The organism is Pseudoalteromonas sp. SR43-5 (genome assembly GCF_014163835.1).
Classification (GTDB): Bacteria; Pseudomonadota; Gammaproteobacteria; order Enterobacterales; family Alteromonadaceae; genus Pseudoalteromonas; species Pseudoalteromonas distincta.
Window position 1 is genome coordinate 1 of the sequence record NZ_JACJEA010000037.1, and the last position, 41576, is coordinate 41576.

At 39.6% G+C, this 41576-nt stretch carries 38 protein-coding genes, 5 tRNA genes and 1 pseudogene; 28 read left to right on the forward strand and 16 right to left on the reverse strand.

What is annotated here, in order from left to right:
- From H5090_RS17795 to purF, 7 genes are all read left to right on the forward strand, one after another.
- Positions 1 to 1556: FimV/HubP family polar landmark protein (locus H5090_RS17795; RefSeq protein ID WP_310736319.1), on the forward strand; the 1556-nt coding region annotated here is incomplete at its 5' end.
- Positions 1557 to 1834: 278 nt separating this feature from the next.
- Positions 1835 to 2629: a tRNA pseudouridine(38-40) synthase TruA gene (gene truA / locus H5090_RS17800; RefSeq protein WP_165724236.1), complete on the forward strand. Its 795-nt coding sequence runs from the start codon at positions 1835 to 1837 to the stop codon at positions 2627 to 2629.
- A 155-nt stretch (positions 2630 to 2784) separates the two neighbouring features.
- Positions 2785 to 3660, forward strand: coding sequence for an acetyl-CoA carboxylase, carboxyltransferase subunit beta (gene accD, locus H5090_RS17805; protein WP_007376856.1), 876 nt, complete (start codon positions 2785 to 2787; stop codon positions 3658 to 3660).
- A 25-nt stretch (positions 3661 to 3685) separates the two neighbouring features.
- Positions 3686 to 4951: a bifunctional tetrahydrofolate synthase/dihydrofolate synthase gene (gene folC / locus H5090_RS17810; protein WP_002958358.1), complete on the forward strand. Its 1266-nt coding sequence runs from the start codon at positions 3686 to 3688 to the stop codon at positions 4949 to 4951.
- A gap of 11 nt (positions 4952 to 4962) precedes the next feature.
- A complete protein-coding gene (locus H5090_RS17815; protein WP_002958357.1) occupies positions 4963 to 5604 on the forward strand; it encodes an SPOR domain-containing protein in 642 nt (213 codons plus the stop codon).
- Positions 5605 to 5799: 195 nt separating this feature from the next.
- Positions 5800 to 6294, forward strand: coding sequence for a CvpA family protein (locus H5090_RS17820; RefSeq protein ID WP_002958356.1), 495 nt, complete (start codon positions 5800 to 5802; stop codon positions 6292 to 6294).
- A gap of 18 nt (positions 6295 to 6312) precedes the next feature.
- Positions 6313 to 7839 (forward strand): amidophosphoribosyltransferase, encoded by a 1527-nt coding sequence (purF, locus tag H5090_RS17825; protein ID WP_024596369.1) that lies wholly within the window; start codon positions 6313 to 6315, stop codon positions 7837 to 7839.
- Between the two features lie 114 nt (positions 7840 to 7953).
- Here the strand turns inward: purF and H5090_RS17830 are convergent, their stop codons facing one another.
- On the reverse strand, positions 7954 to 8553 hold the full coding sequence (locus H5090_RS17830) for a Yip1 family protein (RefSeq protein ID WP_024596370.1): 600 nt from the start codon (positions 8551 to 8553) through the stop codon (positions 7954 to 7956).
- 205 nt (positions 8554 to 8758) lie between these two features.
- Between H5090_RS17830 and miaE the strand changes: the two genes are divergently transcribed.
- A complete protein-coding gene (gene miaE, locus H5090_RS17835; RefSeq protein ID WP_182696375.1) occupies positions 8759 to 9526 on the forward strand; it encodes a tRNA isopentenyl-2-thiomethyl-A-37 hydroxylase MiaE in 768 nt (255 codons plus the stop codon).
- Here the strand turns inward: miaE and H5090_RS17840 are convergent.
- From H5090_RS17840 to H5090_RS17850, 3 genes are all read right to left on the reverse strand, one after another.
- Positions 9523 to 10308, reverse strand: coding sequence for a transporter substrate-binding domain-containing protein (locus tag H5090_RS17840; RefSeq protein ID WP_138488746.1), 786 nt, complete (start codon positions 10306 to 10308; stop codon positions 9523 to 9525). The two genes, miaE and H5090_RS17840, sit on opposite strands and share 4 nt — an antisense overlap.
- Positions 10309 to 10362: 54 nt before the next feature.
- Positions 10363 to 11100 carry a UDP-2,3-diacylglucosamine diphosphatase gene (locus H5090_RS17845; RefSeq protein ID WP_002958351.1) on the reverse strand — a complete coding sequence of 246 codons (738 nt, stop codon included), beginning with the start codon at positions 11098 to 11100 and terminating at the stop codon, positions 10363 to 10365.
- A gap of 89 nt (positions 11101 to 11189) precedes the next feature.
- On the reverse strand, positions 11190 to 11681 hold the full coding sequence (locus H5090_RS17850) for a peptidylprolyl isomerase (RefSeq protein WP_002958350.1): 492 nt from the start codon (positions 11679 to 11681) through the stop codon (positions 11190 to 11192).
- A 155-nt stretch (positions 11682 to 11836) separates the two neighbouring features.
- Here H5090_RS17850 and cysS point away from each other — a divergent pair, with 155 nt between their 5' ends.
- The gene (gene cysS, locus H5090_RS17855; RefSeq protein ID WP_182696376.1) at positions 11837 to 13216 is read left to right on the forward strand and encodes a cysteine--tRNA ligase; all 1380 of its coding nucleotides are present in this window, start codon (positions 11837 to 11839) and stop codon (positions 13214 to 13216) included.
- Positions 13217 to 13288: 72 nt separating this feature from the next.
- Here the strand turns inward: cysS and folD are convergent, their stop codons facing one another.
- The gene (gene folD, locus H5090_RS17860; protein WP_002958348.1) at positions 13289 to 14143 is read right to left on the reverse strand and encodes a bifunctional methylenetetrahydrofolate dehydrogenase/methenyltetrahydrofolate cyclohydrolase FolD; all 855 of its coding nucleotides are present in this window, start codon (positions 14141 to 14143) and stop codon (positions 13289 to 13291) included.
- 353 nt (positions 14144 to 14496) lie between these two features.
- Here folD and H5090_RS17865 point away from each other — a divergent pair.
- The 11 genes from H5090_RS17865 (at position 14497) to H5090_RS17915 (ending at position 24006) form a co-directional block, all read left to right on the forward strand.
- Positions 14497 to 14573, forward strand: a tRNA-Pro gene (locus H5090_RS17865).
- 67 nt (positions 14574 to 14640) lie between these two features.
- Positions 14641 to 14717, forward strand: a tRNA-Arg gene (locus H5090_RS17870).
- A gap of 23 nt (positions 14718 to 14740) precedes the next feature.
- Positions 14741 to 14816 (forward strand) — tRNA-His (locus H5090_RS17875).
- 14 nt (positions 14817 to 14830) lie between these two features.
- Positions 14831 to 14907 (forward strand) — tRNA-Pro (locus tag H5090_RS17880).
- Positions 14908 to 14977: 70 nt separating this feature from the next.
- Positions 14978 to 15054: transfer RNA gene (locus H5090_RS17885), tRNA-Pro, on the forward strand.
- Between the two features lie 378 nt (positions 15055 to 15432).
- Positions 15433 to 16737 carry a trigger factor gene (tig, locus tag H5090_RS17890; protein ID WP_002958347.1) on the forward strand — a complete coding sequence of 435 codons (1305 nt, stop codon included), beginning with the start codon at positions 15433 to 15435 and terminating at the stop codon, positions 16735 to 16737.
- Between the two features lie 164 nt (positions 16738 to 16901).
- Positions 16902 to 17519 (forward strand): ATP-dependent Clp endopeptidase proteolytic subunit ClpP, encoded by a 618-nt coding sequence (gene clpP, locus H5090_RS17895; protein ID WP_002958346.1) that lies wholly within the window; start codon positions 16902 to 16904, stop codon positions 17517 to 17519.
- 135 nt (positions 17520 to 17654) lie between these two features.
- On the forward strand, positions 17655 to 18938 hold the full coding sequence (gene clpX, locus H5090_RS17900; protein WP_002958344.1) for an ATP-dependent protease ATP-binding subunit ClpX: 1284 nt from the start codon (positions 17655 to 17657) through the stop codon (positions 18936 to 18938).
- 151 nt (positions 18939 to 19089) lie between these two features.
- On the forward strand, positions 19090 to 21459 hold the full coding sequence (gene lon, locus H5090_RS17905; RefSeq protein WP_024596372.1) for an endopeptidase La: 2370 nt from the start codon (positions 19090 to 19092) through the stop codon (positions 21457 to 21459).
- Positions 21460 to 21642: 183 nt separating this feature from the next.
- The gene (locus H5090_RS17910; protein WP_158000827.1) at positions 21643 to 21933 is read left to right on the forward strand and encodes an HU family DNA-binding protein; all 291 of its coding nucleotides are present in this window, start codon (positions 21643 to 21645) and stop codon (positions 21931 to 21933) included.
- A gap of 171 nt (positions 21934 to 22104) precedes the next feature.
- Entirely contained in the window at positions 22105 to 24006 is a 1902-nt protein-coding gene (locus tag H5090_RS17915; RefSeq protein ID WP_182696377.1) for a SurA N-terminal domain-containing protein, read from the forward strand.
- 53 nt (positions 24007 to 24059) lie between these two features.
- Here the strand turns inward: H5090_RS17915 and H5090_RS17920 are convergent, their stop codons facing one another.
- From H5090_RS17920 to pspF, 7 genes are all read right to left on the reverse strand, one after another.
- Positions 24060 to 24530: a VOC family protein gene (locus H5090_RS17920; RefSeq protein ID WP_182696378.1), complete on the reverse strand. Its 471-nt coding sequence runs from the start codon at positions 24528 to 24530 to the stop codon at positions 24060 to 24062.
- A gap of 88 nt (positions 24531 to 24618) precedes the next feature.
- Positions 24619 to 25380, reverse strand: coding sequence for an ATP-binding cassette domain-containing protein (locus tag H5090_RS17925; RefSeq protein WP_182696379.1), 762 nt, complete (start codon positions 25378 to 25380; stop codon positions 24619 to 24621).
- Positions 25380 to 26372, reverse strand: a complete 993-nt coding sequence (locus H5090_RS17930; protein WP_002958338.1) for an oligopeptide/dipeptide ABC transporter ATP-binding protein — start codon at positions 26370 to 26372, stop codon at positions 25380 to 25382. The genes H5090_RS17925 and H5090_RS17930 overlap by 1 nt, the downstream gene beginning before the upstream one ends.
- A complete protein-coding gene (locus H5090_RS17935; RefSeq protein WP_002958337.1) occupies positions 26373 to 27266 on the reverse strand; it encodes an ABC transporter permease subunit in 894 nt (297 codons plus the stop codon).
- Positions 27253 to 28287 carry an ABC transporter permease subunit gene (locus H5090_RS17940; protein WP_002958336.1) on the reverse strand — a complete coding sequence of 345 codons (1035 nt, stop codon included), beginning with the start codon at positions 28285 to 28287 and terminating at the stop codon, positions 27253 to 27255. Before H5090_RS17940 ends, H5090_RS17935 begins: the two co-directional genes overlap by 14 nt.
- Complete coding sequence (locus H5090_RS17945) at positions 28287 to 29894, reverse strand: ABC transporter substrate-binding protein (protein WP_024596506.1); 1608 nt, start codon at positions 29892 to 29894, stop codon at positions 28287 to 28289. Before H5090_RS17945 ends, H5090_RS17940 begins: the two co-directional genes overlap by 1 nt.
- Before the next feature lie 15 nt (positions 29895 to 29909).
- Positions 29910 to 30974 (reverse strand): phage shock protein operon transcriptional activator, encoded by a 1065-nt coding sequence (gene pspF / locus H5090_RS17950; protein WP_182696380.1) that lies wholly within the window; start codon positions 30972 to 30974, stop codon positions 29910 to 29912.
- Positions 30975 to 31160: 186 nt separating this feature from the next.
- Between pspF and pspA the strand changes: the two genes are divergently transcribed.
- From pspA to H5090_RS17990, 8 genes are all read left to right on the forward strand, one after another.
- Entirely contained in the window at positions 31161 to 31820 is a 660-nt protein-coding gene (gene pspA, locus H5090_RS17955) for a phage shock protein PspA (RefSeq protein WP_007376832.1), read from the forward strand.
- Between the two features lie 72 nt (positions 31821 to 31892).
- Positions 31893 to 32126 (forward strand): envelope stress response membrane protein PspB, encoded by a 234-nt coding sequence (pspB, locus tag H5090_RS17960; RefSeq protein ID WP_024596504.1) that lies wholly within the window; start codon positions 31893 to 31895, stop codon positions 32124 to 32126.
- Positions 32123 to 32524: an envelope stress response membrane protein PspC gene (gene pspC / locus H5090_RS17965; protein WP_024596503.1), complete on the forward strand. Its 402-nt coding sequence runs from the start codon at positions 32123 to 32125 to the stop codon at positions 32522 to 32524. The genes pspB and pspC overlap by 4 nt, the downstream gene beginning before the upstream one ends.
- Positions 32525 to 32587: 63 nt before the next feature.
- A complete protein-coding gene (locus tag H5090_RS17970) occupies positions 32588 to 34006 on the forward strand; it encodes a YcjX family protein (protein WP_182696381.1) in 1419 nt (472 codons plus the stop codon).
- On the forward strand, positions 34003 to 35028 hold the full coding sequence (locus tag H5090_RS17975) for a TIGR01620 family protein (RefSeq protein WP_149602329.1): 1026 nt from the start codon (positions 34003 to 34005) through the stop codon (positions 35026 to 35028). The genes H5090_RS17970 and H5090_RS17975 overlap by 4 nt, the downstream gene beginning before the upstream one ends.
- A 149-nt stretch (positions 35029 to 35177) precedes the next feature.
- Positions 35178 to 36359: a methionine gamma-lyase gene (megL, locus tag H5090_RS17980; RefSeq protein WP_024596502.1), complete on the forward strand. Its 1182-nt coding sequence runs from the start codon at positions 35178 to 35180 to the stop codon at positions 36357 to 36359.
- 237 nt (positions 36360 to 36596) lie between these two features.
- A complete protein-coding gene (gene phhA / locus H5090_RS17985; RefSeq protein ID WP_002958327.1) occupies positions 36597 to 37394 on the forward strand; it encodes a phenylalanine 4-monooxygenase in 798 nt (265 codons plus the stop codon).
- Between the two features lie 37 nt (positions 37395 to 37431).
- Entirely contained in the window at positions 37432 to 37776 is a 345-nt protein-coding gene (locus H5090_RS17990) for a 4a-hydroxytetrahydrobiopterin dehydratase (RefSeq protein WP_002958326.1), read from the forward strand.
- A gap of 61 nt (positions 37777 to 37837) precedes the next feature.
- Here H5090_RS17990 and H5090_RS17995 read toward each other — a convergent pair whose 3' ends face one another.
- From H5090_RS17995 to H5090_RS18010, 4 genes and pseudogenes are all read right to left on the reverse strand, one after another.
- On the reverse strand, positions 37838 to 38275 hold the full coding sequence (locus H5090_RS17995) for a hypothetical protein (RefSeq protein ID WP_182693128.1): 438 nt from the start codon (positions 38273 to 38275) through the stop codon (positions 37838 to 37840).
- Positions 38276 to 38283: 8 nt separating this feature from the next.
- Positions 38284 to 40644 carry a hypothetical protein gene (locus tag H5090_RS18000; RefSeq protein ID WP_182696382.1) on the reverse strand — a complete coding sequence of 787 codons (2361 nt, stop codon included), beginning with the start codon at positions 40642 to 40644 and terminating at the stop codon, positions 38284 to 38286.
- Positions 40644 to 41324 (reverse strand): ABC transporter ATP-binding protein, encoded by a 681-nt coding sequence (locus H5090_RS18005; protein ID WP_182682336.1) that lies wholly within the window; start codon positions 41322 to 41324, stop codon positions 40644 to 40646. The genes H5090_RS18000 and H5090_RS18005 overlap by 1 nt, the downstream gene beginning before the upstream one ends.
- A 13-nt stretch (positions 41325 to 41337) precedes the next feature.
- Positions 41338 to 41576, reverse strand: a pseudogene (locus tag H5090_RS18010) (HlyD family secretion protein); the annotation flags it as partial.

The following is a 41576-nucleotide window of genomic DNA, read 5'->3' on the forward strand; positions in this document are numbered from 1 at the left end:
CTGAGCTTGAAGAAGAACCTGAGCTTAAAGAAGAACCTGAACTTATAGATGTAACGGTTGATGATTTTTCAGATACATCAGAGTCGCTTCTTGATCCAGAAGATGCGCTTGAAGAATATACAGATGATACTTTAAAGAGCGTTGATGAGCTTTTAAATGAGCTACAACAAGCGACGGATGATGACTATATAGAAACACCAGATTGGTCTTTAGATGAGCTTGACGACGATCTTGAAGAAATAGAAGTAGATCTTGGTGACGATCCGTTAGCGGGCGACGATGACTCAGATCTTACAAAAATTGAAGAGCAGCTTGATAGCGATCTTATAACGCCAAGTGAAGAGTTAGATGAATATCCTGAACTTGAATTAGACGATGATCATTCATTATTGGAGAATGAACCTTCGTTTGAGCCGCAAGAACCTAAAGAAAATGCACCGAGTGAAGAAAATGCAGTAGCACTTAGTCAAACAGAGAAAGATCTCGCAAATGCGCTTTCTGAAAATGCTAACTTAGATAGCTTAGAAGATGATTTTGATGATGAACTATTAATTGATAATGACTTCTCTGAATCAGAAGCTAAGGTTGAAGACGAGTCGTTTGATGATGATTTACTGCAAGAAATTAATGACGGAATTGATTCTGTTGAACCAGTTAGTATAGAAGAGGATACCAAACCTCTTAACCTTGATGAAGTTCAAGAAACACTAGAAAGTGAGTTGCCATTTACCCCCGAAGAATTACAAGGTGATGATTTAGACGGTGAGGCGCAGGGAGTCGCTTCCAGCCAAGCTGAGCAGGACTTATCAAATGCGCTTTCTGAAAATAATGATTTAGATAGTTTAGAAGACGATTTTGATGATGAAATTTTAATTGAAGACGATTTTTCTGACTTAGATGTTGAGTTTGACGAAGATATTTTAGAGCAAGCGCTAACTGATGAGTTATCAGACGAGCAGCAAGAGCAAACAAATGCAGAGCGCGAAGCACAGTTAACAAACTCAGATGAAGCAGGTAGCACTAATATTAGCTCTGACGATGAACTTGATGAAGAGTTTATGTCAAATTTGACGCAAACTGATTTTGATTCATTACTTAGTGAGTTAGCGGAGCCTGAAGAATTAAGTGCTGAGGATAGCAGTGAATTTGATGTCGACTTTGACAGCTTGCTAAAAGAAGACTTAGAGGAAGATGACTCATTAACTACAAAAGAGCCACTTGTTGAAAGTAGTGATATTGAGCAACTTGATAATGATGAATTTGTAGATATAGATTCATTATTAGAAGAAAGTGAAGAGGCTGAACTTGAACACGAACCTTACACCGACGTTAATATGGATGTCGGTTTGAGTGAGTTTGATGCATTACTTGCTGGTGATAACCCAACCGATGTTGATGCTGAAAGTGGTGGTTATTCAGCTAAACTAGATTTAGCGCGTGCTTATATTGAAATTGATGATTTTGATTCTGCGCTCAAGGTCATTGAGGATGTCATCAACAAAGGCCCAGAAGAAGTTCAAGAAGAGGCACTTAGTTTAAAAGCGAAACTAAAATAACAAATTGTTAAAAAAACCCTTAATTGGTTATTCTAATTAAGGGTTTTTTTATGGATGTTAGTTTAATTATAACAAGGGAAAGCAACGCATTAACGAAGTGAATTTTATAGTATGTAATTGTTATAAAAGAATAATTTACATCGTAATTATTAAGTTATTTGATTCATTGAAATGATCATGTTTTTAATAAAAAGGGTATTACCGCACACCTCCTTTTATTGCGTCGAGAGATAGCATAAAATGCCGTGTTCATTAGCACAGTAGGTAAAGCAGTAATTATGCGAGTAGCACTTGGAGTTGAATACAACGGCGTACGCTATAGTGGGTGGCAACGTCAATCACATGTAAATAGCGTACAACAAGAAGTAGAAAAGGCATTGTCGCGTATTTGTAATCACCCAGTTGAAGTAGTATGTGCGGGGCGAACTGATGCGGGTGTGCACGGTACAGGTCAAATAATACATTTTGAAACTGAAGCTTCGCGTGACATGGTCGCATTTACAATGGGTATGAATACCTTATTGCCTAAAGATATTGCTATTCGCTTTGCACAACCAGTTGCTGTCGATTTTCATGCTCGTTTTAGTGCAACCGCTCGCCGATACCGCTATATTATTTATAACTCTCCTTTTCGAGGAGCAGTGTTAAACGAAGGGGTTACGCATTTTCATCACCCATTAGATGAAGTTAAAATGCAGGAAGCCTGTCAGTATTTGATCGGGACACACGATTTTACATCTTTTCGAGCGATCCATTGTCAAGCAAATACACCGACTCGCACTATTCATCATTTATCGGTACAGCGCCAAGGGTGTTACGTTATTATTGATATTAAGGCGAATGCGTTCTTGCATCACATGGTACGTAATATAACGGGGAGCTTGATGGATATTGGCATACATAAGCAACAGCCCATTTGGTTGAAAGAATTACTTGATTGTAAAGAGCGTGCTAAAGCAAGTGCTACAGCTAAAGCTGCAGGTTTATACTTGGTTGATGTCGATTATCCTGAAGAGTTTAATATTCCTAAAATGCCTTTAGGTCCATTGTTTTTACCTGACGCTGAAATTTAGTTATGGTTGCCGTTAGTGTTTTTTATGAACACTTTTAACTACTAAGACCAGTTTTTTATACCGCGTTAGTGTAATTCATGTTTTAATTGAAAAAATTTGTCTGCTAATTGCTATTGGCAGGCTCGCGACACAGAACAGCATTAAGAGAGTTGCAAATGAGTTGGCTAGAAAAAATCTTACCTAAAACGACAAAATCATCAGGTCGTAAAGAAATCCCAGAAGGTGTTTGGGCTAAGTGCACATCGTGTGATTCAATTTTATATAAAGCTGAATTAGAAAAGTCATTAAACGTATGTCCTAAGTGTGACCACCACATGCGTGTTAGTGGCCGTAAGCGCCTGGAGCACTTTTTAGATGAAGGTGACCGTCAAGAGCTTGGCACACAACATGAGCCTAAAGACATTCTTAAGTTTAAAGATTCTAAAAAATACTCTGATCGTATCAGTGCAGCCCAAAAAGCAAGTGGTGAAAAAGATGCACTTGTAGCTATGAAAGGCCGATTAAAAGGCATTCCAGTTGCAGCAGTAGCATTTGAGTTCTCATTTATGGGTGGTTCAATGGCTTCTGTTGTTGGCGCTCGCTTTGTTGATGCTGTTGATCAATGTTTAGAGCATAACATGCCGCTTATTTGTTTTTCTGCATCAGGCGGTGCACGCATGCAAGAAGCGCTTATGTCGCTTATGCAAATGGCTAAAACAAGTGCTGCACTTGCAAAAATGACTGAAAAAGGTCTTCCGTTTATTTCAGTCATGACTGACCCAACTATGGGTGGTGTATCTGCATCGCTTGCTATGCTGGGCGATATTAACGTTGCAGAACCTAAAGCGTTAATTGGTTTTGCGGGTCCTCGTGTTATTGAGCAAACAGTTCGCGAAACATTACCTGAAGGCTTTCAGCGTAGTGAATTTTTGCTTGAACACGGTGCAATTGACATGATTATTGACCGCCGTGAAATGCGCGATACCCTTGCACGCATTTTAGCTAAATTTATGAACTTGCCTTCTACGGAACAAGAGCATAGAGTAGCGTAAATTTCAGCTTTACTGATTACACGCTATGACAAAAAAAATTCCTAGCCAATCATCAAGCCTTGATGATTGGCTTTTTTATTTAGAAAGTGTTCACCCAGCTAACATTGCTATGGGCTTAGAACGAGTTGCTAATGTTGCTAACAATATTGGCCTGTTAAACACTCCAAGTAAAATTATTCTTATTGCCGGTACAAACGGTAAGGGCACCACAGCACGGTGCTTAGAGTCGCTATTGCTAGCGCAAGGTTTCAGTGTGGGTACTTACGCATCTCCACATTTAATTCGTTATAACGAGCGTGTACGAGTTAATGGGGAAGAATTGGCAGACCAATTTCATATAGATGCTTTTCACCAGCTTGAGCAAGGCCGTAAAGACACTGCTCTGACTTATTTTGAATATGGTACTTTGGGGGCGTTGGCAATTTTTAAACGCTGTAACGTCGATTATGTATTACTAGAGGTTGGTTTAGGTGGACGCTTTGACGCCACAAATATAGTCACTCCCTTTGCAAGCGTGATCACCACTATAGACTTAGACCATAAAGAGTACTTAGGTGATACCCGTGAGTTAGTGGCTTATGATAAAGCCGGTATTTTTCGTGAAAATACACCCGCTATTATAGGGGATTTAAATATTCCTCACACAATGACTGATTACGGCAAAGAAATTAATGCCAACATGACGCTGTCGGGCAGTGACTTTATTTTTAAAGAAAATGCTGAGAGCTTTAATTGGCAATATAAAGAACATAATCTTGAAATAGATAAGCCTGCAATACCGTGTCAAAATGCAGCTACCGCATTAACTACGCTAAGTGTTTTAAACTTATTACCTAGTGAATCAATTATACGAAGTTGTTTAGCTAATTTAGTTGTCGAAGGGCGCTTTCAACAGTTAAGTGTTGAGCCTTTAGTCTTTACCGACGTAGCACACAACCCTGAGTCGGCGCGTTATTTAGCCAATAAGTTATCAAGCTATAAAGATAAAGGCTTTAAAATTCATGCATTAGCCGCTATGCTTGCTGATAAAGATAAAGCGGGTGTATTTAAAGAAGTGAGTCACTTGGTCGATGAGTGGTCATTAGCGAGCTTAAGTGGCCCGCGAGGCGACACTGCAAGTAATTTACAAAATGCACTGCACGAATTGTCTCATCATAATACTATTAATAGCTATGATAGTGTGGCACAAGCACTGAATGTAATTTTACCAGAACAACAAAGTGATACTATGTTGATTATATTTGGTTCATTTTTTACAGTTGCTGGCGCTATTAATTACTTTAAAAAATAGAGAGGATGTCGGTGAACTCAAGTTTTATTAATCGCTTAGTCGGAACAAGTATAGTGGTGATCGCAGCAATTGTGTTTATCCCTAATATACTCGATGGCGAAAAAGTGCATTATAAAGAAGGCTTTAAAGCGATCCCAGACCGCCCTGAGTTCAAAACAATCGATCTTCAAGAGTCAATTGATGAAAATATGGCTAATGCTGAGCCACTAAAGCAAGATGAAATTGAAGACATTCAAGCTGACGATGAAGCTTTTGAGCAGCAAAGCGCGATGGATGAGAGTGATTACGCTGTGGAAGATAAAGTTGTTGAAGCAACTATAGAACCCAAAGCTACACCAATTACAAAAGCGCCTGTTCAAGCTAAGCCAGAGCCAATTGCACCACGTAAAAGTGATGAAAACCTAACGAGTATGGCCTATGTTATTCAATTAGGTAGTTTTTCACATGTTGCAAACGTTAAAGCATTACAGGCTAAATTAAAGGCTGAAGGGTTTAAAACGTTTACTAAACCGATTAAAACCCCAAATGGGACACTAACCAAAGTATTTGTTGGTCCTTCGCTTGATAAAAGTGAATTACAAAAGCAGCTCCCCCAGCTCAAAGAGCTTACTAAATTAAATGGTAAAGTTACGCAGTACGAAGTAACAAAATAATTTTAAAAAGGCTTGTATAACAAGCCTTTTTTTTATTTATTTATATTTTTTTTATCATTATCTTTATCTCACAATACCTACACTAGAATGTTAATTTTTTGTATTAACTACAACCCAGTAATCTCCCGTTTAAACTTGCATACTAACGATGTTTGGGTATAGAATGCGCCCCAAATTAGCGACTAATTGGTTCTTATGATCTGGGTTGATTACGCCATTATTGGCATCATTGTATTGTCTACCATCATCGGTTTAATACGCGGCTTTGTAAAAGAAGCAATGTCATTAGCGGTATGGGCTGGCGCCTTTATCATCTCTAGCTTATTTTACCAATATTTAGCTTCCTTCCTAACAACCATTTCTGAACCCCTTTTAAGAAATGCGGCGGCCATAGCCATATTATTCTTTGCGACGCTACTGTTGGGCGGTTTACTAAACTACATTTTAGGTGAGCTCGTACATCGTACTGGTTTATCGGGTACCGACCGTGTCTTTGGCATAGTGTTTGGTGCTCTACGAGGCGTGTTGGTCGTGAGCGCGTTACTCTTCTTTCTTGATGCTTTTACTGGTGCACCCAATACGCACTGGTGGGGCAATTCTATTTTGATTCCAGAATTTGGCTTTGTTGTTGAATGGTTCTTTTCGTACCTAGAAAACAACTCGAGCTTTTTAAATTCAGTAAACCGTTAATCGGCGAGGATAAATTACATGTGTGGTATCGTTGGAATAGTCGGAACATCCCCTGTCAATCAGGCGATTTATGATGGCTTAACTGTTTTGCAGCACCGTGGTCAAGATGCCGCGGGTATCATTACCATTGAGAATAATACGTTCAGCTTACGCAAAGCAAATGGCTTAGTGAAAGATGCCTTTCACACTCGTCATATGAAACGACTACAAGGTACGATAGGTCTTGGCCATGTGCGCTATCCTACAGCAGGGTCTTCAAGCTCATCTGAAGCACAGCCTTTTTATGTTAACTCACCGTTTGGTATAGCACTTGCCCATAATGGCAACCTTACTAATGCAGAAGCTTTAAAAGAGCAGTTATTCTCAGAAGCACGTCGTCATGTAAATACAACATCTGATTCAGAAATCTTACTCAACATCATGGCACATGAACTAAGTAAATCTGATAAGTTGCATTTAGACCCTGAAGATATATTTACTGCGGTAACCGAGGTAAATAATAAAGTAAGCGGTGGTTATGCAACAATTGCTATGATCATTGGTCACGGTATTGTTGCTTTTCGCGACCCTAATGGTATCCGCCCACTTGTATTTGGCAAACGTGAGACTGCAAAAGGCACTGAGTACATGTTCGCCTCAGAAAGCGTTGCGTTAAAACCGGATGGTTTTGAGTTTGTACGTGACGTTGCCCCTGGTGAAGCTATATATGTTACAGAAGAAGGTGAATTTCATTCACTTAGTTGTGCAGATAAAGCATCTTACTCGCCGTGTATTTTTGAATTTGTTTATTTTGCTCGACCTGATTCAACAATAGACCGTATGTCTGTGTACGCAACACGCGTAAACATGGGCACAAAACTAGGTGAAAAAATTGCACGCGAATGGGCTGATAAAGACATTGATGTAGTTATCCCAATCCCAGAAACTTCATGCGATGTAGCACTGGAAATTGCACGTGTGCTTGATTTACCGTATCGCCAAGGTTTTGTTAAAAACCGTTATATCGGTCGTACATTTATCATGCCTGGCCAAGAGATGCGTAAAAAATCAGTGCGTCAAAAGCTAAATGCAATTGATCGCGAGTTTAAAGGTAAAAACGTATTATTGGTTGATGACTCAATTGTTCGTGGTACAACATCAGCACAAATTGTTGAAATGGCTCGAGAGTCTGGTGCTAAAAATGTTTACTTTGCATCCGCAGCGCCTGAAATACGCTTCCCTAATGTGTACGGTATTGATATGCCTTCAGCAGCAGAGCTTATTGCTCACGGACGTGAAGTGGAAGATATTAATGCAAGTATTGGTTCTGACGGTTTAATCTTTCAATCGTTAAAAGATTTAATAGCTGCGGTTAGCCAAGAAAATCCTGAAATTACTAAGTTTGAAACCTCAGTATTTGATGGGCAATATATTACAGGCGACATTGATCAAAACTATTTAAATCGTATTGATGAGCTACGTAACGATTCAGCAAAAAGCACCCGCGAAAGTGCGATGTCTTCAAGTTTAGAGATTCACAACCAAGACGAAAACGAAGCTGATTAATAATTAGTTAATAAAAAGTCGTTACATAAAAAAAGGAGCTAATTAGCTCCTTTTTTGCGAAGGAAAGAAAGGGAACATTTCTATCAAACACGACTCTTTTTTAGCTAAACTTTATTAAGTAAACATTGGACTAACAATCCCATTTGTCCAAAGCATAGCTGTTACAGCTAAAATAATAACTAGTAATATTAATCCACACGTTACAACCGAGCTGGCATAAATAAAGCCACGCTCTTCTGGAATATGCATAAGTATTGGTACGCCGGTATAAAGTAAGTAGACCGAGTAAGCTAGTGCAATAATTCCAATACACACTACAAACCAAAGTACAGGCCAAAAGGCGGCAAGCGCCGACATAAACACAGGTGTTGCAGTATAAGCTGCAAGTTCAAGTGTTTGTGTAAATGTAGGCTTAGAGCCAAATGTAACGGCCATCCAATGAGCCAAATACGCCAATGCAAAAACACCCGCTATTAAAGCAAAATACATTGCAACTGCAATTAATAGCGCACTATCGTGCGTTAAAAATACAGGATCGCCTGCGCCTATACTCCATCCTAAATAAACAGATGAGTAATAACCCATTATTGAAGGAAACAAAGCAATCAGTAAAATATGCGACAAACTATAGGTTAAACTTTCATGGCGATTATCTATTGTTTGCCATTCTTCAAGTGGGTGAGCATAAATGCCCCAGAGGTGATTTAATATCATAGTACTTACTCCATAAAAGGAACGTATTACTGTTTTGGTTGGTTTATTTTTATACAGTCTATGTACAGTTATGGTTCACTTATTTTGCAAAGTCAAGTTAACTCACTATTAACATTTTGCACAGGTTAGGGCTTTGATTTATCCCAAACAAAATTTCGTGTTAAAATAATGGCATATCAAATTTATTTAGTAATGAGCAGTCAACGTGCCACATAGCCAACTTTTAGAGCCGATCAATAACTTTTTAGTGTGTACAACCCCACAGCAGTGGGTGGAGCAGGCAATTAAAAAAGAGAACTTATCAGTAATCTTAATCGATCACTTAATTTGTGAGTTAAAAGCGGCTCAAAGTGCGATGTTTTTAATACGTAAATACGCTGTTGATAAAGAGGGCAGTGATGCCTTACTCGAGTGGCTAAAGCCATTTGAAACGCTTATTTATAAGCGTGAAGGAAATTGGCGTGATCTCGCGGCTAAAAATAAGCTAACTAAATCAATAATTCCTAAATCTAATTCGCCATATGGACAAGATTTAATTGATAAAATGGTATTGTTGATAAAAGAAGAGTTGCATCATTTTTACCAAGTGCTCGAAATTATGGACGAGTACGGTGTAGAGTACCAAAGCATTACACCATGTCGTTATGCAAAAGGCATGCTTCGTCATGTTAAAACGTTTGAGCCAAACGCCCTTGTTGATAAATTAATTGTAGGCGCTTACATTGAGGCGCGTTCATGTGAGCGTTTCGCAAAGCTTGCGCCGCATGTTGACAAACGTTTAGGTGATTTTTATATTTCGCTGCTGCGCTCTGAAGCCCGTCATTACCAAGATTATCTAACTTTAGCGCAAGAAATTGCTGATTTTGATATTACCGAACGAGTTAAAGAATTTGGCGAGATTGAAGCCGAATTAATTTCATCACAGGATGAAGATTTTAAGTTTCATAGTGGCCTGCCAATAGCAGAAAGCTAATTTTCTTTTAAAAAATTAATGTATTCAGCTGTTTTTTGATTGCTGAAATTGTGTTTCTTCATGATTTCAGCAATGCTTCCGTTTTCAATTATTATATCAATCCCTCTATTAAACTTTTGTAAGTACTCTTTTGCCCTGTAATTTGATTTAGAGACAACTAAATATAGTTTATGAGAAGCAAGATCTGGCAATAAGTACTCAATTTTATTCTTATCTAAATCAACTTCGTTATTGTGCTCAAGCCAATACTTCCCTACTTCTTTAGTGCCTGCGACCAAATCAATACGTCCTTGTTGTAGCAGGTATAAACTTGTAGGAAGGCTTTTAGTGGATGTTATTGCCAGCTCAGTATTTCTTGTAAACTCTTGGCTTACAAAGGCATTGTCTTCTGTACCAATACTATAAGGTGTTAATGATTTAACTGTACCATCGAAGTTAATAGCACTCTCTTTGCGTTTAAAAATTCCAGAATGAGCAACTGCAAGTGGGCGAGAGTAGTAAAAAACTTCATTTCTTTTTAATGAATAAAAAGCGCCTAAAATAGCTGTTTTTCTCTTTTTTTCTAATAGCTTTAGGGCGCGGTCCCATGTCGTAAACTCGGCTTCGCTATTAATGCCTTGAGTTTTAAGGGCTGATTGAGTGATTTCATATAACCAACCGTTATCAGGAAGGTTTTCGCTAAAATAGGGAGGGTAGTTTTCAGTAACAATTTGCCATGTTTGCTCGCTAAATACTTTGGTAGGAATGGCAATTACTACGATGAAAATTAACAGCTTAATCATTAAACCTCTCACTATTATTCAAATATATAGTTAAATAATAGTCAGGATTTTAAATTATGCGAAAGGCGTGCTAATTAATTCTTGTGATTGAGGGGTAACGACTAAATAAGAGCCTTGGGTATACCAGTCACCTAGCACTGTACGAGTAAGCGTTTGTTCATTAACTTTATAGGTATGAACATTAGGGCGGTGAGTATGACCATGAATCATATTAGTAACGTTATGTTTGGCAAAGGTGGCAAGCACGGCTTCATCTACAACGTCTAAAATTTCGATAGGTTTATCAGCTTGGCTCAACTTACTTTTTTCACGGGCATTACGCGCTATTTTTTTACGATACCAAAGTGGCATTGCAAGCATTAATTTTGGCCACCACCAACCACGGCTTTTTTTACGAAATTTTTGATACTCAGTATCTTGAGTACACATTTCGTCGCCATGTAAAATAACGGTAGGCGTACCATATAAATCAATGACTGTTTGTTCATCGAGTAAAGTCATTGCGGCCATGTCTGCATATTGCTTGCGCATGATGAAATCACGGTTGCCATGTATAAAATAAACAGGTGTCCCACCATCATTAACGGCGCTTAAATGCTTTGCTACATCGGCACTCAGCGCTGTAATGTAGTCATCTCCAACCCATACTTCAAAAAAATCACCCAAAATATAAAGTGCATCTACATCTTTATTTAGTATATGCGTATTTAAAAAGTCAAAAAATGCAGCGCTAATGTCGGGGCGGTTTTCGCTTAGGTGTAAATCTGCAATAAAGTAAGTTTGGCGAGTCATAGGTCAGTCTTTTCGATATAAATAAAGCGGGCGTATACACATTGCGTAAATGCCCGCTGATACTCCACATTACGTGGGTAAACTTACTATTAGCTAACAGTAACGCTTTCGATGATCACATCTTCAAGAGGCACGTCTTGGTGAAAACCAGTACTACCTGTTGCTACGCCTTTTATTTTATTTACTACGTCCATGCCTTCTACTACTTCAGCAAAAACACAGTAACCCCAGCCTTGCGATGTTTCGCTACTGTGGTTTAAAAAGTCGTTGTTATTCACGTTAATGAAAAACTGCGCTGTAGCTGAATGAGGATCAGGTGTACGTGCCATTGCTAAAGTACCTATCTTGTTAGATAGGCCATTATTAGCTTCATTTTTAATTGGGTCGTTAACTTCTTTTTGTTCCATACCTGGTACAAAACCACCGCCTTGAACCATAAAACCATCGATTACACGATGAAAGATAGTGCCGTTGAAAAAATCAGCATTTGCATACTCTAAAAAGTTTTTAACAGTGTTTGGAGCTTCTTGCTCAAACATTTTAATGGTGATGTCACCAAAATTGGTGTGTAGAACAACCATGTGTTTTCCTATATCTGGTTTAAATATTGGCGCTATTTTATCGTAGTTGGCTAAGATTAACAAAGTAGATGTTTGGTTTGTTATAAAGCGCTAGAGCAGGGGCTTTTCAAGTGGTAACATAACTGTTCAAGTAAATAGTCAAGGACTCAAAGTAAATGGTAAATATATACAACACACTCACGCGACAAAAAGAGCAATTTAAACCTATGGTCGAAGGCAAAATCGACATGTATGTGTGTGGTATCACCATTTATGATTACTGCCATATTGGACACGCTCGTACTTTTGTTGGTTTTGACGTTATTGTGCGCTACTTACGTCATATTGGTTACGATTTAAAATATGTACGTAACATTACAGATATCGACGATAAAATAATTAAACGTGCAAATGAAAATGGTGAGTCAATAAACGACTTAACTGTGCGCATGACTAAAGCGATGCATGAAGATTTTGATAGCCTAAATATGCTACGCCCAGATATTGAACCAACAGTTACAAGCCATATGGATGAAATCATCGCTATGGTTAAGCGCTTGATTGAAAAAGGCCATGCCTATGTTGCAGCTGATGGCGATGTTTTGTTTGATGTATCAACGTTTGAGCAATATGGTGCGCTTTCTCAGCAAGATCTAACTATGTTGCAATCAGGTTCTCGCGTAGAAGTGGCTCAAGATAAAGACGATCCACTTGATTTTGTGTTATGGAAAAAAGCCAAAGCAGGTGAGCCATCATGGTCATCACCGTGGGGTGATGGGCGTCCTGGTTGGCATATTGAATGTTCGGCAATGAGCTCAAAACACTTAGGAGAGCATTTTGATATTCACGGTGGCGGGTCTGATTTACAGTTTCCACATCATGAAAACGAAATTGCCCAGTCGTGCTGTGCAAACAACGGCAAGTATGTAAATACATGGATACATACTGGCATGGTGCAAGTAAATAAAGAAAAAATGTCTAAGTCGTTAGATAACTTTTTTACTGTGCGTGAGGTTTTAAAAGCATACGACGCTGAATCTGTTCGTTACTTTTTAATTTCAGGGCATTACCGCAGCCAATTAAATTACTCACAAGAAAATTTAGACCAAGCGCGTTCATCACTTGAACGCATTTATACAGCGCTTCGTGATGTCGTACCGGTAGAGTGCGACTTAGAAGGCAATGAGTTTGTTGCTAAGTTTAGAAAAGCAATGAATGATGACTTTAATACACCAGAAGCACTACCTGTGTTGTTCGAACTTGCTAAAGAATTAAACCGCGTAAAAGAAAGTGACGCAGGCCAAGCTGGCAAATTAGCCTTTATATTGCGCAGCCTTGGTGAAGTGCTAGGGGTTGCTCAACAAGCACCGGAAGCTTTTTTACAAGGCGGGCAAGATGACGACGAAGTTGCGACAATTGAAGCATTAATTGTGAAACGTAATGAAGCACGTGCGAGTAAAAACTGGGCTGCTGCTGATGAAGCACGTGATGCGCTTAATGCATTAGGCGTAATACTTGAAGATTCAGCCGGTAAAACAACGTGGCGTAAAGCGTAAACGTTCAAAGTAATTCACGTTTAACTAAAAAAGGGTTGCCAAATGGCAACCCTTTTTTGATTTTTTAACTGCTTAGCTGTGATATTTCTCACATGCTTCAAGTGTGTTTTCAATTAAGCTTGCGACAGTCATCGGGCCAACGCCACCCGGTACAGGTGTAATAAAATGCGCTTTTTGTTCAGCTACACTGTATTGAACATCACCGACTAATTTACCCGTATCTAAACGGTTAATGCCTACATCGATAACGATAGCGCCTTCTTTTATCCAATCTCCAGGTATAAATTCAGGTTTACCCACTGCCACAACTAATAAGTCAGCGCGGCGAACATGTGTTTCTAAGTCTTGAGTAAACTTATGGCACACTGTGGTTGTACAACCGGCTAATAAAAGCTCTAACGACATTGGACGACCAACAATATTTGACGCGCCAACTACCACGGCATGCATCCCTTTATAACGTACACCCGTTGAATCAAGTAAGGTAATAATACCTTTAGGCGTGCATGGGCGAAGAGCAGGCATACGCTGTGCTAATCGACCAATGTTATATGGATGAAATCCATCAACATCTTTATGTGGGGTAATGCGTTCTAAAATCTTTTCAGCATCAAGGCCTTTTGGCAGTGGTAACTGCACTAAAATCCCATCAACTTCGGCATCATTATTTAGCTCGTCAATTAAATCTAAAAGAGTTTGCTCTTGTGTGTCTGCTGGTAAATCAAATGATTTAGAGATAAAACCTACTTCTTCACAGGCTTTACGTTTTGAACCAACATAAACTTGGCTTGCTGGATCAAGTCCTACAAGTACTACTGCAAGTCCTGGTGCACGTAAACCATTTGCTACACGTTCACTTACGCGTTCTGCTACAGCGCTACGTACTTGTTTTGCGATTGCCTTACCATCAATGATGTTTGCCGTCATGGGTGACCTTTAATTGGGGTTAATTAACTAGATACCGATACTCTAAAAACGAATGCACAATAAAATAGGGGTAAAAATGCTAATAAAGAAAAATACGCTCTTTATTTAACTCGTTTTATAATATGCCTACTATTTTCGCAGAAAAGCATAGCAGCGCCAAGTTGCTTTTAAGGTATATAACGTTTGAGCTGTTAAATAGTTTAAAATTCAGCCGACTATTGTAATATTTAACCATTGTGCACTAAAAATGAGCACTTGATTGGTTTTCTTAAAAAAACGTTTGACCTAACCCCGTCAAATCACTATTATGCACCCCGTTGTCAACGAGGTCACTCGCTAACAATAATAAGTTTCGGCGATTAGCGCAGTTTGGTAGCGCACTTGGTTTGGGTCCAAGGGGTCGCAGGTTCAAATCCTGCATCGCCGACCATTTTTTTATAATTTTTTATAATTTTTTATAATCGAATAGCTTATTGGTAAACTATGAAGTTTTCGATGCGCCCATAGCTCAGCTGGATAGAGCAACGCCCTTCTAAGGCGTCGGTCGAAGGTTCGAATCCTTCTGGGTGCACCATTTGAAAACATGTAAATATAGCGGTGATTGTAGCTCAGTTGGTAGAGCCCCGGATTGTGATTCCGGTTGTCGTGGGTTCGAGCCCCATCAGTCACCCCATTTACAACGAATATCGGCGATTAGCGCAGTTTGGTAGCGCACTTGGTTTGGGTCCAAGGGGTCGCAGGTTCAAATCCTGCATCGCCGACCATTTTCTTAAAATGGTCTTAAACTCTCAGTTTAAGTGTTCAGTATGAAAAAAGAAGTTAACTCTTCAATGTCGGCGATTAGCGCAGTTTGGTAGCGCACTTGGTTTGGGTCCAAGGGGTCGCAGGTTCAAATCCTGCATCGCCGACCATTTTCTTATCCAATAAGAACAATAAGTAAACTCCTCTAAGTTATAAATCTAAATCTGTTAGCCTATAATTCTATTAAATAATTTCTATTTTATTCTATTTAGTCCGTAGTTAGCCTGTTTTTTATTCAGTTAGTCTTTATAGTCCCTTATCTAGTCCAAATAATTGCCCCCTATACTCGACTATCATAAATATTAGGTTATAATGCCGCGTCTATTGTTTAACATAGTGCCCGAAGGGCAAAGCAGCAATGGTGTCTCATGGTAGCGACGGATGCTTTTAAGTGTGAAAAACCGCTTAAACTTTATCAAGACTCATGCAGAACACTTTGTTTGTAAAGGAAGGCGAACAGTCGCCAAAATTGAATATTGAGGTAAATCATGCAAGTTTCTGTTGAGACGACCCAAGGCCTTGAGCGCCGTATAACTATCACCGTTCCTTCAGAGAACGTTGAGACCGAAGTAAAAAAACGCCTACAACAACTGTCAAAAACACAGCGTATAGATGGTTTCCGTGCTGGTAAAGTTCCAGTATCTGTAATTAACAAGCGTTTTGGCCCTGCAGTTCGTCAAGAAGTTGCTGGCGAAGTAATGCAACGTAATTACATTGAAGCAATCGTTTCTGAAAAAATCAACCCAGCTGGCGCGCCTACATTCGCTCCTAAATCACTTGAAGCAGGTAAAGATTTAGAATTCTCAGCAACGTTTGAAGTTTACCCTGAAGTTGAAGTTCAAGGTTTAGATAAAATTACTGTTGAAAAACCAGCAGTAACAGTAACTGACGAAGATTTAGCTAACATGCTAGAAACACTTCGTAAGCAACACGCAGCGTGGGCTGATGTTGATGCAGCTGCTGGCGAAAACGACCGTGTAACAGTTGATTTCGTAGGTACTATCGACGGTGAAGTATTTGAAGGCGGCAAAGCTGAAGACTTCCCATTAGAACTTGGCCAAGGTCGTATGATCCCAGGTTTTGAAGATAACATCGTAGGTAAAAAAGCAGGCGAAGAAGTAGTTGCTGATGTAACTTTCCCTGATGATTACCACGCTGAAAACTTAAAAGGTAAAGCGGCTCAATTCACTATCACAGTGAAAAAAGTTGAAGCGCAAGAATTACCAGAATTAAGCGAAGAGTTTGCAACTAAATTCGGTGTTACCGAAGGCGGCGTAGACGCGCTTAAAGAAGAAGTTAAAAAGAACATGACACGTGAGCTAGACCAAGCGGTTAAAGCAAGCGTTAAAGACCAAGCAATCAAAGGTCTTTTAGCTAACAACGAAATCGAAGTGCCTAAAGCACTTGTTGATCAAGAAGTTGATGCTCTACGTCAGCAAGCAGCTCAACGTTTTGGCGGCGATGCTCAAAACATGCCAGAGCTTCCAGCTGAATTGTTCCACGAGCAAGCTGTAACACGTGTAAAAACTGGCCTTTTATTAGGTGAAGTGATTAAAGCTAACGACATCAAAGTTGATGATGCTAAAGTTGAAGCATTAATCGCAACAGTAGCTTCTGCATACGAAGATCCAACTGAAGTAGTAGAATACTACAAAGGTAATGATCAACTTATGCAGCAAATGCGTAATGTAGCAATGGAAGAGCAAGCTGTTGAAGCTATTTTAGCTAAAGCAGTTGTTACTGATGTTGAAAAAGCATTTGATGACATCATGAATCCACAGCAAGGTGCTTAATAAGTCATTGACTTAAGCTCTCGCTAACGATTAAATGGCTCGTGTTACTCTGTTTATACAGCGTGCCCGGGCCATTTTAGTTTTTGGCTCTAAATTTGCGAAAAACGATAACTATGCTTCCTTATAATAAGGATAAGTATAAGCGCATAAGGAATTAAATAAGTATGAATACTGGTATTACAGATCCCCTAAATGCATTGGTCCCAATGGTTGTTGAACAAACACCAAAAGGCGAGCGCTCGTATGATATTTATTCGAGATTATTAAAAGAGCGTATTATCTTTTTAACAGGTCAAGTTGAAGACAACATGGCAAATCTGATCTTAGCGCAAATGCTATTTTTAGAATCAGAGAACCCTGATAAAGATATCTTTTTATATATCAACTCACCAGGTGGTTCAGTAACTGCGGGTATGGCTATTTACGACACAATGAACTTCATCAAACCAGATGTAAGTACAATATGTGTAGGTCAAGCTGCAAGCATGGGTGCTTTTTTACTTACTGCTGGTGCTAAAGGTAAGCGTTTTTGCCTACCAAACTCACGTGTGATGATTCACCAACCATTAGGTGGTTTTCAAGGTCAAGCATCTGACTTTGAAATACACGCTAAAGAAATTCTGTCTATTAAAGATAAGCTTAACCGCTTAATGGCTGAGCATACAGGCCAACCATTAGATATTATCTCTAAAGACACTGATCGTGATAACTTCATGAGTGCTTCGCAAGCTGTAGATTACGGCTTGGTAGACTCTGTGTTTACAAATCGCGACAAAAAGTAAGCGCTTGGTAAGCAGGACTACCTGTTTGCCGCTTTGAGTTACTATGCGAAAACCAATAAATTTTGGTATAGTTAAAGCGTATTGAAATAGCCGCCAATAGTTTTGGTGGCCAACGTAATAAAATGAGGTAGCTGAATGTCTGACACTCCTACAGACGGCGACAAAAGTAATAAATTGTTATACTGCTCTTTTTGTGGCAAAAGCCAACATGAAGTGCGTAAATTAATTGCAGGCCCTTCAGTATACGTTTGTGATGAATGTGTAGAGTTGTGTAACGATATTATCAGGGAAGAGATCAAAGACATTGCTCCTAAGCATGATACGTCTGACAAACTACCTGTACCAAAAGAAATTCGTAAACACTTAGACGATTATGTTATTGGTCAAGACCATGCTAAAAAAGTATTGTCTGTTGCCGTTTATAACCATTATAAACGCCTACGTAACCAATCGACTAAGCAAGACATTGAATTAAGTAAAAGTAATATTTTGCTTATCGGCCCAACAGGTAGTGGTAAAACATTACTTGCAGAAACATTAGCGCGCCTACTTGACGTGCCGTTTACTATGGCCGATGCCACTACATTAACCGAAGCAGGTTATGTAGGTGAAGATGTTGAAAACATCATTCAAAAGCTTTTACAAAAGTGCGATTACGATGTTGAAAAAGCACAGCGCGGTATTGTCTACATCGATGAAATTGACAAGATTTCTCGTAAATCAGATAATCCTTCAATTACGCGTGACGTATCAGGCGAGGGCGTTCAACAGGCGCTACTTAAACTGATTGAAGGCACCGTTGCTTCTGTTCCACCGCAAGGTGGTCGTAAACATCCACAGCAAGAGTTTTTACAAGTAGATACATCTAAAATCTTGTTTATTTGTGGTGGTGCATTTTCAGGCCTAGATAAAGTAATTGAGCAACGTAGCCATAAAAACACCGGTATCGGTTTTGGCGTTAGCGTAAAAGAGTCTGCGGCGAGTCGTTCTTTAAGTGAAACATTTAAAGATGTAGAGCCAGAAGATTTAGTTAAATATGGCTTAATTCCTGAGTTTATAGGTCGTTTGCCGGTAGTGGCTACGCTAACAGAACTTGATGAAGCAGCTCTTGTACAAATATTGAGTGAACCTAAAAACGCGATTACTAAACAGTTTTCAGTATTGTTTGGTATGGAAGACGTTGAACTTGAGTTTCGCGATGATGCCTTAGCTGCAATTGCCCACAAAGCAATGGAGCGTAAAACAGGCGCACGTGGTCTTCGTTCAATTGTTGAAGGTGTACTACTTGATACTATGTACGAGCTTCCTTCAATGGATGATGTAAGCAAAGTAGTTATTGATGAAACCGTTATTAAAGGTGAGTCAGATCCAATCTTGATTTATGAAAATAATAAACAAGATAAAGCTGCATCAGAATAGTTTTTAAGCTATTTGAATGGAAAAAGGAGCCTTAGGCTCCTTTTTTTATAATTAATTTAATCGAGTTAGGGAAAATTGTTGAACTTTAATTAGGTTATCCCCATATACTTGAGTAATCTTTAAAATAAATGAAGTGCGAAGAGAAACTATAATGACGCTTGAGAGAACCGACCGAGTCGAAATCCCAGTCCTTGCACTGCGCGATGTTGTGGTATACCCGCACATGGTGATCCCGCTTTTTGTTGGCCGTGAAAAATCAATAAAATGCCTAGAAGCGGCAATGGACAAAGACAAACAAATTTTCTTGGTTGCACAAAAAGATGCAACTGTAGATGAACCAGAGCAAGATGATATTTATCGTATCGGTACTATTGCCACTGTACTTCAGTTATTAAAATTACCAGACGGTACAGTTAAAGTTTTAGTCGAAGGTACACAGCGCGCACAAATTGAAGAATTTGTAGATAACGATGACTTTTTTGTCGCTAATGCTCAATTTATTGAATCTGATTCTGTAGATGAACAAGAGCAAGATATTTTTATCCGAAGCGCAATTAGCCAGTTTGAAGGCTATGTAAAGCTAAATAAAAAAATTCCACCTGAAGTACTAACTTCGGTTTCAGGTATTGATGAGCCAGCACGTCTTGCCGACACAATGGCAGCGCATATGCCGCTTAAAGTACCTGAAAAACAAAAAGTGCTCGAAATTTCAAGTGTCACAGAACGTCTTGAATATTTAATGGCACTAATGGAAGGCGAAATAGACTTATTGCAAGTTGAGAAGAAAATTCGTACCCGCGTTAAAAAGCAGATGGAAAAATCTCAGCGCGAGTATTACCTCAATGAGCAAATGAAAGCCATTCAAAAAGAACTTGGTGAGCTTGATGATGTGCCTGATGAATTTGAAGCGCTTAAAAAGCGTATTGAAGATTCTGGCATGCCTGATGAAGCTAAAGAAAAGGCAACTACAGAGCTCAATAAGCTTAAAATGATGTCGCCAATGTCTGCAGAAGCAACTGTAGTGCGTTCATACATAGATACATTAATTAATGTGCCATGGAAAAAACGCTCTAAAGTGAAAAAAGACTTAGCAGGCGCACAAAAAATTCTTGATAGCGATCACCACGGCTTAGATAAAGTAAAAGAACGCATTATTGAGTACCTCGCAGTACAACAGCGTACTAATAAGCTCAAAGGGCCAATTTTATGTTTAGTTGGACCACCAGGTGTTGGTAAAACATCACTTGGGCAATCTATTGCACGTTCGACTGGTCGTAAGTATGTTCGTATGGCGCTTGGCGGCGTACGTGATGAAGCTGAGATTCGCGGTCATCGTCGTACATACATAGGTTCAATGCCAGGTAAGCTAATTCAAAACATGACAAAAGTGGGCGTTAAAAACCCATTATTCTTATTAGATGAAATCGATAAAATGTCATCGGACATGCGCGGCGACCCAGCATCAGCATTGTTAGAGGTGCTTGATCCGGAACAAAACAGTCATTTTGCCGATCACTATCTTGAAGTCGATTACGATTTATCTGACGTTATGTTTGTAGCAACATCAAACAGCTTTAACATTCCTGGTCCATTATTAGATCGTATGGAAGTTATTCGCTTGTCGGGTTACACCGAAGATGAAAAGCTAAACATTGCAAAAGAGCACTTAATTACTAAACAAGTTAAACGTAACGGTTTAAAAGAGTCTGAAATAGTTATCGAAGACAGCGCAATTATTGGCATTATTCGTTATTACACACGTGAAGCGGGTGTACGTAACTTAGAGCGCGAAATTTCGAAACTATGTCGTAAAGCAGTTAAAAATATCTTACTTGAAAAGGACACTAAAATAGTGACCATCAATCAAGATAACCTAGAAGACTTTTTAGGTGTGCAGCGCTTTGACTATGGCAAAGCTGAAGATGGCGACCGTATTGGTCAAGTTACAGGCTTAGCATGGACAGAAGTTGGCGGTGATTTGCTAACAATTGAATGTGCGGCAGTGCCAGGTAAAGGCAAGTTAAGTTACACCGGTTCTCTTGGCGATGTAATGCAAGAGTCGATTCAAGCGGCAATGACGGTTGTGCGTAATCGAGCAGATACTTTCCGTATTAACAGCGACTTTTACGAAAAACGTGATATTCACGTACACGTACCTGAGGGCGCAACACCAAAAGATGGTCCTAGTGCGGGCGCAGCAATGGTAACGGGTCTTGTATCTAGCTTAACGGGTAATCCTGTACGAGCAGATGTTGCAATGACAGGTGAAATTACACTACGCGGTGAAGTACTTCCTATTGGTGGTTTAAAAGAGAAGTTATTAGCGGCGCATCGTGGTGGAATTAAAACAGTGATCATTCCAAAAATTAACGAACGTGACTTAAAAGAGATACCAGACAACGTGCTGGCAGGTCTTGATATTCACCCAGTTACTTGGATTGACGAGGTGTTAAAGCTTGCTTTAGTGCATCCTGTTGAGAGTTTTTCGGTCGAAACACCTAAAAACCAAGAAAAAACATAAAAAAAGTGCTTTTTAGGGCTTTTCAAATCTAAACGGTATGATAAGTTAAGCACTGGTTTTCAAGCCTAGCCCTTACGGGGCCTAGGCTTAAGAAAAATATAATCATGTGGGCATTAAAAGTTTGCTCTAAAATTTTCAAAAAAGTGATGTTAGTTTAAAAAACCATCGCTCTTGATAATAACAATGAAAGAGGATGATATTGTGAATAAATCTCAATTAATCGATCAAATCGCAGCTGATGCTGACATTTCTAAAGCGGCTGCAGGTCGTGCACTAGATTCATTCATCGAATCTGTATCTGGCGCGCTAAAAGATGGCGACTCAGTTGCACTTGTAGGTTTTGGTACTTTCTCAGTACGTGAACGTGCTGCACGTTCAGGCCGTAACCCGCAAACTGGTGAAACTATCCAAATTGCTGCTGCAACTATTCCAGCTTTCAAAGCCGGTAAAGCGCTTAAAGACGCAGTAAACTAATCACTGTTTTAAACACATTAGTTATGGCGAGTGTAAAGTTACTGATTCACCACAACAGATGAGTTAAGTAACTTTTCCGCCAGTTACTTCAAGTGAAAAAGCGTATCTGGTAAGATACGCTTTTTTTACATGTGACAAGGTAAAATACCTTGATCAAAAAGAGATAAACAAATGCTTGAGAAAATCAGAGAAGGTTCGCAAGGACCTGTAGCCAAAATAATTTTAGGCGCGGTGATTTTATCTTTTGCCTTAGCAGGGATCGGTAGTTACTTAGGTCAAACCACAGAACAACCCGTTGCTGAAGTAAATGGAATTAAAATTAGTCAAACCGATTTTAACCGTGCTTACCAAAATGAACGTAGCCGTTTAGAGCAACAATTTGGTGAATACTTTACACAAATTGCAGCTGATCCAAATTACATGGCACAAATTCGTCAAGGTGTAGTTGACCGCTTAGTACAACAAGAATTGCAATCACAGCTAGCGGCTGATTTAGGCCTTCGCGTAAGCGACGAAAGTGTACGTAAAACAATTTTAGAATTACCGTACTTTCAAATTGGTGAAAAATTTAATAACGACCGTTACCTACAAGTAATTCGTCAAATGAATTTTCAACCAGATGCTTTTCGTGAATATTTACGTAAAGATATGACACGCAGCCAGGTAGTATCTGCTGTTGCAGGTACAGACTTTGCTCTAGAGAGCGAGCTGAAAAGCGCAATTGCTCTTCAGCAGCAAACTCGTAGTATTGATTACGTAGTTGTAAACAAAGAGGCACTTGCCGCGAATGTTGAAGTATCAGATCAAGAAGTATCTGATTACTACGACTTAAACGCATCTCAATTTTTATCTCCAGAGCTTATTTCAGTAAGTTACATTGAGCTTAAAGCAGCAGATATCAATGTTGAATCGGTAACCGAGGATGACGTTAAAGCGTATTATGAGCAAAACAAAGCACAATACGTTGAGCCAGAAAAGCGTCGCGTATCACATATCTTAATTGATAACAGTGAAGACGATGATGCAGCAAAAGAAAAAGCCAATGCTCTTCATGCACAGCTAGAGCAAGGTGCAGACTTTGCTGAGTTAGCACAATCATCGTCTGACGATATCGTTAGTGGCGAAATGGGCGGCGATCTTGAGTGGATTGAGCGTGATGTAATGGACCCTGCATTTGAAGACGCGGCTTTCGCGCTTGAAAATAAAGGTGATATTTCTGACGTTGTTACTTCTGAGTTTGGTTATCACATAATTAAACTTACTGACATTCAACCACAACAAGTTAAAGCGTATGACGATGTTAAAGCTGACTTACGTGCTGAATTAGAACAAGCTGAAAAAATAGATGCATTTTACGAAAAGCAAACTGAAATGGGTGCACTTGCATTTGAAATTTCAGACCGCTTAGATGATGCTGCAGAAGTTGCTGAAGTGGAAGTTAAATCTACACCTCTTTTAGCACTTAATGCTCTACCAGAGCCGTTAAACAGCCCTGCAGTTGTTACAGCATTAACATCAGTTGATTTACTTGAAGATAAAGTAAATTCTGAAGTTATTGAGCTTGGCGATGAGCATGCAATCATTGTTCGTATTAACGAGCATAAAGCTGCTGCTACTAAGCCGTTAGACGAAGTAAGCGAGGAAATTAAAGCGCGTTTAGTGAATGAAAAATCATCTGAGCTTGCTAAAGAAAAGGCACGTAGCTTATTTGCAGAAGTACAAGCAGGTAAGAGCTTAAACGATGTTGCTAACGAGCAAAGCTTAACACTTCGCCAAGAAGCGCAGTTAACACGTCAAAGCTACACTGTTTCACCTGCTATTGTGACTCAAGCTTTTAAAATGGCTCACCCAGCGGATTCTGCGGTAGTCGATCTCGTTAATTTAAATAATGGTGATGCAGCAATTGTAGCGCTTAAGTCGGTAACGGATGCACAAGTTGCAGCTAATATTGACCCTCAAGCAAAACAAAGCATTACTATGGCGCAAGCTAATAAAAACTACATGGTATTTATTGAAGCGCTTAAAGCCAATGCTGAGCTTAACTTACCAACGGCTACACAAACTGTTGAGTAATTAATTTTAGCTCATAAAGAAAGGCGCTTTTAAAGCGCCTTTTTTATTGTCTTTTAATTACCTCTGGCAATAAACTCAATCCGATTGCCGCTAGGCTCTCTTATCATCATATGTTGGGTTGGGCCGCTACCTAAGTTTTCGGGTGCAAACTCTATAATAATATTATTTTGCATTTTTAAGTGTTCATGTAGCTCGCTTAACTTTTTGATACTTTCAACACTGAGTGCTAAATGGTGTAAGCCCACATTTTCTGCTCGATTAAACTCCACACGTTTTGCATCGTTTTTCACGCGCCATAATGTAATGGTTATTTTATTGTTTGATAAAAAATAAGCAGGATAGGCTGGGTCATTCCCTAGCGTTTTAAAGCCAAGTACATCAGTAAAAAATACTTTGGATGCATCTAAGTTTGATACGGTTAAACCTAAATGATCAACGCCACCAACCCAATTTGTATCAGCAATAGCTGAGGCTGATAGAAGGAGTAATGGGGAAAGGCTAAGTAGTAACTTTTGTTTAAGCATGAGATCTCTTGTTAATTAAATACAATTAACAAGAAGACCTAGTTAAATACGGTTACCTTACAAAAAAGTTAGGTATTTATAATCTGCTTTAGCAGCTTAATAAACGCTGCGTTACTTTTGATTTAGGGTTTTGAAAAACATCTTCAGTAGGACCGTATTCAACCACTTCGCCTTTATCAAGTACAACTACAAAATCACTAATGTGACGTACTAAACTTAAATGATGAGTGATCATCACATACGTAAGGCCTGTATCGCGCTGCAGCTTAAGTAACAAGTTTACTATTTGCGCCCGTATGGAGGGATCTAAAGATGAAACAGCTTCATCAAGTACAATCACCTTAGGATCTAAAATTAATGCACGAGAAAACGCTACACGCTGTAGCTGCCCCACACTAAACATATGCGGGTAGTAGTGTTTATGATCAATTAACAAACCCACCTTAGAAAGCGTTGCATCAATCTTTTCAGTGCGTTCACTAGCATCAAGCTCAGTATTATATTGCAGGCAATCATCAAGCATTTCGCCAATGGTTAACCCCGGGTTGAGCGATGCAGCTGAATCTTGAAAAATCATACGAATATGGCGACATTGATTATCGCGTACGCCATTATCTTCGATAATATTATTCTCGAGCAAAATTTGCCCGCTATCAGCGCTATCAGCTCCTGAAAGTAGTTTTGCCAACGTACTTTTACCTGCGCCTGTTTCGCCAATTATGGCAATGCTTTCACCTTTACCTACGCAAAATGAAATGTTTTTAAGGACTTCAAACTTTTTACGTGAAAAAAGCCCAGCTCGCACATTAAAGGTTTTACAAAGTGCTTGTACTTTTAACAGTGGTTGCATTACTTCATGTCCTTAATTAACGGGAAGTGACACGCATAACTATGACCATGATGCTTAGTTAGGGCTGGTGTAACCACACAGGCTTTTTGTGCTTGCGGACAACGCGGCCCAAGGCGACAGCCAATGGGCAAATGTTGCAGGGTAGGGATAGTCCCTTTAAGCGCATAAAAAGGTTCTTTATGTGCTAAGCCTTGCTCGTAGTCTGGCAAGCTTTTTAGTAATGCTTGCGTGTATGGATGGCGAGGCTGTTTAAATATTTCATGGGTTGGGCCTGCTTCAACCATTTGCCCGCAATATAAAACATGAATGCCATGCGACCAATGTGCAATCTCTTCCAGTTCATGAGAGATCATCAAAATAGACATGTTTTTAAGTTGATTTAAGCTTTTTAGTAACCTAAATACTTGTGCGCGAGTTGTGCTCTCAAGCGCTGTAGTGGGCTCATCAGCGATTAAAAGTTTAGGCGTGCGAGCAATGGCCATCGCAATCATTACTTTTTGACATACGCCTTCTGAGAGCTCATGAGGGTAACTACTTAGTACCGCTTCGTGGTTTTTAATACCCACCTTATGAATAAGCGCCTTTACTCTGTCTTTTCTCTCTCGGTTGCGTTTTAAAAAGAAACCTTTAGTTGCGACCTCTGGGAGTGTTTCGGCAATTTGGTCAAATATTTTAGCGGTTGGGTCAAGGCAGCGACTTGGGTCTTGATAGATCATCGCTATATCTTGGCTTACTATTTTACGGCGTTTCTCTGGGCTTAAACGCATTAAGTCTACGCCGCGCCAATGAATACGGTCGGCAGTAATATCCCAGCGCTCGTTTAATACACCAATAATCGCTTTTGCTATTAAGCTTTTGCCAGAGCCAGACTCGCCCACAAGCGCATGTACTTCACCTTCTTTTAAGCTAAAGCTCACTCTGTCTACAGCTCTAATTACAGTTTCAGAGGTACGTAGTTCAATTGTTAAGTTACGAACATCGAGTAATTGCATTTAATCAGCCTTACGTGCTTTTAGCACTTGTCGCAGGCCATCGCCTACTAAATTAGTAGATAACACGGCTAAAAATAACAGTACACCAGGTAGCGCTACAGTCCACGGCGCTAAATAAATAAGGCCTAGATTTTCGGCTAATATTGCGCCCCATTCGGTCGTTGGTGGCTGAGCCCCTAATTTTAAAAATCCCAGTGCTGAAATATCTAATATCGCAGTAGAAAGCGCCATCGTGAATATAACCACAATATGCTCATAAATATTAGGGAAAATACCGCGCGATATTATATGCCAATTAGATGCGCCATCGAGTCTAAACGCAGTAATGTAATCTTTACTTAATTCATCAACAATTAGGTTGCGCACCGAGTGAATAAATTGCGGTAGTAACGCTAAAATAATTGCCCATACGGTATTCATTAAACCAGGACCGAGTATGGCGATTATTATTATGGCCAATAACAAAGAAGGAATAGAAAGTGTTATATCAAGTAAATGATTTAAAAAGCTTGAACGCAACCCTTTACTAATCCCTGCAAAAGTCCCCACTAATACACCAAACAGGGTCGTGATTAGGGCAGCTACAACAGAAAGTCCAAACGTATATGTTGCACCATTCATTAAGCGCGAGAGTACATCACGGCCTAAATCATCGGTGCCTAAAATAAAGCGTACATCGCCCATTTCTCGCCATGAGGGCGGTATGAGTAGTGCATCACTATGCTGTTGGTTTACGCCATAGGGCGCTAAAAAAGGAGCTGTGGCGGCCAATAATGCAAACGCCATAAATATCCATAAACCAACCAAAGCTGGGTGATTGTTTTTAAATTTGCGCCAAAATCGCGCAAGTGGCGATTTATTCGACTCTTCAGAAAATAAATTAAACTTTGCCATGGGCCTGATTCCGCGAGAGTGGATCGAATAAAGTGTAAGTAAGCTCAGCTGTAATAGAGGCTAAAATAACAAATAAAGACACCGCCATTAATCCGCCTTGAATTGCAGGAAAGTCGCGCTGATAAATACTATCGATTAACCATCGGCCAATACCCGGCCAAGAAAAAATAACTTCAGTAATCATCGCAAGTGTTATCAAGGTGCTAAATTGCAAACCAATTTGCTTAATTACCGGTAGTAGAGCATTACGCAGTGCATGGTGCATGATAAGTTGACGGCGGTTAAGGCCTTTTGCCCTAGCTGTTTTAATAAAGTTTTGATCCATTACCTTAAGCATAGACTCGCGAGTAAAGCGCACTAATACCGTGGTTGGATACATGGCCAATACAATAGTAGGGAGTGTTAAATGACGCAGCGCATCAACAAAGGCCATCCCTTTATATGGAAATCCAGCTAGAGCAATATCAATTAATATAAACCCTGTACTGGCGGGTATTTCGTAAAGGAGGCCCATTCTGCCCGACATAGGAAACCAGCCAAGCTTTAATGAAAAAACCATTATTAACAACAATGCGAGCCAAAACACAGGCATTGAATAACCTACCATAGTGACAGAGTTTATAAGTTTGTCGGGCCAGCGTTTATGATAGCCAGAGCCTAAAATGCCAGTAGGTACACCAATAACAACCGATACAATTAATGCATATACGCTTAGCTCTAAAGTAGCCGGTAGTAAGTCAATAATATGGCTAAACACGCTGTTACCAGAGGCAAATGAAAGCCCCCAATCGCCTTGAAATATTCTCCCTAAAAAGGCAATGTATTGCATAAAGTAATTGCTGTTGTATAAATATTTATCCTCAAGCTCACTATGCTGTGCAAAGTTACCACTTGGTATGCCACTTAAATTACTTAGCGGATCACCGGGAAATAAATACGCCAGTGAAAACGTAAATACGCTGAGCATTAGTATCATAAAAAAGAACAAACCAAGGCGACGTAAAATATAATCTAAGATCATTATTTTTTCCTCGCATTAGCAAGCGAAATAGCACCAAACGGGCCAAGTGTTATGCCTTCCACATCAGCGCTACTTGCTTGAAAGCGCAAGCCATGAGCAATTGGTAATAACGGCAACTCTTTAATAATTAAGCTTTGTGCATCTTCGTAGTATTTTTTACGTTTGTTTAAATCAGTGGTGTCTAGTGCTTTAGTAAGCAATAAATCAAATTGGGGATTACACCAGTTTGCAGGGTTTTTGCCACTAAAAGTAGCGGTGCAACTCAGCAGCGGGCTAAAAAAGTTATCAGGGTCGGGTGTATCTGCGGCCCAACCAAGTAATACACTGTCGTGCCTATGCTCGCCAATACGTTGAATAAACGTATTCCACTCATATTCTACAATACTGACGTTAACGCCTACTTTGCGTAAATCACTTTGCATAAGCTCAGCCATTTTACGTGCGTTGGGATTATAAATACGACTCACAGGCATAGCCCATATCGTCATATCAAAGCCATTAGGCAACCCTGCTTCAATAAGTAATTTTTTAGCAAGTTCTGGATCAAACGTAGGTATATCTTCTTGTGGCTCAAATGCCCAAGAGGTTGGCGGCAAAATAGATTGTGCGCGAGTACCGTTACCGTAATAAACCGCCTGCATTATTTTATCTACATCTATTGCGTGCGCAAGCGCTTGGCGTACGCGTAAGTCGTCAAACGGAGCACGCTCTGTATTAAATGCCCAATAACCTATGTTTAAGTTTGTTTCTTTTTCGACGTTTATATCATCGCGTTGCGCTAAAATGCTCAATTGTGCACTACTTGGATGAGCCGTTACATCGCACTCTTTAGTCAGCATTTTTGCTATGCGCGTAGTGCCGTTAGGGGTTATATCGTAAACCAATTGCTCAAGTGCAACGTCATGCTTCCAATAAAGTGGGTTACGGTAAAAGCGCACAAGATGATCTCGGCGGTATTCTTTATAAATATACGGGCCGGTGCCAATAGGGTACTGATCAAATAAGTTTTTTTGATTATTTTTCTTAAGTTTCATGGCGTATTCTTCTGAAAGCACCACGGCAAAGTCGGTAGCCATATTAGCTAAAAAACTACTTTCAGGATTAAACAATTCAAAACGGACTTGGTAGTCAGACACGCGCACAATTTTGCGAATAAGTTGATCAATTCCTACACTTTGAAAATACGGGTAATCGGCATCGCCCACAAAGTGATATGGATTATATACATCGAATAATCGGCTAAAGGTGAATATAACGTCGTCGGCGTTAAAGTCCCGCGATGGGGTAAAATAAGAAGTTGTATGAAACTTTACATCTTTACGCAGGGTAAAGGTAACCGATTTACCATCTTTGCTAATTTTCCAATCGGTCGCCAGCTCACTTTGAAACTCTGCCGTAACAGGGTCAATGCTAATTAAGCGGTCGTATAATTGGTTAGCAATTATATCAATAGTTGAACCGGTGGTCGTGACTTGCGGATTAAACGACACAGGGTTAGCTTCAGCGCAATAAACTAAGCCTTGGTTTTTTTCTTCTATGATTTCTTCTTTGCTATCAAGGCAACCAACTAAAGTGGTGGTAAGCAAAACAAGTAATAATTTATGCACCCGCATAACCTCTGACTATTGTTGATCCAACAAGTTGTATTTTTTAAGATAACCACGTAATTGATGATACGTTAAACCAAGTACTTCTGCAGTTTTCTTTTGATTAAATTGGCTATGTTCGAGTGCTTTATTAATCATGTTTATTTCAAAGTCGTTTGAATGCTCTTTTAAGCTGCACGGAAATTGAATATCGACGGCTACATTACTGCTTGCTTGAGTAACCGGCGGCGTAACAACAATAGGCTCTGCATTAACCGTTTGAGCCGCTACAGGTGCTTTAATACGCGCTTTTGGTCTAAATGGGCTATCGAATGGGTCTAAAATAATCTGGTGAACGGGAATATGTTCACTACCGTGGCGATACAAACTGCGTTCAACCACATTTTTAAGTTCACGAATATTACCAGGCCAATCATAACTAAGCAGTGTTTCTGTTGCGCTTCGGGTAAAGCCGCTAAACAGTTCCCACTCTAAATCGCGCGCCATGTTCATCGCAAACTGCTCAGCAAGAAGCATAATATCGTCTTGGCGTTCGCGCAGTGGTGGTAGGGTAATTACATCAAAGGCAAGGCGATCGAGTAAATCACTTCTAAATTCACCTTGCTCGGCCAAATAAGGAAGATCTTCGTTTGTCGCACACACTAAGCGGGTATCTACTTTTACAGTTTGTTTGCCGCCAACACGTTCAAACTCACCGTATTCTATAACGCGCAGCAGTTTTTCTTGTACCATAGCTGAGGTATTAGCTAATTCATCTAAAAACAGTGTGCCACTGTTAGCGCGTTCAAAACGACCTTCGTGACGTTTACTTGCCCCCGTAAAAGCACCGCTTTCGTGGCCAAATAATTCACTTTCGAGTAGGTTTTCGTTAAGCGCTGCACAGTTAAGCTTTACGTAGTTTTGATCCCAGCGTTTTGATAAAAAGTGTAAGCGTGCTGCTATTAGCTCTTTACCTGTGCCGCGTTCACCAATAATAAGTACCGGTTTATCTAAATTAGCCAGTTGCGATACCTGATCTAATACAGACAGAAAGCTATCTGATTGGCCGAGTAAATTATCCTGTTGGCGATATTGGCTCATATTTCCTAACTCTTGGTCATTTTTACTAACAGTTAGTGTATTTCATAATTAGGGATAACTAAAGAAATTTGTATATTTAGTTTAACGTAATGAAAATAAAGTGTATTTTAACTTTTAAAAAGTTGGCAAGCATATTGATACTAGTTATAGCAGACTAACTAAGTTTTAATTACAGAGGTAAATGTTATGGGAATTTTTTCACGTTTTGCAGATATTGTTAATTCTAATATCAACGCCATTTTAGATAAAGCAGAAGACCCAGAAAAAATGGTTCGTCTGATTATTCAAGAAATGGAAGATACGCTTGTTGAAGTACGTTCTACATCAGCTAAAACATTGGCTGAGAAAAAAGAAATTGTACGCCGCTTAGATACACTTAAAGCGCAGGTAAGTGATTGGCAAGATAAAGCCGAACTGGCTTTAAGTAAAGACCGCGACGATTTAGCGCGTTCAGCCTTACTTGAAAAGCAAAAGTCGGCAGATGCAGTTGCTTCAGTAGCGAGTGAGCTTGAACATGTAGAGTCTCATATTGAGAAATTACAGCAAGAAGTAACGACGCTACAAGAAAAGCTAGCAGATGCTAAATCTCGTCAAAAAGCGATTATACTTCGCCAACGTTCGGCTGAGTCGCGCCTTGAAGTGAAAAAGACACTTGATAGCTCAAAAGTAGAAGAAGCACTTAACCGCTTTGAACGTTACGAAACCAAAATTGATGGACTAGAATCTCAAATTGAGTCGTACGATTTAGGTAAAAAGACGTTAGCGGATGAAATTGCTAATCTACAAAAAAATGAAAAGATAGATGATGAGCTAGCCGAACTTAAAAAGAAGTTAGCTGATAAATAATTACATATAAAAATATATGGGGCCCTTGTGCCCCAGCTTAAAAACATCAAAACGGATTGTCAGGAGAGGATTATGTTTGATCCAGAGATATTAGTTGCACCATTTATCTTGTTTATGATTTTTGTTGCTCCGCTGTGGCTAATTTTGCACTACCGTAGCAAGAAACAAGTAAGCCAAGGTTTAAGTGAGCACGAACATCGCCAATTACTTGAGCTTGCACACAAAGCTGAAAAAATGGCTGATCGATTAGAAACACTTGAAGCATTGCTTGATCAAGAGTCACCACAATGGAGACGCAAAGTATGAGTGCCAAACGCGAATTATTAAGAGACCCACAACGCGGTAAAATAGCCGGTGTGTGTGCGGGATTAAGTGACTACTTTAATATGGAGTTATGGTTAGTTCGCATTATATTTGTTAGTGCGGTACTGCTAACGGGTGGCCCATTATTTGTGGTAGCGTATATTGCAGCCTGGTTCATTTTAGATAAAAAAGAGCCCGCAACAGCGCAAACAAAAAGCTCAACTAAAACTGATGATCCGCTAGAAGTAAAATTTAAAGTATGGCAAAAAGGCGAGCCGCCGCGCCGCGCATTGCAAGATTTAAAAGAGCGTTTAACGCGTGTAGATACTCGCCTTCAAGATATGGAGCGCCATGTAACTTCAAGCGAGTTTACGGTGAGCCGTGAAATTAACAAACTATAAAGGATTTAATAGCACCTTATTTGCAGCGTGATAAATTACGGCAAATTAGGTGCAAGACACTTTATGAGCCAATCATTTGCAAAAAAGACCTTTAAAAGCATTAAAGGCAAAGCACAAAAAGCCCTTCATCGCAGTTTAGACCAACACGTAAAGCTTGCCGTAACTGGCCTAAGTGGTAGTGGTAAAACTGCCTTTATTACCGCGCTTGTTAAACACTTAACAACCCAAGCGGACGATAAAAACTTACCTTTTTTTGATGTAATGCGCGAGCACCGCCATGTGGCCACTAAAGTTGTGCCGCAAGAGGCGTTAAAAGTCCCTACGTTTAATTACCCTCGAGCACTCAATACTTTATTACCCAGCGATGGGATGCCTACATGGCCTGCATCTACCGAGCGTATTAATACGCTGCGCTTGGCAATAAAGTATCAAAGTAATGCAGGGCTGCGCGGCCACTTTTCACCGCAATCAACGCTTTATTTAGATATTATTGACTACCCGGGTGAATGGCTCCTTGATTTACCTATGCTTGAGCAAAGCTATTCTCAATGGTGCGAGCAGCAATATCCGTTATTAACTCAGCCTTCGCGCGTAAACACATCAAGTGATTTTTTAATGGCCGTTGAGCAACTTGACTTAAACGCTCCCGTTGATGAAAACGCACTTGCTCATATTGCTCAGCTTTATCAAAGCATGTTAGTCGGGCTTAAAAAAGACACCAAACTTGCCATGTTACAACCTGGGCGCATGCTAATGCCTGGCGACCTACAAGGCGCGCCATTGTTATTGTTTTTTCCGGTATCGGGTGAAATAAACAGTGACGATGTCGTTGCGGGTTCTAATTTAGCGCATTTAATTAAGCGTTTTAACGCCTATATAAAAGAAGTCGTAAAACCATTTTATAATGAGCATTTTAGGCACTTTGATCGCCAAATTGTACTTGTAGATGTACTTAGTGCATTAAACGAAGGGCACGAAACACTCCAAGAGCAAAGCAGTGTAATAAACCAATTACTCGCACATTTTAACTATGGCGAGTCGGGCTTTTTTAAACGTTTATTTAAGCCCAACATAGACAAAATATTATTTGCAGCTAATAAATCAGATCACATAAGTGCTAAGCACCATAAAGATTTAGCACTGCTACTTGATTCGCTCGTGCATGAGCAAAGTAATCATTTAAAGTTTGATGGTGTAAAAATAGAAACCATGGCCATGTCGTCAATTACAGCAACGCAACCGCGCCAAATTACCGACAAAGGCCAAACGCTTGACTGCATTTACGGTAAACCATTACACGAGCCTGATTGGCTTACGTATCTACCGCCGCAACCACCCTCGCGGATGCTTAATAAAAATGAGTGGCCAGCACAGGGATTTGAGTTTTTATCGTTCTCTCCAATGCCGAGCCCCGATAAACAACTAAAACATATTCGATTAGATCATGTCATGCAGTACCTGCTAGGAGACAAATTAACATGAGTGAGTCAAACCAACCATTTCAAGCAGGGCGTCGTATAGATACGCAAAGCATTGAGCAAAACGAACCCGTTTTAGCACCTGCAAAAATTATTCAGCACGGACAAAGTGATTACGAAGAACTTGAAGATGAAGCACTAGAGCCAGAAATAGATCTGGAGCCTGTGTACAAAAAGTCAAAGTGGCAAACGCTTAAAGGTGTTTTTGCTATTAGTTTTATAGTACTGGTGCTTTTAGAGTTTGCGTACTCATTATTATTTGCTTTCGAGCAGTCAATTATTTTAGGCAGTGTTTATTTAACTGCGGTTGTAAGTGGCGTGCTGCTAATTGGGCGCTTATTGTGGCGAGAGTACCGAATGCTGCGCAGTTTAAAGCGTAACCAATTGCACCGAGTTGAAGCCGACAGGCTTTTAAACAGCGAGCAAGTAGGCGGTGCATTACCTTGGCTCGAAAAGCTTAATAAACATCAGGAGCTTGATAACTTTGAAACCTTTAAAAACCAAGTAGCGATGCATCACAGCGACAAAGAAATAATGACGCTGTACGCCAATAGTTTATTAATAACCCAAGACACCAAAGCTAAAAAGCTTATAAATCGTTTTGCGACTGAATCTGCACTGCTAGTTGCCCTAAGCCCACTTGCGCTGGTGGATATGATGGCTGTGCTTTGGCGCGGTACTAAGTTAATAGAACAAATTGGTAAAATTTACGGCATTGGTTTTGGCTACGCGAGCCGTATAAAGTTATACCGTATGCTGATAAAACAAGTAATGTTTGTTGGCAGCGCAGAGCTTGTATCTGACCTTGCTGCAACTGCACTAAGTGCTGAGCTTTTAGGTAAGCTTTCGGGGCGGGCTGCGCAAGGGGTCAGTGCTGGTATTTTTACAGCGCGTATTGGTTACAAAGCAATGGAGCTTAGTCGCCCATTACCACGGCTTGAAAACAAACGCAGCTTACTAAAAGGCACTGTGCAAAGCATCGCAGGTAAAATTATGAGCCGTAAAAAGGCTGAGCCAACACACTAGATTAGCAGTGGCAATATTTGTGTACAAACGTGCGCTGCACGGTTTTTACACAAATAGCCATCTGAGCATCCGGCATGCTTGCTGTTTGTAAGCGCATACGTTTTGATTGTTGAATCGCAAAAACATAATAATCAAAAAATGAGCCTACAATGAGCAAGCATCATATAAACACCCAGTGTATTCACGGACCACAAAAAGCAAACGACCCGCACGGCGCACTTACTTCTCCTTTGTATCAAACCTCGACCTTTCATTTTGAAAATGCCGCACAAGGTGCTGCGCGTTTTGCAGGCGACGAACCTGGCTATATTTATACGCGTTTAGGAAACCCCACAACCACAGAGCTTGAGCAAAAAGTTGCTCAACTAGAGAGTTGTGAAGCAGCTGCTGCAACCGCAACAGGTATGGGGGCCGTATCTGCCTCAGTACTGAGTTTTTTATCGCAAGGAGATCACCTTGTTGCCTCAAGTGCTTTATATGGTTGTACCTTTGCGTTTTTCTCGCATATGTTGCCGCGCTGGGGAATCGAAGTCACTTTTGTTGATATGACCAACGAGGACGAACTACGCGCTGCCATCAAACCTAATTCAAAAATGATATTTGTAGAAACGCCAATTAATCCCACTATGGCGGTTATTGATTTGGCACTTATTGGCGCAGTTGCTAAAGAGCACAACTTAATTAGTGTGGTCGACAACACCTTTTTAACGCCGCTACTGCAATCGCCTAAAAAATACGGTATCGACATTATAATGCACAGTGCGACCAAGTACTTAAACGGCCACGGAGATGTAGTTGCCGGTATTGTATGTGGATCGTTTGAGCACATAACACACATTAAAATGACCGTACTAAAAGATATTGGTGCAACCATAAGCCCACACGATGCATGGCTAATTAATCGAGGCCTAAAAACACTCGCTATTAGAATAGAGCGCCATTGTCAAAGCGCACAAACAATAGCGCAATATCTAGAGGCTCACCCACAAGTAAGCACCGTATATTACCCGGGGCTTAAATCGCACCCAGGTTATAAGTTTATTGGTAATCAAATGAAAGCCGCTGGTGGTGTTATTGCGTTTGAAATAAAAGGCACGCTACAAGATGGCGCTCAATTTATTGATAGTATGAAACTTTGTACACTTGCAGTAAGCCTCGGCGACGCTGAAACACTAATTCAGCATCCTGCATCTATGACTCACTCGCCTTATACGCCAGAGGAGCGAGCCGCCGCTGGAATAAGTGATGGGCTGATCAGGCTCTCGGTTGGGCTTGAAGATGTTAACGACATTATTAGTGATTTAGACCAAGCTTTTACTAAAATTGGTTAGGTGTATTTAATTGTGTACACATAAAAACAAGCTACAGACCTTTATTTAAAGGGCTGTATTTTTAATGTGTCATAGCTGTAATTTTAACTTTACAATGTAAGTGATCGCGCCAAATACTGATGTTAGCCTATCTATTAAACTTTTCTTCACTTTTGCATAGTATGGGGTCATTCGATATTCATTAGGTTTGAGTATCACACTGACACCGATTTAGGGCTCACACCCAAGAAGGTACTTATGGCTAAAGCAAGTAAATACACATCCAAAACACCAGACGAAAATGGTGTTATACACTGGAGTGATGAAGAAAATAAAATTTGGTCTGAGCTTGTAGCGCGCCAACTTGCATGCATTGAAGGCAAAGCCTGCAACGAGTACATGCAAGGGTTAAAAAAGATTAACCTGCCGCACGACCGTATTCCGCAGCTAAGCGAGCTAAACGAAGTGTTACTAGCCACTACCGGTTGGCAAGTTGCACCAGTACCTGCGCTTATCGACTTTGATGAGTTTTTTAGATTACTGGCAAACAAGCAGTTTCCGGTAGCTACATTTATTCGTAGCCGCGAAGAATTTGACTACCTACAAGAGCCTGATATTTTTCATGAAATATTTGGCCATTGCGCCATGCTAACTAATCCTGACTTTGCCGAGTTTACGCATAAGTACGGGCAATTAGGTTACGCAGCGCAGAAAAAGGACCGTGTATACCTTGCGCGTATATACTGGTTTACAGTCGAATTTGGTTTAATGCAAACCGAAGATGGCCTGCGTATTTACGGCGGCGGCATTTTATCAAGCCCAGGGGAGACTCAGTATGTATACTCAAATACGCCAGAAATTAGCCCAATGAACGTGCTTGATGTACTGCGTACGCCGTACCGTATTGATATTATGCAACCACAGTACTACACCATAAATTCGATTCATGATCTGTTTGATATATCGCAAATGGATATTATGACTTTGGTTGAGCGAGCTAAAGAGCTTGGTTTGCACGACCCAAAATTTCCACCAAAAGAAAAATTAGCCAGTTAAACATTAATGCTAAAAAAGCTAAAAGTAAGGATTTAGAATGTCTTCATTAAGTGCACAAAAATGCGAAGCCTGTCATGTAGATGCGCCAAAAGTATCTGACGAAGAGTTAGCACAATTAATTACTAAAATCCCAGATTGGGTACCAGAAGTACGTGACGGCATTATGCAGCTTGAGCGTGTTTATAAATTTAAAAACTTCAAACAGGCTATCGCGTTTACTAACAAAGTAGGCGACATGGCAGAAGACGAAGGCCATCACCCAGGTCTACTAACCGAGTGGGGCAAAGTAACCGTCACATGGTGGAGCCATTCAATTAAAGGCCTACACAAAAACGACTTTATTTGCGCAGCTAAAACAGACGACGTATTTAACGCGCTGTAAACTTTTTAAAGGTTTAACCTTCGCAACAAAAATCCCGCTAAAGTTATTTAGCGGGTTTTTTTTATATACTGTTGTCACTGGCATTTATAGAAATTGAATGAACCTTTAGCTGCTTGTCTGAAAACTTACTTTTAAGCATGTCGATGGTTTTTTCTTGTTGCCTACAAGGCGGACAAGGGCCTACATCTTCATCTATTGAGGTGTAAAACAACGTATACTTTTGCTGGGTAAAATCGGGCAATGTTGTTAATAGCTGCTCTAAATTACTTTTAATTAAATCAGAATCAGGATGGCTTTGTTTATTTTTAAAAATGGATAAAATATTTGGTAAATATTTATCAGAGTAATGCATCAACTCGCCTTTGCTGTTAAATAAAAACATTTGCGGTGCGGTATTATTAATGGGCGATTTAACCATTTGGTAATGAGAGAAACTGTACTGCTCAGCGTATGTATTTCCACCATATATAAGTAGTGTAGCTAGTAGTAATTTATACATGCTTATCCTTAAGTTAAGTTATTCCACGAATTGTTAAGTGTTTTTTTAATCTCTATAGCAATAATACATATAACCGCTAACAAAATGACTAAATGCACTGTAAGTATCGTGTTTAGGTCAAAAACGGATTGTTGAAATAAAAAAGTTTGTAGTTTTTCATGTTGGGTGAAAAATAGCGCAATAATAACTATGTGGGTTATCACAAATGCAGTGAAAAATAGCTTTAAAAATAAATAGCATATTTGGTAGCTGCGAGCGCCCATAGCACGTCTTAATGCAAGCTCTGTAGATGATTTAGCAGTAAGCTGTTTAATACTGCTGTAGTTGTATAAAAACGCAGAGAGTAGAAGAATTGAGGAACACACAACGGTAATTATTAGTAATGCATTTCTAGGGGCTTGCTCATTTTTTACTAAAGATGAAAGGGGGGTAAGTGATAAATCGTTAAAGTTAACACTTAATGCTCTTACTGCCGTTTGGAGTTCACCTTCAACTTGTGTGATGGGCGCATGAGTTTTAATTATAATTGTTTCAAAACCTGTCAGGGCACTTATTACATTATATACAGTTGGCTGAACCGGTGTGTCGGCCCCTTCATTATAAATATCATTAACAACGCCAACTACTTTATGTTTTACTTTTCCAGTATCAAACTGGGCTAATAAATAAGCTTGGCTTAGTTCTGTGCCTGCAAAGTATTGATCCCATAAAGCGCTGTTAACGACAATGTTTTGGTACTGTTGCCATTGCACACTTTGCCCAGAAATAAGCTTAGCGCCAATAGTTTTAAAGTAATGCGGGCTCACTCTATGGCTTGCGGTACTGGCGCTTTTAACCGAACTGATAGCTTGTCCGGTAACGGTGTACCATGCACTAAACCCACTGCGATCTGATAGTGGCGGGGCAGAGCTAAGTGATACTTCTTCAATAATGGGCAGTGAATTTAATTGCTGAATTAATTGTTGAGCAGAGTTATTTGCATTAAAGGCCTCGCTAGGTGATTGTGGAAAACTAAAGCTGGCAATTAGAATATTATCTGCATTAAAACCCATACTTTTATTATTTAAATTAATCTGGCTGTAAATAACCAAACTACTAATGTAAACACTTGTAATAGCAAGGCTAGTAAGTAACGAAAGCAATGAGAACACTTGTACTTTTTCGCTTGTTGTTGCACTTTGGCCGCGTCCAATACTGCTGTGTACCCACCTTCGCTGAAAATAACTAAGCGCCGATAAAAAAGTAATAATAACTATGTAAAATACCGCCAGCGTAAATAATGAAAAAGAGCTGCTTAGCTTATTCAGGCTTGGTAATAAAATTGCGCTAATGCGGTCGCTCAGTGGATACAAAACGCACATTACAATAATAAGTAGTAGGCTTGTGAGTGCAATATCAATAATTTGCTGCACAAAAATGTGTGTGTTATTGGCTCCACATAGTTTGCGTATAGTTTCTTCTTGTTGCTTTTTAATTGACTCTGCACAGTAAAATGCACAAAAGGCAATAAAGCTAAATGAGAGTAAAATATAATAAAGTAACTGCAATAAGTTTAGGCGCTTTATTATTTTATTAAAGTGAGTAGGGCTAACGCCAATACCATCACTAAACTTAAGTTCGGTGTTATCAAATATAAACATTTCGTTTTGTAAGTGCTTATTTAGCAAGCTTAAAAAGAGTGTTTTATTTTTAACGTTTCCTAAAATATACGTAAATGTATCTGGGGTCAGGCTACTTTCTTGAGGCAAAATGCGCTTGAGTTGCGAGTAAGAAATAAGGAGTTTAGGTTCATAGGCACGTTTAAAGCTTTTAAACTCTTTTGGCATTACAGCAACAATGTTTATGCTTTTATTATTAACAGCAAGCTGTTTGCCAATAATATCAGTGACACCTTTAAAATGAGTATGCCAAAACGAATAGCTAATGGCGGCACTTAGTGCGCTGCCTTGTTTTGGGAAATCTAGCTTCTCAAAGCTGCCTAAAGCAGGAATGATACCTAATTGTTTATAACCCCCCGATATAAAGCTTACCTTAACAGGCTCGCTATCATGATTAACCGAAAGCTTTAATGATAAATCAATAGAGCGTTCAAAAACGCCGACTAAATCTTGGTGCAATAAGGTTATTTCATCAAAAATGTACTCATCAACGGGTAAGTCATTTTGAGTGTCACTTAAGTAAACTTGTTTAATGTTGTGGATGTTATTTATTGCCGTGTGATCGGCTGATAAAAACTGACTATGAATATTATTTATATTTAAAATTAAACACAAAGGAATACTCAGCAACAAACAGCTAAGCCATAATTTAGTATTTTGCTTAGCATATTTTAGCCAGTTTAAGGTCAGATCAGTAATTAAGTTCAGCATCAAAAACCTTGCGCACTAAGCTGTCCGTCTTGAATATACAAACGCGTTTTTGCTGTTTTAGCATGGTTTTCATCATGTGTTATTAAGCAAATTGTTTTGCCATCGTCGTTTAGCTTATTGAGTAACTGATATATTTGTTCGCTATTACTCGAATCTAAATTACCCGTTGGCTCATCGGCTAAAATAATAGAAGGCTCATTTATTAATGCTCTAGCAATAGCAACTCTTTGTTGTTGCCCGCCTGACAATTGGCTTGGCTTTCTATCAATAAATTCAAGCATATTTACTTTATTAAGCGCAGCTTCTACTTTTTTTTGGTAATCCTTCCTAGGCACCGATTTGTTGTAACTGAGTGGCAAAGCCACGTTATCAAATACGCTTAAATGATTTAATAAATTAAAGTTTTGAAATATAAAACCAAGTTCTCTGTTTTTAATGGCTGCAATAGAGTCGGGTGTTAAGTCTGCTGTGTTAGTGCCTAAAATAGTGTATTGCCCTTGGCTAGGTAAGTTTAGTAAACCTAAAATAGAAAGTAGGGTACTTTTACCACTGCCAGAAGTACCAGTTATTGCAATGTAGTCACCACTGTTTATTTTAAAACTTACAGCTTTGAGGGTATCAATTTTGGTATTAGGGTATTGATAAAAAATATTATTAAACTCTATTAACGGATAACTCATAACTGACACCTCATTAAAATACTTCTTTCAAATCAAGGTAACTTTGAGTGGCATAAGCTGCTGGTAGTAATAAAACATAGTTACCTTGTAGCGACTCATCAAAGCTTAAAGTGTCTTGCTCAGTCGTTTTGTAATTTATATGAGTAAGAATAGCTTTGCTGGAGGGCGTTATTTCATATACTTTCCACAGACTGTAGTTATCAAAATCATTCGGTTTTTTAATGTTTTGAGCTACTAAAGATTGCTCCAAAT

Excerpts from the sequence above, each read along its gene's own strand:
- truA (WP_165724236.1), top strand. The coding sequence starts at position 1,835 with ATGCGAGTAGCACTTGGAGTTGAATACAACGGCGTACGCTATAGTGGG.
- accD (WP_007376856.1), top strand. The coding sequence starts at position 2,785 with ATGAGTTGGCTAGAAAAAATCTTACCTAAAACGACAAAATCATCAGGT.
- folC (WP_002958358.1), top strand. The coding sequence starts at position 3,686 with ATGACAAAAAAAATTCCTAGCCAATCATCAAGCCTTGATGATTGGCTT.
- H5090_RS17820 (WP_002958356.1), top strand. The coding sequence starts at position 5,800 with ATGATCTGGGTTGATTACGCCATTATTGGCATCATTGTATTGTCTACC.
- purF (WP_024596369.1), top strand. The coding sequence starts at position 6,313 with ATGTGTGGTATCGTTGGAATAGTCGGAACATCCCCTGTCAATCAGGCG.
- H5090_RS17830 (WP_024596370.1), bottom strand. The coding sequence starts at position 8,553 with ATGATATTAAATCACCTCTGGGGCATTTATGCTCACCCACTTGAAGAA.
- H5090_RS17840 (WP_138488746.1), bottom strand. The coding sequence starts at position 10,308 with ATGATTAAGCTGTTAATTTTCATCGTAGTAATTGCCATTCCTACCAAA.
- H5090_RS17845 (WP_002958351.1), bottom strand. The coding sequence starts at position 11,100 with ATGACTCGCCAAACTTACTTTATTGCAGATTTACACCTAAGCGAAAAC.
- H5090_RS17850 (WP_002958350.1), bottom strand. The coding sequence starts at position 11,681 with ATGGTTGTTCTACACACCAATTTTGGTGACATCACCATTAAAATGTTT.
- cysS (WP_182696376.1), top strand. The coding sequence starts at position 11,837 with ATGGTAAATATATACAACACACTCACGCGACAAAAAGAGCAATTTAAA.
- folD (WP_002958348.1), bottom strand. The coding sequence starts at position 14,143 with ATGACGGCAAACATCATTGATGGTAAGGCAATCGCAAAACAAGTACGT.
- tig (WP_002958347.1), top strand. The coding sequence starts at position 15,433 with ATGCAAGTTTCTGTTGAGACGACCCAAGGCCTTGAGCGCCGTATAACT.
- clpP (WP_002958346.1), top strand. The coding sequence starts at position 16,902 with ATGAATACTGGTATTACAGATCCCCTAAATGCATTGGTCCCAATGGTT.
- clpX (WP_002958344.1), top strand. The coding sequence starts at position 17,655 with ATGTCTGACACTCCTACAGACGGCGACAAAAGTAATAAATTGTTATAC.
- lon (WP_024596372.1), top strand. The coding sequence starts at position 19,090 with ATGACGCTTGAGAGAACCGACCGAGTCGAAATCCCAGTCCTTGCACTG.
- H5090_RS17910 (WP_158000827.1), top strand. The coding sequence starts at position 21,643 with ATGAAAGAGGATGATATTGTGAATAAATCTCAATTAATCGATCAAATC.
- H5090_RS17915 (WP_182696377.1), top strand. The coding sequence starts at position 22,105 with ATGCTTGAGAAAATCAGAGAAGGTTCGCAAGGACCTGTAGCCAAAATA.
- H5090_RS17920 (WP_182696378.1), bottom strand. The coding sequence starts at position 24,530 with ATGCTTAAACAAAAGTTACTACTTAGCCTTTCCCCATTACTCCTTCTA.
- H5090_RS17925 (WP_182696379.1), bottom strand. The coding sequence starts at position 25,380 with ATGCAACCACTGTTAAAAGTACAAGCACTTTGTAAAACCTTTAATGTG.
- H5090_RS17930 (WP_002958338.1), bottom strand. The coding sequence starts at position 26,372 with ATGCAATTACTCGATGTTCGTAACTTAACAATTGAACTACGTACCTCT.
- H5090_RS17935 (WP_002958337.1), bottom strand. The coding sequence starts at position 27,266 with ATGGCAAAGTTTAATTTATTTTCTGAAGAGTCGAATAAATCGCCACTT.
- H5090_RS17940 (WP_002958336.1), bottom strand. The coding sequence starts at position 28,287 with ATGATCTTAGATTATATTTTACGTCGCCTTGGTTTGTTCTTTTTTATG.
- pspF (WP_182696380.1), bottom strand. The coding sequence starts at position 30,974 with ATGAGCCAATATCGCCAACAGGATAATTTACTCGGCCAATCAGATAGC.
- pspA (WP_007376832.1), top strand. The coding sequence starts at position 31,161 with ATGGGAATTTTTTCACGTTTTGCAGATATTGTTAATTCTAATATCAAC.
- pspB (WP_024596504.1), top strand. The coding sequence starts at position 31,893 with ATGTTTGATCCAGAGATATTAGTTGCACCATTTATCTTGTTTATGATT.
- pspC (WP_024596503.1), top strand. The coding sequence starts at position 32,123 with ATGAGTGCCAAACGCGAATTATTAAGAGACCCACAACGCGGTAAAATA.
- H5090_RS17970 (WP_182696381.1), top strand. The coding sequence starts at position 32,588 with ATGAGCCAATCATTTGCAAAAAAGACCTTTAAAAGCATTAAAGGCAAA.
- H5090_RS17975 (WP_149602329.1), top strand. The coding sequence starts at position 34,003 with ATGAGTGAGTCAAACCAACCATTTCAAGCAGGGCGTCGTATAGATACG.
- megL (WP_024596502.1), top strand. The coding sequence starts at position 35,178 with ATGAGCAAGCATCATATAAACACCCAGTGTATTCACGGACCACAAAAA.
- phhA (WP_002958327.1), top strand. The coding sequence starts at position 36,597 with ATGGCTAAAGCAAGTAAATACACATCCAAAACACCAGACGAAAATGGT.
- H5090_RS17990 (WP_002958326.1), top strand. The coding sequence starts at position 37,432 with ATGTCTTCATTAAGTGCACAAAAATGCGAAGCCTGTCATGTAGATGCG.
- H5090_RS17995 (WP_182693128.1), bottom strand. The coding sequence starts at position 38,275 with ATGTATAAATTACTACTAGCTACACTACTTATATATGGTGGAAATACA.
- H5090_RS18000 (WP_182696382.1), bottom strand. The coding sequence starts at position 40,644 with ATGCTGAACTTAATTACTGATCTGACCTTAAACTGGCTAAAATATGCT.
- H5090_RS18005 (WP_182682336.1), bottom strand. The coding sequence starts at position 41,324 with ATGAGTTATCCGTTAATAGAGTTTAATAATATTTTTTATCAATACCCT.